The 55,526-nt window shown below is 38.1% G+C and carries 49 protein-coding genes (1 of these 49 cut by a window edge); 19 read left to right on the forward strand and 30 right to left on the reverse strand.

The window, feature by feature from the left end:
- Positions 1–121: the 3' end of an ammonium transporter gene (locus tag G9H65_RS05095; RefSeq protein ID WP_166374249.1), read on the forward strand. 1,121 nt of this gene lie to the left of the window's left edge; the window shows 121 of its 1,242 coding nt (coding positions 1,122–1,242); its start codon lies off the left edge, out of view; its stop codon occupies positions 119–121.
- Between the two features lie 18 nt (positions 122–139).
- The gene (locus G9H65_RS05100) at positions 140–481 is read left to right on the forward strand and encodes a P-II family nitrogen regulator (RefSeq protein ID WP_130925100.1); all 342 of its coding nucleotides are present in this window, start codon (positions 140–142) and stop codon (positions 479–481) included.
- 59 nt (positions 482–540) lie between these two features.
- Here G9H65_RS05100 and G9H65_RS05105 read toward each other — a convergent pair whose 3' ends face one another.
- From G9H65_RS05105 to lpxK, 10 genes are all read right to left on the reverse strand, one after another.
- Positions 541–1,215 (reverse strand): hypothetical protein, encoded by a 675-nt coding sequence (locus G9H65_RS05105; protein WP_166374250.1) that lies wholly within the window; start codon positions 1,213–1,215, stop codon positions 541–543.
- A gap of 38 nt (positions 1,216–1,253) precedes the next feature.
- Entirely contained in the window at positions 1,254–1,688 is a 435-nt protein-coding gene (locus tag G9H65_RS05110) for a VOC family protein (protein ID WP_166374251.1), read from the reverse strand.
- 51 nt (positions 1,689–1,739) lie between these two features.
- On the reverse strand, positions 1,740–2,777 hold the full coding sequence (locus G9H65_RS05115) for a virulence RhuM family protein (RefSeq protein WP_166374252.1): 1,038 nt from the start codon (positions 2,775–2,777) through the stop codon (positions 1,740–1,742).
- An 81-nt stretch (positions 2,778–2,858) separates the two neighbouring features.
- The gene (mnmE, locus tag G9H65_RS05120) at positions 2,859–4,223 is read right to left on the reverse strand and encodes a tRNA uridine-5-carboxymethylaminomethyl(34) synthesis GTPase MnmE (protein WP_166374253.1); all 1,365 of its coding nucleotides are present in this window, start codon (positions 4,221–4,223) and stop codon (positions 2,859–2,861) included.
- Positions 4,223–4,507, reverse strand: a complete 285-nt coding sequence (locus G9H65_RS05125; protein WP_109322748.1) for an SCP2 sterol-binding domain-containing protein — start codon at positions 4,505–4,507, stop codon at positions 4,223–4,225. Before G9H65_RS05125 ends, mnmE begins: the two co-directional genes overlap by 1 nt.
- 69 nt (positions 4,508–4,576) lie before the next feature.
- Positions 4,577–7,495 carry a PD-(D/E)XK nuclease family protein gene (locus tag G9H65_RS05130; protein ID WP_166374254.1) on the reverse strand — a complete coding sequence of 973 codons (2,919 nt, stop codon included), beginning with the start codon at positions 7,493–7,495 and terminating at the stop codon, positions 4,577–4,579.
- A gap of 6 nt (positions 7,496–7,501) precedes the next feature.
- Positions 7,502–9,211, reverse strand: a complete 1,710-nt coding sequence (locus tag G9H65_RS05135; protein WP_166374255.1) for a GMC oxidoreductase — start codon at positions 9,209–9,211, stop codon at positions 7,502–7,504.
- An 11-nt stretch (positions 9,212–9,222) separates the two neighbouring features.
- Positions 9,223–9,762 (reverse strand): gluconate 2-dehydrogenase subunit 3 family protein, encoded by a 540-nt coding sequence (locus tag G9H65_RS05140; protein ID WP_166374256.1) that lies wholly within the window; start codon positions 9,760–9,762, stop codon positions 9,223–9,225.
- A 168-nt stretch (positions 9,763–9,930) separates the two neighbouring features.
- On the reverse strand, positions 9,931–11,922 hold the full coding sequence (locus G9H65_RS05145; protein WP_166374257.1) for a putative porin: 1,992 nt from the start codon (positions 11,920–11,922) through the stop codon (positions 9,931–9,933).
- Positions 11,923–11,951: 29 nt separating this feature from the next.
- Positions 11,952–12,959 carry a tetraacyldisaccharide 4'-kinase gene (gene lpxK, locus G9H65_RS05150; protein WP_166374258.1) on the reverse strand — a complete coding sequence of 336 codons (1,008 nt, stop codon included), beginning with the start codon at positions 12,957–12,959 and terminating at the stop codon, positions 11,952–11,954.
- 67 nt (positions 12,960–13,026) lie between these two features.
- Here lpxK and G9H65_RS05155 point away from each other — a divergent pair, with 67 nt between their 5' ends.
- Positions 13,027–14,121, forward strand: a complete 1,095-nt coding sequence (locus G9H65_RS05155; RefSeq protein WP_166374259.1) for an o-succinylbenzoate synthase — start codon at positions 13,027–13,029, stop codon at positions 14,119–14,121.
- A 48-nt stretch (positions 14,122–14,169) separates the two neighbouring features.
- A complete protein-coding gene (locus G9H65_RS05160; RefSeq protein WP_166374260.1) occupies positions 14,170–14,571 on the forward strand; it encodes a hypothetical protein in 402 nt (133 codons plus the stop codon).
- Positions 14,572–14,664: 93 nt separating this feature from the next.
- Here G9H65_RS05160 and hemF read toward each other — a convergent pair whose 3' ends face one another.
- From hemF to G9H65_RS05175, 3 genes are read right to left on the reverse strand one after another with little or no spacing between them, the layout of a single operon-like run.
- The gene (gene hemF / locus G9H65_RS05165; protein WP_166374261.1) at positions 14,665–15,558 is read right to left on the reverse strand and encodes an oxygen-dependent coproporphyrinogen oxidase; all 894 of its coding nucleotides are present in this window, start codon (positions 15,556–15,558) and stop codon (positions 14,665–14,667) included.
- Between the two features lie 2 nt (positions 15,559–15,560).
- Positions 15,561–18,173, reverse strand: coding sequence for a transglycosylase domain-containing protein (locus G9H65_RS05170; RefSeq protein ID WP_166374262.1), 2,613 nt, complete (start codon positions 18,171–18,173; stop codon positions 15,561–15,563).
- A 12-nt stretch (positions 18,174–18,185) separates the two neighbouring features.
- Positions 18,186–18,779, reverse strand: coding sequence for a beta/alpha barrel domain-containing protein (locus G9H65_RS05175; RefSeq protein WP_166374263.1), 594 nt, complete (start codon positions 18,777–18,779; stop codon positions 18,186–18,188).
- 125 nt (positions 18,780–18,904) lie between these two features.
- Between G9H65_RS05175 and mnmA the strand changes: the two genes are divergently transcribed.
- From mnmA to G9H65_RS05190, 3 genes are all read left to right on the forward strand, one after another.
- Entirely contained in the window at positions 18,905–20,044 is a 1,140-nt protein-coding gene (mnmA, locus tag G9H65_RS05180; RefSeq protein ID WP_166374264.1) for a tRNA 2-thiouridine(34) synthase MnmA, read from the forward strand.
- On the forward strand, positions 20,041–20,973 hold the full coding sequence (locus tag G9H65_RS05185) for a metallophosphoesterase (protein ID WP_166374265.1): 933 nt from the start codon (positions 20,041–20,043) through the stop codon (positions 20,971–20,973). The genes mnmA and G9H65_RS05185 overlap by 4 nt, the downstream gene beginning before the upstream one ends.
- 207 nt (positions 20,974–21,180) lie before the next feature.
- Entirely contained in the window at positions 21,181–22,008 is an 828-nt protein-coding gene (locus G9H65_RS05190) for a helix-turn-helix domain-containing protein (protein ID WP_166374266.1), read from the forward strand.
- Between the two features lie 218 nt (positions 22,009–22,226).
- Here the strand turns inward: G9H65_RS05190 and G9H65_RS05195 are convergent, their stop codons facing one another.
- From G9H65_RS05195 to G9H65_RS05205, 3 genes are read right to left on the reverse strand one after another with little or no spacing between them, the layout of a single operon-like run.
- Entirely contained in the window at positions 22,227–22,763 is a 537-nt protein-coding gene (locus tag G9H65_RS05195; RefSeq protein ID WP_166374267.1) for a metallophosphoesterase family protein, read from the reverse strand.
- A 1-nt stretch (position 22,764) separates the two neighbouring features.
- On the reverse strand, positions 22,765–23,772 hold the full coding sequence (locus G9H65_RS05200; RefSeq protein ID WP_166374268.1) for a zinc dependent phospholipase C family protein: 1,008 nt from the start codon (positions 23,770–23,772) through the stop codon (positions 22,765–22,767).
- Positions 23,759–27,835: a hybrid sensor histidine kinase/response regulator transcription factor gene (locus G9H65_RS05205; protein ID WP_166374269.1), complete on the reverse strand. Its 4,077-nt coding sequence runs from the start codon at positions 27,833–27,835 to the stop codon at positions 23,759–23,761. Before G9H65_RS05205 ends, G9H65_RS05200 begins: the two co-directional genes overlap by 14 nt.
- A 327-nt stretch (positions 27,836–28,162) precedes the next feature.
- On the opposite strand from G9H65_RS05205, the gene G9H65_RS05210 reads away from it, so the two are divergent.
- Entirely contained in the window at positions 28,163–29,191 is a 1,029-nt protein-coding gene (locus tag G9H65_RS05210) for a GntR family transcriptional regulator (protein ID WP_166374270.1), read from the forward strand.
- 31 nt (positions 29,192–29,222) lie between these two features.
- On the opposite strand, the gene queG is transcribed toward G9H65_RS05210, so the two are convergent.
- On the reverse strand, positions 29,223–30,164 hold the full coding sequence (gene queG / locus G9H65_RS05215) for a tRNA epoxyqueuosine(34) reductase QueG (protein ID WP_166374271.1): 942 nt from the start codon (positions 30,162–30,164) through the stop codon (positions 29,223–29,225).
- A gap of 100 nt (positions 30,165–30,264) precedes the next feature.
- Between queG and G9H65_RS05220 the strand changes: the two genes are divergently transcribed.
- On the forward strand, positions 30,265–30,789 hold the full coding sequence (locus G9H65_RS05220; RefSeq protein ID WP_166374272.1) for a nucleotide exchange factor GrpE: 525 nt from the start codon (positions 30,265–30,267) through the stop codon (positions 30,787–30,789).
- A gap of 8 nt (positions 30,790–30,797) precedes the next feature.
- Entirely contained in the window at positions 30,798–31,955 is a 1,158-nt protein-coding gene (dnaJ, locus tag G9H65_RS05225) for a molecular chaperone DnaJ (RefSeq protein ID WP_166374273.1), read from the forward strand.
- Positions 31,956–32,035: 80 nt separating this feature from the next.
- Here dnaJ and G9H65_RS05230 read toward each other — a convergent pair whose 3' ends face one another.
- The 3 genes from G9H65_RS05230 to G9H65_RS05240 all read right to left on the reverse strand — a co-directional run bounded on the left by G9H65_RS05230 (position 32,036) and on the right by G9H65_RS05240 (position 36,804).
- Complete coding sequence (locus G9H65_RS05230; RefSeq protein WP_166374274.1) at positions 32,036–35,014, reverse strand: glycosyltransferase family 117 protein; 2,979 nt, start codon at positions 35,012–35,014, stop codon at positions 32,036–32,038.
- 68 nt (positions 35,015–35,082) lie between these two features.
- Positions 35,083–36,108: a phenylalanine--tRNA ligase subunit alpha gene (gene pheS, locus G9H65_RS05235; protein ID WP_166374275.1), complete on the reverse strand. Its 1,026-nt coding sequence runs from the start codon at positions 36,106–36,108 to the stop codon at positions 35,083–35,085.
- A gap of 15 nt (positions 36,109–36,123) precedes the next feature.
- A complete protein-coding gene (locus tag G9H65_RS05240; protein WP_166374276.1) occupies positions 36,124–36,804 on the reverse strand; it encodes an outer membrane beta-barrel protein in 681 nt (226 codons plus the stop codon).
- A gap of 104 nt (positions 36,805–36,908) precedes the next feature.
- On the opposite strand from G9H65_RS05240, the gene radA reads away from it, so the two are divergent.
- The gene (radA, locus tag G9H65_RS05245; RefSeq protein ID WP_166374277.1) at positions 36,909–38,288 is read left to right on the forward strand and encodes a DNA repair protein RadA; all 1,380 of its coding nucleotides are present in this window, start codon (positions 36,909–36,911) and stop codon (positions 38,286–38,288) included.
- Here the strand turns inward: radA and truA are convergent.
- The 5 genes from truA to G9H65_RS05270 all read right to left on the reverse strand — a co-directional run bounded on the left by truA (position 38,260) and on the right by G9H65_RS05270 (position 44,631).
- Positions 38,260–39,027: a tRNA pseudouridine(38-40) synthase TruA gene (truA, locus tag G9H65_RS05250; protein WP_166374278.1), complete on the reverse strand. Its 768-nt coding sequence runs from the start codon at positions 39,025–39,027 to the stop codon at positions 38,260–38,262. The two genes, radA and truA, sit on opposite strands and share 29 nt — an antisense overlap.
- Before the next feature lie 17 nt (positions 39,028–39,044).
- On the reverse strand, positions 39,045–41,273 hold the full coding sequence (gene purL / locus G9H65_RS05255; protein ID WP_166374279.1) for a phosphoribosylformylglycinamidine synthase subunit PurL: 2,229 nt from the start codon (positions 41,271–41,273) through the stop codon (positions 39,045–39,047).
- A 111-nt stretch (positions 41,274–41,384) separates the two neighbouring features.
- Positions 41,385–41,966, reverse strand: coding sequence for a nucleotidyltransferase family protein (locus tag G9H65_RS05260; protein WP_166374280.1), 582 nt, complete (start codon positions 41,964–41,966; stop codon positions 41,385–41,387).
- Positions 41,966–44,146: a xanthine dehydrogenase family protein molybdopterin-binding subunit gene (locus tag G9H65_RS05265; protein ID WP_166374281.1), complete on the reverse strand. Its 2,181-nt coding sequence runs from the start codon at positions 44,144–44,146 to the stop codon at positions 41,966–41,968. Before G9H65_RS05265 ends, G9H65_RS05260 begins: the two co-directional genes overlap by 1 nt.
- Positions 44,143–44,631, reverse strand: coding sequence for a (2Fe-2S)-binding protein (locus G9H65_RS05270; protein ID WP_166374282.1), 489 nt, complete (start codon positions 44,629–44,631; stop codon positions 44,143–44,145). The genes G9H65_RS05265 and G9H65_RS05270 overlap by 4 nt, the downstream gene beginning before the upstream one ends.
- 93 nt (positions 44,632–44,724) lie before the next feature.
- Between G9H65_RS05270 and G9H65_RS05275 the strand changes: the two genes are divergently transcribed.
- The 5 genes from G9H65_RS05275 to G9H65_RS05295 are packed head-to-tail and all read left to right on the forward strand — an operon-like array spanning position 44,725 to position 48,642.
- Positions 44,725–45,897 carry a class I SAM-dependent methyltransferase gene (locus tag G9H65_RS05275; RefSeq protein ID WP_166374283.1) on the forward strand — a complete coding sequence of 391 codons (1,173 nt, stop codon included), beginning with the start codon at positions 44,725–44,727 and terminating at the stop codon, positions 45,895–45,897.
- A 57-nt stretch (positions 45,898–45,954) separates the two neighbouring features.
- Positions 45,955–46,629, forward strand: a complete 675-nt coding sequence (locus tag G9H65_RS05280) for a hypothetical protein (RefSeq protein WP_166374284.1) — start codon at positions 45,955–45,957, stop codon at positions 46,627–46,629.
- Positions 46,630–46,633: 4 nt separating this feature from the next.
- A complete protein-coding gene (locus G9H65_RS05285) occupies positions 46,634–46,942 on the forward strand; it encodes a hypothetical protein (protein WP_166374285.1) in 309 nt (102 codons plus the stop codon).
- 10 nt (positions 46,943–46,952) lie between these two features.
- Positions 46,953–47,399 carry an SRPBCC family protein gene (locus tag G9H65_RS05290; protein ID WP_166374286.1) on the forward strand — a complete coding sequence of 149 codons (447 nt, stop codon included), beginning with the start codon at positions 46,953–46,955 and terminating at the stop codon, positions 47,397–47,399.
- Positions 47,400–47,403: 4 nt separating this feature from the next.
- On the forward strand, positions 47,404–48,642 hold the full coding sequence (locus tag G9H65_RS05295) for a dicarboxylate/amino acid:cation symporter (RefSeq protein ID WP_166374287.1): 1,239 nt from the start codon (positions 47,404–47,406) through the stop codon (positions 48,640–48,642).
- On the opposite strand, the gene G9H65_RS05300 is transcribed toward G9H65_RS05295, so the two are convergent.
- Entirely contained in the window at positions 48,629–49,768 is a 1,140-nt protein-coding gene (locus tag G9H65_RS05300; RefSeq protein WP_166374288.1) for an ABC transporter permease, read from the reverse strand. The two genes, G9H65_RS05295 and G9H65_RS05300, sit on opposite strands and share 14 nt — an antisense overlap.
- Positions 49,769–49,863: 95 nt before the next feature.
- A complete protein-coding gene (rbfA, locus tag G9H65_RS05305; protein ID WP_166374289.1) occupies positions 49,864–50,238 on the reverse strand; it encodes a 30S ribosome-binding factor RbfA in 375 nt (124 codons plus the stop codon).
- An 85-nt stretch (positions 50,239–50,323) separates the two neighbouring features.
- On the opposite strand from rbfA, the gene G9H65_RS05310 reads away from it, so the two are divergent.
- The gene (locus tag G9H65_RS05310) at positions 50,324–51,694 is read left to right on the forward strand and encodes a hypothetical protein (RefSeq protein ID WP_166374290.1); all 1,371 of its coding nucleotides are present in this window, start codon (positions 50,324–50,326) and stop codon (positions 51,692–51,694) included.
- On the opposite strand, the gene rpiB is transcribed toward G9H65_RS05310, so the two are convergent.
- Positions 51,691–52,128, reverse strand: coding sequence for a ribose 5-phosphate isomerase B (rpiB, locus tag G9H65_RS05315; RefSeq protein ID WP_166374291.1), 438 nt, complete (start codon positions 52,126–52,128; stop codon positions 51,691–51,693). The genes G9H65_RS05310 and rpiB overlap by 4 nt on opposite strands.
- An 81-nt stretch (positions 52,129–52,209) precedes the next feature.
- Between rpiB and G9H65_RS05320 the strand changes: the two genes are divergently transcribed.
- The gene (locus tag G9H65_RS05320; RefSeq protein ID WP_166374292.1) at positions 52,210–52,932 is read left to right on the forward strand and encodes an LOG family protein; all 723 of its coding nucleotides are present in this window, start codon (positions 52,210–52,212) and stop codon (positions 52,930–52,932) included.
- Here the strand turns inward: G9H65_RS05320 and G9H65_RS05325 are convergent.
- The gene (locus G9H65_RS05325) at positions 52,929–54,596 is read right to left on the reverse strand and encodes a helix-hairpin-helix domain-containing protein (protein ID WP_166374293.1); all 1,668 of its coding nucleotides are present in this window, start codon (positions 54,594–54,596) and stop codon (positions 52,929–52,931) included. The two genes, G9H65_RS05320 and G9H65_RS05325, sit on opposite strands and share 4 nt — an antisense overlap.
- Before the next feature lie 14 nt (positions 54,597–54,610).
- Complete coding sequence (locus G9H65_RS05330) at positions 54,611–55,096, reverse strand: methylated-DNA--[protein]-cysteine S-methyltransferase (protein ID WP_166374294.1); 486 nt, start codon at positions 55,094–55,096, stop codon at positions 54,611–54,613.
- Positions 55,097–55,324: 228 nt separating this feature from the next.
- Here G9H65_RS05330 and G9H65_RS05335 point away from each other — a divergent pair.
- On the forward strand, positions 55,325–55,526 hold a 202-nt coding region (locus tag G9H65_RS05335; protein WP_166374295.1), incomplete at its 3' end, for a transposase.

Raw genomic sequence — 55,526 nt, forward strand, 5'->3', positions numbered from 1 at the left:
AACATTTGCGATATTTAAGGTTTTAAAGAGCACCATCGGTATCCGTTTAAGTTACAAAGAGGAATCGGCAGGTATTGATGCTGTCGAGTTTGGAGTTGAATCATATACCACATTTGAATAAGCTGAAAGGGAAAAACACATGAAAAAAGTAGAAGCTATCGTTAAGCCATCCAAATTAAAAGCCATTCAAAAAGGGCTTATAGATGCCAACATCCCATGTATGACAGTGGTTCCCGTGCGTGGAGCAGGTTTACAACAAGGCTATTCTGAAATTTATCGTGGTACAGAGAAATCATTGATATTACTTCCCAAAGTGATGATTATTTGCGTGGTGAGTGATGAAAATCTTGAAAAATGCATTGACGTCATTTTAGATAATGCCTCGGAAGGCAATACTGGAGATGGCAAAATATTCATTTATGATGTACAAGATGCGATTCGCATCAGAACTAGAACTCGAGGGGTGGAAGCAATAAGGTAATGTAAATGGTAAATTGTAAATGGTGAATTGTGAATGGTGTATGGTTTACCATTCATAATTTACCATTTACCATTAATTTTCTTGGTTTTCATCCGTACAAACATCTCCTCGGTATACCATTGATATTGCCTCGTTTTTTTAATCATGGGGGCATGAGATCTGGAACGGTAAGCAAAGGCATCCAAGGCCTGAACATTTTCCCACAGACTGAAAGTTGCTTGTTCCAATAAGGGAATCTCTCCTACTCCTTTGGCAAAAATGAGTCCTGCTTGATTTTCAATACCCCGACTGGAGGAAGGAACATTCATCCAAAATCGGATGGCTTGAGAACGACGGATACTGGCACGAGTGATTACGGCCACAGGGCCATCCCAAGGCTCATTGGTATCGTCAAATTCAAAAGGTTGTAAGTTATTCCATGTACCATGTCCTTTCCATGGTGTGGCATCCCATCCTGAAATGGATTGACTTAAGCTAGAAAATTCAAGCCATCGTTTATCATGTTCGAAAAAATATCGGGCATCTTCTTCTCTCTCCCAAAGTCCTAAAAACGCATAAGTTCCCCAATCTGGCCAAATAGAAAAACCCTTTCCACCTCCAGTGCCTAATTGTTTGGCAAATAGCAAACCATCAGCTTTCCAAGCTTGATTCCTCAATTTCCCCATCATGGCAAATGCTTTGAGCTTTTGTCCAAATCCCTTGATATGAAAAAAACGAATGGTGATGAATTGCATGAGTCTATTTTCTAGGAATCAAAATGTACATTCGAATGCTATTTAGCCGTAAATGTAATCATCCAATTGATACCAAACTGATCCGTTAAAGTACCATAATAGGCGCCCCAAAACATATCTTGAATGGGCATGGAGATGGCTGCTCCTTCCGACAAGCCATCAAATATCCGTTGCGCTTCTTCTTTACTACCTGTTTCCACGCAAATATGCATGTTATTTCCAGCAGTTACTGTAAACCCCAACTCTGAAGGAGCATCACTAGCCATTAAAATATGATTATTTAGTAATGGCAACTCAATATGAGCAATCATATTTTTAACAGCAGCAGACATAGGAGGCAATTTACTTTCTGTCGCAATATCAGCAAATCGCTGAATGCCATTCACAAACTCCGTTTTAAAAATCGATTGATAAAACAGAAATGCTTCTTCTGCATTTCCGGGGAAGTTGAGGTAGGTGCTGATTTTTGACATAGTTGGCCTTGGAACTTAATAGTGTCTTATTTATTTGCTAAAATTATACTATTACTTTTTCTTATTGCTTGATTTAGAAATACTAGATATTTTTTTTGTTTCTACTTCAAAATCACTAACAAAGTGATGGTCTTGGTTTACTCGGAATTTGGAGTATACCTGTTCTGCCAGTTTCATGGCGACTTCATGACTTACCGTACCAGCATCTTTTAGTATTTGATAATCATTGAACTGTAAGAAAGCATCTAACTTATTTACCCAATCTGCCATCTTCATTGGAATTTGCCTTTCGGCTTGCAGTTCTGCAAAATCTAAATACATGGTAACGATACGCACCAACTCTTTGATTTCTTTTTCTTGCATATAGTTTTTTGCTGTTCCTCTATCACCTTTTAATACTTTGCCAGTGGGTGCATTTTTCCAAGTGGTAAGACCCATGTTGGGTTTACTCACATCAGCTCTTTGTACAATTATTTCAGCTGCTGTTTTTCCTGTAATTGCCCAGTGCAACTTATTTTGAACAGTTTTAAAAAATTGCTGTGTTATTTCAGCTTCCTTATTGTAATCAATGCTGCACTGCTCGTATATATCCGTAATTTTGAGATAAAAGCGTCTTTCACTCGCCCGTATTTCTCGGATGCGATCCAAGAGTTCATCAAAATAATCTTTTCCAAAGCGTTTACCTTGTTTCAGACGTTCATCGTCTAATACAAAACCTTTGATAATAAACTCTTTAAGGGTTTTGGTAGCCCAAATACGGAATTGGGTTGCCTGATAACTATTTACTCTGTAGCCTACGGCTATAATGGCGTCTAAATTGTAAAAATCAAGTTTTTCAGAAACTTCGCCCCTAAAACCTCTATTTACGACTGTTTCCATTTTGGAAATAGTCGTAGTTGAAGTTAATTCTCCGTCAGAATATATATTAGTTAAATGTTTACTAATGGCTGGTACTTTGACACCAAATGACTCCGCCATAGCTTTTTGTGTAAGCCAAAAGGTTTCGTTATTAAAAACCACTTCAATATTCACATGACCTGTTGGGGTAGTGTAAAAAATGATATCGCTACTTTGCATATTCTCTGGCATAATAATTTGAATCCTAAGACTAATCTGCAAGTATTAAAATTTGTATAGATATACCAAACAGCGTGAAAATTTATTATGAAATCACTTCCCGATACAAAACTTCCCAAAGATGTTTTTCAAAAGGTCGTCGTTGGATATGGCACCTGTGATCTCTCCCAAATGATGTAGGGCGTAACGTAGGTCTTGAGCAATTAAATCTCCCGTTAAATTGATTTTTAAGGCGTTCAAAACCTCTTCCAAGGTTTCCTGCGTCTGTTTTAATTTCTCGTAATGTCGTAAATTGGTTACCATCGTTCCTGAGTTGGAAACCTGATTTAATCCGACCACCTCCAATAACAATTGCTCAAAATCGGCTAAACCTTGACCGAATTTGGCTGAGATAGCCACCGTAGGAAAACCTAATCCTTCCCAATCTTGAATGGCTGGCTGGTTCTCATCGACTTTGTTCAACACCAAAATCAGCGGAATATCTAATTCGGCCATTTCCGACAATGTAGCTTGAATATCCATAGGATTATCCTCACTCACATCGACCACATATAAAATCACTTGAGCCTTCTTAACCCAAGCTTGCGTTCGTTGAACTCCTTGGGCTTCTATGACATCTGTTGTATCTCGCAGTCCTGCCGTATCCACCAAGCGGAATCGAATTCCCCCCAATACCCACTCATCTTCTAAACTATCTCGGGTAGTGCCCGCAATATCAGACACAATGGCTCTCTCCTCTTTCAATAAGGCATTTAACAGCGTGGATTTTCCTGCATTGGGTTTACCTACAATCACGGTAGCTACACCATTTTTAATGGCATTTCCTGCCTTAAAACTAGCCACCAAGGGTCTCACTTTATCCAAGAGCTTATTGACTAAATCTTCTAAATCTTGTCGATCCGCAAATTCTACATCTTCTTCTCCAAAATCCAATTCCAATTCAATTAAAGATGCAAAATGAATTAATTCCTCTCGTAAGGCGGCCAATTCCTGAGAAAAACCTCCACGTAATTGATGCAAAGCAGCAGAAGTAGCCGCTGCTGAATCGGCGGCAATAACGTCCGCCACCGCTTCGGCTTGAGCTAAATCAAAGGCTCCGTTCAAAAAGGCCCTTTGGGTAAACTCCCCTGCACGAGCCAATCTAGCCCCTTTCTCTACAAATAATTGAATGATACTTTCTTGAATATAAGGCGACCCATGACAAGAAATCTCTATCACATCTTCTTTGGTATAGGACTTAGGGCCTTTGTATAAACTAATGACTACTTCATCAAATACTCTTCCATTGGACTCAATACGTCCGTAGTGTAAAGTATGTGGGGCTTGTTTGGATAAATCTTTGTTCGGGAATACTTCATTAACCCAAGCTATGGCCTGGTCGCCCGACAAGCGGATGACACCAATAGCTCCTACACCCAAAGGTGTCGCTAGGGCAATAATTGTATCCTTAAAATCCATTATAACAAGTTTTGCAATTTCATGGCTACTGACATATCACCAGAAATTTTGATTTTTCCAGTCATTACGGCCATCATCGGGTTTAAGTCGCCCGACATTACTTTACTAAAATTCTCTACCGTAGCGGAGATCGTACAATCTGCCTCTTCATTTTCATTCGTTACCGTTCCATCGTTTTTTACCACAATGATTCCTTCTGGAAATGCAAATTTAAATGATACTCCTAAGCCGCCTTTTTGTGCAGCCATGGTAGCAATACGATCGTTGATGTCTTGAAATGTCATATTTTTTTTTCTAAATGTGTCAATGAAATAGCAAATTTAAGGCATTTATTTCCTTAAAGAAATTTTACATTAGACCTCTCGGTGACAAATCCCCTTGAAATCGCAATATTGGCATTCTTCCAAATTTGCCGTTTTCTCAAAAGGCTCTGCTGGTTCTACTAGTCGGTGAACCCAATGGGCAATCAATTGTTCAGATTCATTTAAAAAATCTGCCAAAGGTTGATTCTCACTAAATTCAATTTTCTCCGTTAATACCGTGGCGGATAAATTCCGAAAAGATATAATGCCTGGTTGAATCCTAGCTGAAGGAGTATGGATATTTTTCAAATAATCCACTCGCTCTTCTTGAGGTTTCGATAACTCTTTCCCTAGTAAAAACTTATATAGCCACAATTGAAAAAGCTTTTCCTTGATATCCTCGGAGGTTAATTCTGACATTAAGTCTTCTCCAATTTTCAAATCCTTTTGCTCTACTTTCCCCGTTTTATAATCAATAATCCGAAGGGTATTTGCCCCTAAACGATCTAATCGGTCAACGCGACCTTTGATTTTCACTGGCCAAATTTCCCCATCAATTGGTATACCAACTTGAGTTTCTAAACTTCCTTCGACTTCTAAAAGTTCAATGGGCTCATTTACCCATTGAGGAGATGCCATTAAATAATTTTCTAAGATCGTTTTGGCTACTTCTTTTAACACATAATTGAATCCTTTTTCCAGCTCAAATACCCCTTTCTCTTTTTCAATTTCACGAATAGCTCGATTCAAATAATCATCCAAATGAAGAATTTTATCATTCCAATCGACAAGCTCCATTCTCCCAGCATGTTGCTCTTGAATTTCTGTATCGAGTAATTCCAACACTTTATGAATCCAAGTACCAAAAACATCGGCCCCCATGTCGTCATCACTTTGTTTATCATCCCGCAATCCTACAATTTGGGAAAAATAATACTTCATGGAACAGGTCACCAACATGGATACCGAAGAAGCAGATAAACCTCTTTTCAAAAGAACCTCCTTGATCTTTTGTCGCATCTCCCCTGTTTTTTCTATGCTCGTTACAGGTTCTTCTTGCTTTTTGTCTGATTTAACAAATTCCAAAATTGGTTCTTCTAAAATCAGCTTAGGATTCTTCTTTTTCCAATCAAATCGTATTTGCTTAATAAAACGACTCATTTCCTTAATACTCGATTTTTCGGAGGGCTGTACATAACAGAGGATCACTTCTTGGGCCCTCTGCAACAAACGATAAAAGTGGTAGGAAGTAACCGCATCTGCTTGTGTAAAAGTGGGTAATGAGAAATACGACATATTGGCGATGTCGGTAGGAATCAAACTTTCTCGCTTTCTGGTACCTGGCAATGAACCTTCGTTTAAAGACAACACAATTACTCGATCAAAATCCAAGGTTCGCGTTTCCAATAGACCCATCACATGTAAGGTTCGCGAACTATGATCGGGGCCTTCAAAGGTCAATTTTTGTTGCTGCAATAATTGCATCAACAAGATTTTCCCACTGGCATAAGATATTGGAAATCGATCAAATATGGCCTTTTCTAACGTTTCACAAACATCAAAAGCTTGCTGAACGGCTTGCGCTTGTTCATCCCATACATTGCGAGGATAAGCCAGCATAATCTGATGAATAAAACGTTTGATATGACCCAAAATTTCCGAAAAATCACCGTCAACCTGTACCAAAACGTGATTCAGTATTGGAATATTCATTTCCTTAATCGAATCGAATGACACATAGAGACTATCGCTAGCAAGCTTTGAAACTAAAAATTGGTGAACATCTTTGTGTTGATGTTTTGACCAATATTGGGCATACACTTGTACTAAGGGGTGTTGCCATAACTTCATCAAATGAGAAGTGGGATATCGTCCATCAGCTCCTCTTTTGGTCAAGTCCCACCAAAGGTTAATCAATGAAAATATTTGTGTCTTTTTGATGGAAAAACCCATCGTGATGTTCAAACGATCTTTAAATTCACCAATATACTGAGTCACTTGATCCAAAAGCGATTCATCCCCCAGCACCAAGGCTACTTGTTCTTGATCCCCATAAGTATATGCCCAATTTCTGATAGCTTCAATAGCCACGTAAACTTGAGCAGATGGATTGGCCAAACCTATGATTTGAACTTTTTTAGGATCTTCGAGTAAATGCTTTTCCATCCAAAGAAAAGGACCTCTCGATAAATAATCTTGCGAGGCAGGGTGAGAATAATTTCTTAACCAATGACCAGCTCGATGAAATTTATTTTTTACATAGTATTCATCTGCATCCCAAAGGGTTTCGGCTACACCTTGTTTGAGTAGGGTCCTAATTATATCTTCTTCGGCTTTCGAAAGTGCATTAAAACCAACGAAATATATTTTTTTGAAGCTTTTGGCTAAGGGTATCCCTTTTTCTAGGTTTTCTACCAAGTTACGGTAAGCCTTTCCTCGGTAAACCAAACCTAAGGACTCTAATCTACTTTTGAGTCGAATGTATACCTCTAATAAATGATCATAGAGCTTAAAATAAGCCTTGGTATTTTCGGTAATGAATTTTTCAGGATGTTCTTCTCCATATTCTTGTCCCCATCTTTCAAGGGATTTGGCTTCCGACAAAAAAGAAAATAGTTGAACAGGGTCTACTAGATATAGATCTAGCAAATCAAAATCTTTCAACATCAATTGTCCCCAAGAAACAAATCGGTCAAAATCTACCTTGGCATCCACTTCCTTGAAGCAAGCAAAAGCTTCCATCAATAAAGTAATAGGATCTATAAGCTCAGAATTTGTCATTTGTAGGGCAAATTCCTCGATAGTCATCACTTTAGGAGAAATAAAAGGTCTTTCTCCCAATTGTGCTAATTGAGTTTTAAGGTAAAGCGTACCTCTTTGGGAAGGCATCACAATAGCGACTTCCCGCAGTTCATCAAAGCCATGTTGGGCTATGAGATGTTCGGCTGTTTTCCTTAAAAATGATTTCATACTGTCTTACAGATTCCCCTTTTTCATTTCTTTGACAGCATAATCCACGGCTCTGGCCGTAAAAGCCATGTAGGTTAAGGATGGGTTTTGGGTAGAAGTAGAAGTCATACAAGCTCCGTCGGTTACGAATACATTTTTTACCTGGTGCATTTGATTCCATTTATTCAAAAGAGATGTTTTAGCATCCGCACCCATGCGCACACCACCCATTTCATGAATATCTAAACCAGGAGCTTGTTTAGTATCTCGGTGATGAATATTGGTAAAGCCCGCTTTGGTATACATCTCCGTAAATTGATCAATGAAATCTTGTACCATTTTATCATCATTGTCGTCATAAGCCACATTCACATGCAAAATGGGCATACCATTTTCATCCTTTTTTAGCTTATCCAATGTGACTTTATTGGACTCTTTTGGTATCGTCTCTCCCATCATGTGCGATCCAGCATACCACATTTGATTCATTTTAGGATTCAATAATGAATTTTTCAAGCTTTCACCTAAACCTTCACGATCGGTACTTGAACTTCTGCCAGCATTCATACCAGCCGCATAGCCACGGAGAAAATTGGTTTCTTGTTTGTATAAATTACGGAAACGAGGGATATATCCTGAATTAGGTCGACCACCTTCTGTTTTAAAGTCCAAATAACCTTCATATTCAGCTGAAATAGAGGCACGGTAATTATGAAAGGCAATGTGTGTACCCAATAAACCAGAATCATTACCAAGTCCATTCGGGAAACGATGTGAGGTAGAATTCAATAAAATTAAATTGGTATTTAGAGCCGCAGCGGTAACAAAGATCACTTTAGCATAATATTCCACCATTTCTTTGGTATGTGCATCCACCACACGAACACCTACGGCCTTTTGTTTCTTTTCATCGTAAATGATGGAATGAACCACCGAATCAGGACGTAAAGTCATGTTACCCGTTTTAGCTGCCCAAGGTAAGGTAGAAGCGTTGGCGGAAAAATAGCCCCCATAAGGACAGCCTCTTTGACATAAATTCCTACCTAAACATTGGGCTCTTCCTTGCTGATAATGGATTTCCTGAGGCTGAGTTAAATGCGCACACCGACCAATAATCACATGGCGGTCATTGTATAGTCGTTTTATTTCCTTTTGAAAGTGTTTTTCTACACAAGTCAATTCATGTGGAGGTAAAAATTCTCCATCGGGAAGTGCATCTAAGCCATCTTTATTCCCTGATATACCTGCAAATTTCTCTACGTGGGAGTACCAAGGATCTAATTCTTTATATGTAATTGGCCAAGGTGTAGCAAAACCATCACGTGCAGGTCCATCAAAATCCAATTGAGACCATCGCTGTGTTTGTCTAGCCCACAAGAGAGATTTCCCACCTACCTGATACCCACGAATCCAGTCGAATGGCTTGTCTTGTTCATATGGATGCTCCTTATCTTTCACAAAGAAATGTTTGGCATCTTCACGGAAAGCATAACATTTGGAAATGATAGGGTTTTCCTTAATTTCTTCATCTGTCAATCGACCACGATGGGGAAATTCCCAAGGAGACATTAAAGTAGTAGGATAGTCTTCATTATGAGTCACCTTTCTTCCTCTTTCCAAAACAAGGGTTTTAATCCCTTTCTCACAAAATTCTTTGGCAGCCCATCCGCCTGCCATTCCTGATCCAATTACAATAGCACCATAGGTGCGCTTTTCGGCATTCGTTAAATAGTTCATTGAAATAAAACTTATGATTTTTTGACAGGAGCACAGCCGTTAAAAAAGCCTGGTGCCATAACATAATGATAGTATTTGACCATAATTTCTTCCGAAGAAGTATAGCCTTGAATAGTTAATCCCTTCAGGGTAGACATAGCTTTTTGAGCATCTGGACCCAAATTACCTTTGGACATGGAAAACAGAAATTGTTCTTTTTCTGCTTGATTAGCCTGTACCCATGGCTTTTTCACATAGGATTCCAAAGAGGTTCGAAAACCATCCAATACCTTACGAAACGCCTCCTGAGCTGCTGGCTGATAGCAATCATCCAACATCGTTTTAACAAACGAAGGAACTCCTAAACTAACAGCTCCAGGGATAGTCGATTCAGGGATAATGATTCCAACCCAGTCATTTAGAAGTTGGTCTTGTTCTTTAGTCCACACCAAGGGTTTCCATGTTGCAGGTAAAACTGGTTTTGTTTGAGCGGTAAGGTCATAAAAAGCCACGGATCCAAGTGTAGCTAAGGCCATTCCTTTTACCCATTCGCGACGAGAAATTGTAGTCATTTGAAATAGAATTTAAACAGAGTAAATCTAATGAAAATTCGGGAGCTTGTTGTGCTGAAAAGCTAGGTAAAAGGAAAATGAAATACACTATGTTATACGCGGCTTAGTGCGAGTTCGCTTCTTTCCCCAGTTTTTGGGATTGTTGAGTTTATTCCTTAGTGTGGTTATTTAGTCAAACAACAGCCATTTTACCCCATAACCAAAAACCCTTGACATAGCAGGATGAAGGTAAGCGGTATAATAATTGTTGTTCAGGAGGCCATAATTGGCATGTGACATTTTGAAAAATAGACGAACACGATTAATACGCAAGGAAACATAAGGGTCTATTTGGACAAAAGCCGGTATTTGATAATTATTCTGTAAATGGTACTGTTGTAGGGCAGGTTGGTAAGCATCCGCATAATAGGCCGATTGATGATGAATATCGATTCCAAATTGAACATACAATAACTTCTTGTATTGCACATCCAATGCCAAATTTGCATCAATCAATAAGTTGGGCATGCGGAGAACATCGGGCCCTGTTTGAGTATTAGCATACACTTTTGTAAACCAAGAAAATTTCCGCCATTGTCCACCCAAATCCACCGAAGTTCTAAAAACCCCTATATCCGATTTTGTTTGGGTTGGCGTTGCCAAGGAATCAAAATATACCCAATCTGAAATTCGCTGAATCGTGATGCCAGGTTTGAAATAAATAAACCTAGACTTCAAATTAATTCCACCTGAAATTTCATCCATGGAAATATTTGAAAAATCATTTTTCCACCGATACGAGGTATTATATACCCAGTTTTGAGCTACACTTAGACTATACGAAATCCGTTGGGCACTAACTTGGAAAATAGGAGATTGAAAACTGGCTTTTAAACGATAATCTGATCCTAACAAATATTCTCCTTCTGCAGTAAAATCGATATTCTGATTAAAGGATTGATTAATCCACAAACCAACATAATTCTCAAATCGATCTAACTTACTCTCATTCATTGGATTATAAACAGACCAATAACGTTGCTTTAAATAAGTTCGGTAAACAAATTGTTTATAAATTCCTTTTAAACCTGTTTGGTGACTGTAGGACGACCATTGGTTTTCATTGTATAATGAATCCTCCGTTGGGGCTTGAATGTACTGAATATAGGTTCTTGGATAAAATCCATCCGTTAATGATTGTTGGAATGCCTTATCTCTAAACTTCACAGTACGATTTTCCACATCCAAGGATTGGAATAATTGTAAACCTTTCCAGCCTACATATTCATGGTAAGCGTGAATCTTAATGAATTTGTCATTGGATTGAGATAATGAATTAGACAAAATAGCGGTATTATCAATGTATTTAAGCGCTTCATCAGCTGTCAAAGTCTTTGATAATTTCACTCCACCTTGGTCATTTGTACCTTGATCAAAATAATTAATATGCCCCAATAAGCGGTATTTCTTATTTTTTGATTGAAAATTAGTATGCAACAATAAACCCCATTGACCCAATAAACTCTGTTCACCCGATTTAAATGCGGCATCCGTCAAAACTTTGTCGGCCACCATACGCTGTAGAGCAATGCCTATATTCCAAAGGGAATCAACGTTTCTAGCAAAATTAAAATTCAAGCGAGTTTGACCTCCCCCACCCAGGTTATATTCCACTTCGGAATAAGGTGATTTGGAATTATAATACCGTACCTGATCCGACTGAAATGCATATGGAGAATATACAGAATAGCCTAATTGGGTTCCTAAGCTACCCGGAGATTGGAAAAACACATTCCGAACAGCTGTACCATCATTCCCTAAATTAGCTGTCAAAAAACCGCTTTTCTCTTGAAATAAATACCGATGAAATAAACTTAGTGTGGTATCTACTCGTCGTTTCGTATCTCTAGAATTAACCACATCTGATTCATGAACATAATACATGGTATTAGGTCCATACACTTGCTTTGTAGAATCATCTAAAGCAGCTCGACCGCTTTTTTGAGGTCCTTTACTTTTACCTTGGTTATTTTGAGTCGCTGGATTAGGAAAGCCATTTCGATCATTTGGGTTCTGTGTACCGGGAAAACCTGAGGTCGTTCCAGGTGTCAAAACTTGAGCCCAAATCGAAAATGGAAGCAAAAAAGAAATAACAAAAAGTAAGGTTAACCGATATATCATCGCCGCAAAGGTAGCTTAAAATAAGGAAATTATCTTGACAAGCTTTGGTTCAATAAGCTCCAAAAATCAGCTTCCCTCTTCAAAAAATACATCTCCATAGGCAGATAGGCTATTTTTTTTGCTAAGGCAGGATATTCATGATAGACAGCTTGAAAGCGAACAAAATCCTTATATGTCGTAATAAATGCCTCATCTTCCGCCATTTTGGCTGCCTTTGTATTTAAATCATTGAGTTCACCTGGTGTAAAACGATGGTGGTCTGGATAAGATTGTGTGCTTTTCAAATCTCCTAAATTTTTCACTTGTTCGAAAAACAACGAAGGATCAGCAATTCCTGCCAATGCATGCCATGAATGAATACTAAACACATTCATTCCTTGTGGTTTACCATATTGAATGGAAGCAAAAAAAACTGGTTTAGGAATTTCTGATTCAAAATAGACTATTTGTTGCTGGTCCAAATTGCTAGGACAACGAGTCACAATGACCGCATCAGCCCTTTCAATACCTTCTCTCCATTCCCTTAAGCGCCCCATGGGCATCAAATGGTCTTTGAAATAAGGTTTATCAAAAGTGGTACAAATGATATTAAAATCCGCTTTCAAAGCTCGATGCTGAAATGCATCATCTAAAATGACGGTATCGATGTCAGGGAATTGTGCCTTCATCTGTTGAATACCTTCAACCCTTCTTTCACAAACTGCCACGTGTAAATGAGGAAATGTAGACTTGTAAGTTAGTGGTTCATCCCCAACTTCGCTAGCGATTGAACTAGGATCTACCCATCTAAAACCTTGGGTAATTCGGCCATAACCTCTACTTAAAATACCCAAGGATTTACTCCAACCGGCGTGCTGAATCAGATAAGCCACCATGGGACTTTTACCTGTTCCTCCCACTGCTAAGTTTCCAACAACGATGGTTTTGGGTTTTCCAAAATGATGAGATATAAACCATCCCCAATCATAAAATGCATTACGTAGAGAAATTACAATTCCATAAAGTAAGGCAGGAAACCAGGTGATTATTTTTTTCATATCAAGTTTAAAGCTAAAAAGAATCGCCGAGGCGGCAAAACAGCCAAGAAAATAATAACTTGCGACTATGTTTGATATCTCCGTTTCATACCAAAAACATTCCCTACAATTTCACTTTGAAGCAGGTACTTCACGTGGAATATTGACCGAGAAAAACTCATATTTCATCCAGATCAAAAACAAGAAGAATCCAACACAAATAGGAATTGGTGAAGCTGGTCCCTTGAGAGGCCTGAGTCCAGAATTTGAAGATGAAGGGTTAGCTGGATTTGAAAAATACATCAAGAGTGCGAAATGGGAGTTATTTCCTGAAAATCTGGAAGAGATCCCTTTATTTATTTCTCATCTACCCTTAGGCTATCCCTCCTATAAATTTGCCATTGAAATGGCGGTATATGACTATATCCAAGCTAAAAATGGGATATATTTCAATAATCCATTTAGTCTTGGAACAAGGTCTATTCCCATCAATGGATTGATTTGGATGGGAAAACCAGATTTCATGGAAGATCAAATCGAACAAAAGTTAGCACAAGGGTACACTTGCCTCAAATTAAAAATTGGTGCCATTAATTTTGATCAAGAACTCGCCATTTTAAAAAATCTCAGAAGTCAATTTCCCCAAGAGAAATTAATTATTCGAGTGGATGCCAATGGAGCCTTTAGTACTCAAGAAGCGGCACATAAATTAGAGCAATTGGCAAAATTGGATATTCACAGCATTGAACAACCCATTCGGGCGGGACTTTGGAATGCTATGGCTGAATTATGCCAAGAGAATATTCTACCTATAGCTTTGGACGAGGAATTGATCGGTTTAGAAAGCGAAGAGCAACAAAATCAATTATTAGATAAAATCCCGGCTGATTACCTCATCATTAAACCTAGTTTAGTGGGTGGCTTTTCTGCTAGCCACGATTGGATTCAAGCGGCAGAAAAACATGACATGGGTTGGTGGATAACATCAGCTTTGGAATCCAACATCGGTTTACAAGCCATAGCACAATTTACTTCAGAATATACACCACAAATTCCTCAAGGCTTAGGAACAGGTTCTTTATATACCAATAATTTTGCTTCTGGGCTGTCCATTCAAAGAGGAAATTTACATTTTAACCCAAATTTTATCCGTGTCAATCCATTTCATGAAAATCATGTTTAGGAAATACATTTTAAGGCCTATCTTTACAAAAAATTAGAAAAAGACTTCATGAATACCATTGACGCGGCAATGATTGCCATCTTAGAAAAACGCTTAGAACTCTCTAAATTGAACTATTCTGACGAAAGTTATGATGATGTAGAAGAAATTTTGCACGATTTAGAAGATGATTTTAATGAAAAATACGGTGATCAATTAGAAGAAATTCTGGAGAAAGTACACCTTAAGCATTGCCCAGAGTCCGACGTTCTTTTACCAACAGCTTACTTAGCCAAGAAATTTGTAGAAACCGAAGATGGTGGAATTGAAATAGGCAAAAAAGAAGGTGTGGAGGTGGAATGGATTGAAAATCCAGCCGTAGGTGCTAGATTGGTATTGTTGCCTTCTCCAACCCGAATTCTTTTGATGACTCCTAAAGGTATCAGTGTGGTATGGGAAAAGGAAAGCTAGAAAATTAGATTTATCTTAGACTATATCAATAATAAAAAGCCACTAGAATTAATTTCTAGTGGCTTTTTATATAGATACAAAAGGAAGAAAATACTACACCCAATCCACTCCCTTGACCAATAATTTCTGCGTTTCTAGTCCTAAAGGGTAATCTGAATAATCGTGCATATAATCCCAACTAGCCAATGGGGGTAAACTCATTAAAATAGATTCAGTTCTTCCATTCGTCTCTAATCCAAATTTAGTACCTCGGTCATGGACTAAATTAAATTCCACATATCTTCCACGACGGAGTAATTGAAATGCCTTTTCTGTTTCTCCGAATGGGCGAATGGCATTTTCCTGCATCAAATGACTATAAATTGGAACAAATGCCTCACCTATTGCCTTCACAAACTCAAAATTGGCTAATTTTTCTTCCAAATTTTTAGCCTTGATATAATCAAAAAATATCCCCCCTATTCCCCGAGTTTCTTCTCGATGTGAATTAAAAAAATAATCATCTGCCCAAGTTTTATATTTGGGGTAATACATCTTATCAAATCGATCACATACTGCCTTAATTTGTTCGTGAAACCATTTTGCTTGCTCGGGTATGATGATGTGCGGAGTTAAATCTATTCCACCACCAAACCAATGATCCCCATTGCTTAATTCAAAATACCGAACGTTCATGTGAATAATCGGAACCCAAGGATTAATAGGATGCATAACAATGGACACGCCAGAAGCAAAAAAATCGACTTCTTCTTTCATGTCTAAACTCTTCACCATTTTGGGATGCAAAGGTCCAAATACCGCTGAAAAATTAACCCCCGCTTTTTCTAAGATATTTCCATTAATTATGACACGAGATCTCCCTCCTCCACCTTCTTTACGTTTCCAATTGTCTTCTTTAAATCGACTTCCGCCATCCACTGCCTCAATACCTCGGCAGATTGAATCTTGCAAACCTTTGAAATAATCAGCTATGACTTCCTTGCGCATACTTATTGAGGAGATTGTTGATTGGTATCGGGGACTTCTGTTGGACTGCCTAACAATGAATTAAGTGAATCCAATTCCGAATCACTTACTTGAAGTGAATCAGGCAGGGTACTGTAAGAACTCTGGCAATTAAAATCTTTTTTAACTACTCGTTTATCCAGCTTATCAAATGGTACAGGTTTATACGTAGCCAATAATGGGTCATTGACCACTTTAATCATGAAACGTTTATAAATCGGCAAGGCTGTTTTAGACCCCTCTCCAAGTGCCCCCGTTCGAAAGTGAATAGAACGGTCGTCACCACCAACCCAAACACCTGAAATCAAATTATGGGTCATACCTATAAACCAGCCATCTGAGTGATTGGAAGTAGTACCCGTTTTTGCTGCAAATGCCGGGGCATAGCGATTATTCGTTGGTAGTAAAACTTCTCCTTCATTCCAAAGCAAGGAACTTCCTGTTCCTCCTTCATATACTACCCCTTCTAACATGGAACGAACCAATTGAGCCGACTCCTTTTTAATCACGCGAAAAGAAACTGGATCAAATCGTTGTAAAACCTTACCATTTTGATCTTTTATCTCTTGAACGATCATCGGTTCCACATGAATACCTTCATTGACAAAAGCCGAATAGGCTCCAATCATTTCATATAAAGACACATCAAATGAACCTAAACCTATGGATGGAACAGCTTTTAAGGGGCTCTTAATTCCCATTTTCTGAGCATAATACATGACGGTATCAGCGCCCACTTCATTGGTCAAACGCGCCGTAATGGAGTTGATGGATTTTGCTAAAGCTCTTCGAATCGGCATGGCTGAATAGGAAAATGTACCATCGGCATTCGATGGACGCCAAATTTTCTTTTCTCCTTTTTCTTCCACTTCTAACTCAAAAGGCTCATCAGTCATCATATAACATGGCGATAAATCCTTAGGACCATCAATGGCGGCCGTGTAAACAAATGGTTTGAACGTTGAACCAGGTTGTCGTTTAGATTGCTTAACGTGATCATATTTGAAATACTTAAAGTCTAAACCTCCCACCCAAGCTTTAATATGTCCTGTATAAGGATCTAAGGTCATCATGCCCGACTGTAAGAATCGCTTATAATACTGAATGGAATCATAAGCACTCATGGTCATTTGTTCTTCTCCTAAAGTAGTCCTAGAATAAACCCACATTTTGCGTTTCACATTTTTCATATAATGCATGACCGAATCAGGATTCTTGGGATATTTATTCACCAAGGCCTTATAATATTCCGTACGTTTGGCGACTGTATCAATGAAACCTGGAATTTCTTTACCATGCTCATCTACCCAAGGATTTTGTCCCGTCCAGTGATTATCAAAGGTCTTTTGAATGGAACGCATACCTGACTCAACGGCTTGTTCTGCATGTATCTGCATTCTTGAATCTATGGTGGTATAAATTTTTAAACCATCACGATACAAGTCTATTTCCATATCATTCGCTTTGGCCCACTCATTCAGATATTTGGCAATAGCTACTTTGAAATAATTACCTGTACCATCGTAAGGTGACTCTTCATTGGTATGCAACTCAATCGGCATTTTTGCCAGGGAATCATAGCTGTTTTTCTTTAAATATCCAGCTTTCACCATTTGGGCCAAAACCACATTACGGCGCTTCCAAGCCTTATTTTGCTCAATGGGTTTACCTTCATACCTCTTAGGATTGTAGGTAGTTGTAGCTTTCTGAAGGCCTACTAAAATGGCGGCTTCTTGAACATTCAATGAGTCTGGAGACGTGTTAAAATAAGTTTTGGAAGCCACTTTGATTCCGTAGGCATTGTTTCCATAATCTACCGTATTTAAGTACCAAAGGATAATTTCATCTTTGGTATAAAACCGTTCAAGCTTGATAGCAGTAACCCATTCTTTGGATTTATAGATCAATTTACTTAGTCCTGGCACATAACCGAATAAACCCGTTTTAGTAAAACTCTTTTTAGTCCGAGTTTTGAATAAATTTTTAGCTAATTGTTGAGAAATAGTACTTCCTCCTCCACGATCACCTCCTTTTACTAATCCAACTGCTACCCCAGCCCAAGCTTGAAAATCAATACCTGTATGCTCATAAAAGCGGGAATCCTCCGTGGCTACTAATGCTTGTACCAAATAAGGGGAAAGCAATTTATAATCACGTATGGGAGTTCTATTTTCAGCAAAATATTTACCTAGTAAAACTCCATCGGCAGAATAAATTTCAGAAGCTTGCGACAATTTAGGATTTTGTAATTCATCGACACCTGGCATCTCACCAGTCAACCAAAAGATATTGGTTTCGATCACAAAAAGGTAAATGAGCACATACATGACCATTTTACCTGCCACCTTCCACATAGTCACGACGGGCTTATAATAAGGTGAATTGCGATCTACATGCGCTTCATAATAAGCCTCAATCAAGCGCCATTTTGTCCGAAGAAAAAAACGGGTCATGGCCACTTGGCCGACTAACCAAGAATATTTTTTTTCACCCAGAACACGGGCTAATAAGGGCAATAAGAAAGCCGTTAAATGCTCCAATCCTTTCCAGAAAAGGCTTTTAAGCTGTTGAACGATTGCGCGAATTCGTTGTAGCATAAATGGATTGAATTATTCCGTTTCTAATTTTTCTAAGATACTCATTAAATCCGTAAAATCCCTAAAACCTGGTCTATCCTCTTGGCCTGCCGTAAGCCCAATACCTTGGATTGAACTTTGCTCCACCCATTCTTCCAAATCTTCCTCAGGCAGCTCCAATCCTAATATAACAGGATATTGAGCAGCCCAAGTTTCTATTTGAGCTTCCATTCCTTGTAAAGAATCTGGAGAATCTGCTACTAATAAAAAGTAATTTACATAGGGTGCTGCTGTAGCAAATAGAGCTGGTAAATTATCCGAATCTATGTTGACACGCATCATTTTAGGAATATCCATTTCCAATAATCGTGGCAATTGAGCCCTAGAATCGACTTCGATCCAATCTGGAGCGTAATTTTGAACAATCTCGTTCATTTGATCAGCAGAAAGACCTGAAAGTTCTGCTACGATTTCCACCCCACTTAACCAATTCCTAATTTCTTTGTATTTATTTAAAGGCATTTCATGTAAGGCAAATCCTAACCAATCAACCCCCATGCCGGCACAATAGCGAGCGTCTGAAAGGTTATCAATGGATGAAACCTTAACGCGTGTTTTTAACATCATATTCTCTTCTAAAACAATTGGCAAAACTACGGTTTAGGACGTGAATTACAAATAAAATTGACTTATTGGAGAAATAAATCACTAAATTGCGGAAAATTTCTGCAGGCTTTGAACCTGAATTGAATATGAAAACAAAAGGACGCGTTCTCGTCGCTATGAGCGGCGGCATTGACAGCTCGGTCGCAGCTGTTTTATTACACGAACAAGGATACGAGGTAATTGGCATGACCATGAAAACATGGGACTACGCTAGTTCGGGTGGAACCAAAAAAGAAACAGGTTGCTGTTCTTTAGATTCCATCAACGATGCCCGTCACATCGCTGTATCCTTGGGATTCCCACATTATATATTGGACATTCGTGAAGAATTTGGGGATTCTGTCATCGATTATTTTACCAATGAATACGTTGAAGGCCGTACTCCCAATCCCTGTGTGATGTGCAATACCCACATTAAATGGGATGCACTTTTAAGAAGAGCAGATCAATTGGGTTGTGATTTTATAGCTACGGGTCATTATGCCCAAATACGCCAAGAAAACGGCAGATATATCATTTCTAAAGGAGTGGATGCCCTAAAAGATCAAAGTTATGTGCTTTGGGGTGTTTCGCAAGATAGCCTTGCCAGAACCATTTTGCCTTTAGGACATTTAACCAAGCAACGCATCCGAGAAATGGCAACAGAGCGTGGATTTGTCGACTTAGTCAACAAGTCAGAAAGCTATGAAATCTGTTTTGTTCCTGATAATGATTACCGTGGTTTTCTAAAACGACGTTTACCTGAATTGGAAGAGGCAGTACATGGTGGAAATTTCGTGGATCAAGCAGGAAAAATCATCGGTAAACATGAAGGCTATCCATTTTACACCATTGGACAAAGAAAAGGCCTAGGTAAAGCCTTTGGATTCCCTGCCTTTGTCACAGAAATACGGAAAGAGACGAATGAGGTGGTGATTGGGCATTTAGAGGATTTAAATAGAACAGGTATGTACGTTGGTCAATTGAACCTACAGAAATACGCAGAAATACCTGAAGGAGGCTTAGAAACCATCACCAAAGTTCGCTACAAAGATCCTGGGACTGAGGCTAAAATTGAGCAATTTCAAGGGAAAATCAAGGTCGAATTTCACGATGAAGTTTCAGGAATTGCTCCTGGGCAAGCAGCGGTGTTTTATGAAGGCGATGATGTCATTGGTGGCGGTTGGATTTTAAAATCCTTCCAAAAAGGTAGCGTATTTGAAAATATTCAATCTTTTGACCTATGAAAAATGCATGTATCCTTGGGTTTTTGATCCTACTTTTTACAGAAATCAATCTAGCCCAATCTACGAAAAACTATCCCAAAGCAGATATTAGCTTTTTGGTCATAGGAGATTTCGGTCGACATGGTGAATACAACCAAAAAGAAGTGGCTAAACAAATGGCAATTACTGGAACTGAAGCCGACATTGATTTCATCATTACCACAGGTGACAATATTTATCCCAAAGGCGTAGCAAGTCCCTTAGATCCAGCTTGGAAAAGCAGTTTTGAAGATATCTATGTGGGTCATAGCCTACATGTCAATTGGTATCCTGTATTAGGAAACCATGATTATGCGGGCAACCCACAAGCAGAAATCGATTATTCTCAAATCAGCAGAAGATGGAATATGCCAGCGCGTTATTATTCCAAAACCTATAAATTATCGGATGGTAGTCAATTGCTCATCGCATTTTTAGATACCTCTCCCTTTGAACTGGGCTATTACCAAGATGAAGATGAACCATTCAGAACCCAAGTGGCTTCCCAAGATACCAGTGCACAAAAAAAGTGGTTTTCTGATTTAATGACTAGTTCCAAAGCCCAATGGAAAATTGCGGTGGGTCATCACCCATTAGTAACTTCGGGCCCACGGATGGACAGGAAAAACCATGTAGCAAACTCATGGCAATCCTTATTGGAAAAGGTTGGAGTTGATTTTTATTTGGCTGGACACGAACATCATTTGGAATACAATCAACTTAGTCCAAAACTGAATCACTTGATTTCAGGAGCAGGAAGTAAAATAACAGCATTGAAATCGACAGATAAAGCCAAATTTGCAAAATCCAGTAATGGATTTGCTGCATTTTTCATTCAACCAAAAGTTTTGGAATTCCAATTTATAGATGATAAAGGGAATACGATTTTCAGTCAGCAAATCAAAAAATAGACATGTCAAGCATGCTAGCCCTTACAGTAACATTGACATATATCAATTTGAAAAAAAATTAAAAATTAACGTTAAAAAATTAATTTTAGCTGCTAGGTTCGTAAATTACCATGGATAATGGGTACATCTAACCATATCATTTTAACCATTTAACTTGTTATAAAATTGAAATTTATACCCAAAATAAGATTTAAAGAGGATCTCAAAATGGAAGGTTTTGAGAGTATTGATTTACAAGAATTTTCCAAGCGAGATTGGAATAACTTGGAACAAAACTCTCCCTTTTACCCACATCGATTAGATTTTTTTATCCTTTTAATCATTACAAAAGGTTCTGTACGACATAAAGTTGATTTAAAAGAATTCTTAGTGCAAGAAAATGAATGTTTGATTATTTCTCCCAATCAAATTCATGCCCTAAATACTGAATCTGAATACCATGGTCATATGTTTCTTTTCACCAAAGAATACTTAATGAACTATTTTACGCCAAATACGTATTTTTATATTTCTCAATTATTCAATTACCATCTATTTAATCCTGTTTATCAGTTAGATCAATGCATGATGGATTATGCGGGAAGAGTAGCTTCAGAATACGTTTACAGCCCTTATGTACTTAAAAACCAAATTATTTCATCCCTATTTTCCATCATTCTTTACAAATTAAATAATAGAAACTTACTTCTTCAATCCATCCAAAACTCCAAGCAAGGTTTTGATTTATTTGAAAAATTCAAAAACTTAATTGAAGAAGAATACCACAACAGTAGGAATGTGAATGATTATGCAGACAAAATGAATATCTCCTATAAACACCTCAATGAGATTTCTAAGAGATTTACGAATAGAACTGCCAAGGAGTTTTTAGATGATTACATTATCCTTGAAATCAAGAGAAAACTTAGCTCTACTAGCCTTTCGGTCAAGGAAATTTGCTTCAATATTGGCTTTGACGAACCAACTAATTTAATTAAATATTTTAAGAAAGCTACTGGAATCACTCCGCTTGAATTTAGATCACAGAACAAATAAGGTTTCATATTTACCATGAACAGTCATAAATTAACCTTTGGGTAACAATAAATTTTGATGAATTTTGTTGAGTTATAATTTAGGAATAAGTCTATTTATGATATTGAGTAAGTCATTGATAGTTAAAATATTATTTAATTCCGCCTTTTAATTACCAAATCCTGTGTTCATATAATAAGGTGTAAACATGAACTTGTTTACACCTTTCTTTTTATACCCTATTTACCTTCTTCCAGCATTTCTTTGGGTACTTTTCTATTTCGTTCCATTTGAATAATTTCTACATCAAATATTCTGGATCCATCTATTTTGAGCTGTATAGCTGTCTGTATAGGATGAAAACCATGCTGACCTGCTGCACCTGGATTTATAAAGAGCATGTTATTTCTTTTGATATCTCGCTTGACTTGTAAAATATGAGAATGTCCACAAACAAAGATTTGGGGAATACCTTGAGAAAATGCCTCATAAGCATCAGGTTTGTAGGAAGATGGTGCTCCAGCAATATGCGTCATGGCAATATTGACTTCTTCGCAACGAAAACGCATAATTTTAGGGTACATATTACGGATGGTTCGATCATCTATATTCCCATACACGCCCGCTATTGGTTTTTTGTAAGCAATTAATTGATCAGCTAGTTGTACAGAGCCCCAATCACCAGCATGCCATATCTGATCACAGGATTCTACATGAGGGAGCAACCTAGGATCTAAATAGGAATGCGTATCCGAAATGATCAATATTTTCTTCACCCTACTCAGCCCTTATATTTTTTTTGACAGAAATCAATAATTTATCTGAAATTAAGCTATTGGCTAGCCAAGCTTTTTTCTCAGCTTGAAAGGCAAGCAACAGCTCCTTGTTTATCTGAGTATTTGAATTCACCCAACTAGGAGAACCAGAATCTTTATATGCTGAATACCAAAATGAGGCTACTCGGTGAGCTGAAACCAACATACGGTCCTGTACCTTATCGCCCAATCGATGGCCATAAGCTTGAATAAATTCTTTGGTGTAATAATTTAAGGTTCTGCCATTTCTCACTACCTGCATATGTTTCTTTTCTACACCTACGGCTGCCGTTACTTCCTTTTCTACTTGAAAAAGTTCAGGCAACATGGCATGAGATTCCATTAAAATCTCAAAAATAAAGTCCTGAGGTTTGGCGATATACACCAATGGCTTTGATTGGTATTTGGCTAATTGATATTGCGACAATTGCTCCTCAGGAACCAAACTTTCCCAAAGTGCATGTAAGCCTTTTTGACCCGTCAATTGTCCATCATGATTTTTAGTGGTATGCAGTGGAACATGAGCATCTGCCACATAGTGACCAAGATCTGCGGCATAAAACAATACCGAATCTTTCATTTCCTTTTTAAAGGCATTAACTAATTTTCCATAAACACGAACTACCTCCCAAGGTACTAAACCTTCCTTACGAAGCGAATCCAAACCATATTTAGCCACGGCGGCAGAATATTCATGAGGAATATCGGTTTTGTAATTTGATCCAAAAATGGCTGCATCCATATCCAAATAATGCTTTACATCTTCGGTTTTATCTTCATTTCTTCGCACATCTGGTCGAACAGATTGATTCACTAAATAGTCTTGATTTGCAAAAAAATAAGTTCCAAGCGGATCCGGTAAAGCATAAATAGACACTTGCTGTAAGGTTTTATGCGCTAAAAAACCCCATGAAGAGATGAATAGGGTAAAAGGAATAAACAATAAAAATAAATACTTAGGATTTTTCATCTTGAATTTGTTGAATGAATGATTTGGGGGATTTCCCATATTGTTTTTTAAAGGCACGCGTAAAATAAGCAGGATCATTAAATCCCACTTGGTATGCTACTTCGGATATATTAAACTCAGAATTTTCTAACAATAATTTAGCCTGCTGCAAACGAATAGATCGAATAAACTCGTTTCCAGCCAAAGATGTTAGATTTTTAAGTTTACGATACAACTGCATTTTGCTCATATCTAAGCCCTTTTCTAAATCATCCACGTCAAACTCTGCGACAGAAAGATGATCGATGACCAACTGGGTGGCTTTTTGCAAAAAAGGATCTTCATAAACAGGCGGTTTCCCTTCACTAAGCCCTTGTTGAATGATCTGCTTTTGCCAGTTTTTGCGCATTCTTTCCTTAGTCTCCAGCAATTTATTCACACGAATTTCTAAAATATCCGCGTTAAATGGCTTTGATACAAAATCATCAGCCCCGGCTTGCATGCCTTCAATCTGGCTTTCATGAGAACTCTTGGAAGTTAAAATCAACAAAGGAATGTGATTGGTCTTCGGATTTTGTCGTAAGGCCCTACACAAATTTACCCCACTCATCCCAGGCATCATCCAGTCGGTAATTACTACATCAGGAATAAACTTCAGAGCCATTTCTAATGCTTCCTCGCCCCTTTCGGCTTGAATAATCTGGAATCTATTCTTGAAAATATCAGAGATAAACAGACGCATCTCTGCATGATCATCTACAACCATCAGTATTTGTCTTTCTTGTTCAATCTCTAACTCATTAAGATTTTTGATGGCCGATATTGGCTCATTTGAAGGAAATATACTGTATGAATGTATCCAAGATGGGTCAAAGTCGTTTTTAGTCACAGGGAATTCAATACAAAAATCACTTCCTTTCCCTAATTCACTAGTCACTTGAATATGCCCCAAATGTAGTTCCATTAATTCTTTGCATAAGGAAAGCCCCACACCTGTTCCTACTCGACCTATGGAATCTGGCACTTGATAAAAACGATCAAAGATATGAGGTAAATGAGTTGAATCTATTCCTTTACCAGTATCCAATACATGGATTTTCACTTCTTGTACTTCTTCTGAATCCGCCTTGAATTGCTTCACCAAATCCATCCTTAGTGCGATTGTACCATCCTCTGGCGTATGTTTAAAGGCGTTAGAAAGCAAATTGCTGATACATTTTTCAATAATATCTGCATCATAAAAGACAAACAATGAATCCATGGGAGCTGTCCATTTCAACTTGATTTGTTTTTGTATAGCATAAGTCTCGAATCCTTGCAAAATACCATTCACTTGTAAAATCAAATCATGCTGAGCAATAACAGGCTGCTGTTTTCCCGCTTCAATTTTAGACAAATCCAATAATTGATTGATCAGATGTAAGAGTTTTTGGGCATTTTGATAAATGGCCAAAACCCGTGATTTCTGCTCTTTGTTAGCCTGGGTATTATTTAAAAAATATTTCTCTAACGGACTGATAATCAACGTTAATGGTGTTCTTAATTCATGAGAAATATTGGTAAAGAAATGCGTTTTAACTTGTTCCAATTCGCGAATACGTTCTTTTTCTATTTCTTTCATCCGCAGATCCGTTTTAAATGCCTCGCGGATACGAACTTCACGCATAAAACCAAAAACCATTCCTAACAAGATCAAAGTATACAATCCATAAGCCCACCAAGTTCTATACCAAGGCGGTAAAACGGTAATTTTTAACTCGAAGGGTTTCTCTCCCCATACCCCATCTGAATTGGTTGCCTTTACTTTAAAAATATAATCTCCTGGATTTAAATTGGTGTAAGTGGCAGTACGCTGTGTTCCAACCTCATTCCATTCTTTATCAAAACCATCTAAATAATAGGCATATCGGTTATTTTTGGGCCTTTGGTATTCCAATGCCACGAAATCAAGACTAAAAACCGTTTGATCTGGTTGAAGAATTAAGTGCTTGGTTAGCAGGATATCTTTCTCTAATGGGGAATTCTCCTCTCCCACTTTAACCGGTTTATTAAATATTTTTAAACCTGTCAAATAAATAGGAGGAATATCCATTTTCATCCTCAAACTATCTGCCTTGATGTAGTTTAGGCCATTAGCTCCTCCAAAAAATAACCAGTCTTTGGAATTTTGTCCATAAGCTTGGGCTAAGAACTCTTTACCTTGAAGACCGTCTAATTCATTAAAATTGACAAATTTAAGCGTCTTAGCATTCATTTTAGAAATTCCACCATTGGTACTTATCCAAAGATTTCCTTGTTTATCTTCCATCATACTTCTCAAAGTATTGGAAGCTAAACCATCAGCCACGGTAAAATTTCGAAAGCCTTTTCCTGGTCCTAAAAACAAATGCAATCCACCTCCATTGGTCAACACCCAAATCCGTTTATTCCGATCTTGGAATATTTTGGTAATGTTGTTGTAGCGAATCCCATTGACTAATCCATTTTTTTCAATGTGGGTCAACTGTTTAGAACTTATGTTGTAGATATAAATTCCAAAACCCGTGGTACCTATCCAAATTTGCTTGTTTTCATCTACTAAAAGACTCGATATATTTTTAGCAACAAAATTTTTAACTCCTAAAGCGGGATATGGGATTCTGTATTTTTTGCTGGAAATATCAAATTCAATGACTCCTAATCCAGCTGTTCCTAGCAATAATTTATCCCCCATTAAATTCATGGCAGTTAAATTGGCAGCACGATTACCCAATTGATAAGGATAGGCTATTTGCTTTCTTTGAGGAGTTAAATTGATCAGACCATGCCCCCAAACACCTATCCATAAATTACCTTCTGTATCAGACTGCAAAATATTGACATCAAAATCCGCCACGGGATTTAATTTATTGACCCCAGCATTATTAACAATGTGATCAATTTTCCCTGTTTTGTAATTGAAATACGATAAACCCACATTCAAACCAATCCAAACTCCATTAGGGTCCGTTTTACTGGCACTAATCGCGGTCACCTTATTACTTAACAGGCCTTGTAAAGTATTAGGTTTATACCGTAAAATGGAAAATCGTGGTTTTTGAAAAAAAGCAATATTTAAACCTGCTTCCCAAGTTCCCACCCAGGTATTTAGGTTCGCGTCGGTAAATAGACTGGTCACTGAAAATGAACTAATCCCTAAATCGGGATCTGGGTTAGACGATATTTGATAATAGGAAGAAAAGACTTCCTTATTTAATACATAAACACCATTATCCGTACCTATCCACAAATTCTGATAGGCGTCTTTGGTTAAACTAGTAACAATATTCTGCCTACTTAATGGGTTTGATGCATTATAAAAAACTCGTGCAAAACGCTGATTTTGAGGATTAAAACGGAATAGTCCGCGCCCTTCTGTACCTACAAGGATATCTCCATTCGATGATTCGTTAATAACACGAACCCGATAATCAGGCGTATTATTGTTTTCTGCCAATTTAAAAGGTAAATAAGACCTTGGTCCCAAACGAGAGATCAATAAACCTGTTCTGGTTCCAAGCCAGATAGACCCTTTGGAATGTCGATAAATCCTCACGACATCGGCCATCATAGGGTTTTTTACATCTGATTCACTGGCAATCAATTTGTTTTCCCGTGTATCATAAATTAATATGCCTAATCCAGTGGCAGAAACCATGACACGGTGATTCCCTAAATTCAAAATAGATGAAACCGTCATGGATGAAAAATCTTCACCATTGGGTCCCTTACTAAATCGATATACTTTACCTGTTGCTAAGTCGATTTTATTTAATCCAGCATTACGAGTACCTGCCCACATATTGCCTTCATCATCTTCACACATAGTGAAAATATCGCTACCACTGAGCGTGGTAGAATCTGAAGGGTCGCTTCGGAATACAACAAAATTATTCCCATCATAGCGATTTAGGCCGTCGGAAGTAGCAAACCAAAGGAAACCTTTTTTATCCTGAATAATTTTGGAGATGGTACTTTGCGACAATCCAGAGGCCGTAGTCAAACGTTCATATCGCTGACTTTTCTGAGCCAACAAAAGATGATTGACACTTAATAATAAAATCAAGAAAAGGCGAAAATGTCGTTTCAAGAGAATAATTGTGCAGGATAGTAAAAACTAAAATTAGAAAATTATTCCCGAATCCTGAGCTGATTTATCCCTTATTGGAATAAAAGCTTGTATCAAAATAGCTCTCCAAAGACTGATTAAAAGGTAAATTTTACCGTTAAAATCTTTCAAAATGCCCATTCTGCAAGATATATCCTGATATATGAAAGATTTGTCCTAAAGTATCCAAGCAATGAAACTTAATTTTGAACACGATTTAAGACAAAATAATTTAGTTTTTGTCCTAAAGCTTCTCCATCTATTAAAATTTACCTGAATCAAATTATGAATAAATCATTTGTTTCGTTTTCTGGCAGAAATTTTGACAATAAATTGCCGAAATACCAGCAATTAATTAATTCACTTCTTCAAGATATTGAGATGGGAGAATTGAAGCCAGGAGAGCGGCTTCCATCCATCAATGAAGCTTCAGAAGAATGTTACTTGTCCAGAGATACAGTAGAAAGAGCCTACACCGAATTACACAAAATGGGAGCCATTACTTCCATTTTCAGAAAAGGATATTTCATTTCTAATTCTTCCTTGAAACTAAAAACAAAAGTGATGTTTTTAGTTGGTAAAATTACCGATACAAATAAAGCCATCTTCAATTCATTCAATGAGGCGGTAGGTAAAAATGTACTTGTAGATATTTTTACGTATCAATACAAGACGCGCCAATTTCAAGAAATTTTAGGTCAGCAGTTGGGTAATTACCACTATTATGTCATTATGCCACATTTGATTGAAGAGGAAGAGGAGAACATCAAGTGTTTAAAGAAAATTGCGGGAGATCGATTGATCTTATTGGACCAACAATTTGAAAGCATACAAAATACGCATGCGAGTATTGTTTGTCATCCCAAATCACAAATCATTCAAGAGTTTACCAACCATACAAACCTGTTTCAAAAATACCGTTGCTTAAATCTCGTGCTTACCGAAGAAGAATACTTCGATGCGGAATTTATCAATGGCTGTGGAGATTTCTGTGAATCCATCAACATGGATTTTAAAGTATTGGATGGTCTGGACGGAGAAGAATTAAACCAAGGTGAATTGTACTTCACGTTAGATGATTCCGACTTAATTCAGGCCATCAAATACGCAGATAAGCAAAACTGGAAATTAGGACAAGATATGGGAATCATTTCCTACAATGATCAAGGATATAAAGAAATATTATCAGGAGGAATCACCGTACTTTCCAATCAACCTGAGAAAATCGGTCGAAGAGCAGCAGCCCTTATTGGAGAAAGCTATAAGACTACAGAAGAAATTGATCTACAATTGATCGTAAGACTATCACTTTAGGGTTTAATTTTGTGGAAACGGGTCATGAAATTCATGACTCGTTTTTTTTATTTACATAATTTATGTTTCGTTGTAGGCCTGTAATTTTAGTCCTTTTAATGGCTGAATAATGAAATAGTTCTTTAAATACCTCTTCCGACAAAGATTCCCAATCTCCCCTTTCCATCGCTAAGAATGCAGGTTTCGCTTCCAACCTGGGTTCTTGATGTGCTTTGGAAAAGCGATTCCAAGGACAAACATCTTGGCAAATATCACATCCAAAAACCCAATCTTGGAAATCCGATTTCATCGATGCAGGAATACCTTCTTTCAATTCAATGGTAAAATAGGAGATACATTTTGAACCATCTACCCAATATGGGCTTAAAGCATCAGTAGGACAAGCGTCAATACATCGGGTACAGGTCCCACAGAAATCCTTAATGGGTCCGTCAGGTTCAGCAGGTAGGTCAATTAGTAATTCTGCAATAAAATAAAAACTACCTTGTTTCGGTATAATCAAGTTACCATTTTTACCCATCCAGCCTAAACCCGATTTTTTTGCCCAAGCTTTTTCTAAAACAGGAGCTGAATCTACAAACATTCGACCCGAAATTTCACCTAAATCCTCCTGGAGCTTATCCCACAAAATTTGCATTTTATCCTTTACCACCCGGTGGTAATCTTCACCATAGGCATATTTGGAAATCTTAAAATGATGATTTAATGGTATAAGTTCTGGACTAGGAAAATAATTGAATACTAAAGAAACCACTGTCTGACAGCCCTCTACTAATTTTCTAGGATCTAAACGCTTATCAAAATGATTAGCCATATAAGCCATTTCTCCCTGCAATCCTTGATTTAACCAAGCCTCCAAACGAGGAGCTTCTTCTTCTAAAAAGTCAGCCTTGGATATTCCACAAAAAGAAAAACCCACTTCAAAGGCGCGATTTTTAATTAATGAAGAAACTTGTTTGGGATCTCGTGTCATATTCCTAAAATTACGAAGATGCCTTATCTCTGCCAAACTGTCATAAAATACTTTTTGGCTTATGATTTGCGAGGCTATGAAAGCGTATTAATTTTGCCTTATGAAAAAGAAAGAAAACGAGAATAATTTAGAGGAAGAGAAAATTCCAGCCGAAAATCAGGAAAATTTGACAGATAACGAAGAGACAGAAACACAAGAGACTCCTACAGATGAGTTGGCAGAAATGAAGGAAAAATACCTTCGCTTGTATTCTGACTTTGAAAATTTCAGAAAGCGGACAGCCAAAGAGAAAGTAGAATTAATCCAAACAGCATCTGCAGGATTGATTGTAGAATTACTTCCTGTCATCGATGATTACGAACGCGCTCTAGCCAATGCTCCCGAAGGAGAAATTTCAGAAGGTATTCAATTAATTTTTGCCAAAATCAATTCGGTTTTACAATCGAAAGGATTAAAAGAATTACATGCCAAAGGTGAAGTATTTGATGCGGAAATTCATGATTGCATTACGCAATTTGCCGCACCAACAGAAGCCGATAAAGGCAAAGTGATAGAAGTGATTGAAAAAGGATATACGTTACACGAAAAAGTCATCCGCTTTGCGAAAGTGGTGGTTGGTAATTAATAAGTAAAATGGCTCAAAAAAGAGATTATTACGAGGTATTGGGAGTAGCTAAAACAGCTTCTGAGGAGGAGATTAAGAAGGCCTATCGTAAGATGGCCATTAAATACCATCCAGATAAAAACCCTGATAATAAAGAAGCAGAAGAAAAATTCAAAGAAGCAGCTGAAGCCTATGAAGTTTTAAGCAATGCCCAGAAAAAAGCTCAGTATGACCGATTTGGACATGCCGGTATGGGTGGAGCTGCTAGTGGAGGATTCAATGGTGGGAATATGAACATGGAAGATATCTTCTCTCAATTTGGAGATATCTTTGGCGATGAAAGCCCATTTGGAAACTTTTTCTCTGGAGGCCGAGGTGGTGGAGGAAGACGCCAGCGCAAAGGTTCAGACCTACGCATTAAGCTCAAGCTGAATTTAGAAGAGATTGCCAATGGTGTAGAGAAAAAAATCAAAGTTAAACGCCATGTAGCCTGTAAAACTTGCTCTGGAAACGGCTCTAAAAATGGTACCGATTTAAAGACTTGTCAAACTTGTCAAGGTTCTGGTCAAGTTCGTCGCGTACAACAAACCATGTTAGGTCAAATGGTGACTTCATCTACCTGCCCTACGTGTAGTGGTGAAGGTAAAAGTGTTGGAGCTAAATGCGATGTATGTTTTGGTGAAGGCCGTGTTTTGGAAGAAGAAATCATTCCAATCAAAATTCCTGCTGGTGTATCCAACGATATGCAGCTATCCATGAATGGAAAAGGAAATGTTCCTCCTCGGGGTGGAGTTGCGGGTGATTTATTAATTGTGATTGAAGAGGAAGCCCATGAAGTTTTACACCGAGATGGAAATAATATCATATTTGATTTATACGTCAGCTTTGCTGATGCCGCTTTAGGTACCTCAGTAGAGGTTCCGACGATCGGTGGTAAAGCCAAAATCAATTTAGAGGCAGGAACTCAAAGTGGTAAAATTCTTCGCTTAAAAGGCAAAGGAATTAAAGAGTTGAATGGATATCATGTAGGCGACCAATTAGTTCACGTGAATATTTGGACACCCAAACAATTGACCAAAGAAGAAACCGAAATTTTAGAGAAATTAAGAAGTTCGGAAAACTTTACTCCTCAACCAGGAAAATCGGACAAAGGTTTCTTCCACAAGGTTCGAGATATGTTCAGTTAGATATAACTTAATAGGTATTAAAACAAAGAAAGGCTTGATCACTCAAGCCTTTCTTTGTTTGATAGCCTTCAATCATCATTTTACCCATTGATACGGGTAATCTGCTTATTGAATATTTCTTCCAATTCCTTGTACTTCGCAGGATTAACTTTTGATTCCTTAAAAGCAGAAACAATCAAATTCATCTCATAGAATGCGATCTGTATATCCCGATCATGTGAACGAATATTGTCCTCAGAGAAGTAAAAATCAATCGCCTTAGAATTTCGCTTAATAATGGTATTCGCCATACTCAAGGCTTTAGCTTCATCACCAATCTCTAAATACAAACCAACTGAGCTAGCCGAAAACTGGTCGTATGGAATAACTTTGTTTGGCATAACTTTATCCAAATAATCCAAAACTTGTTTGGCCTTAGGTAAATTGCCTTCACGAATCAACTGATCGGCTAAACGATAAACACCTAAACGAGCCGTTACACTTGGGATTCCTAAATAGAAATCACCATGGTAGTAAATCTTCTCATTATTTAAACCTCTCCAATACATTTTATTCAAGAAGTTATCCGCCATGATTTTTGTGTTCACAAAACCATCTTTGGCTCCTGGGATTTTGAAAGGCATTAAACGGTAAGCATAACCCTCCAATTGCATACTTTCTTTCAATCCTAAATATTGATCATTCGGCAAAGTAGATGCAAAATAGATAGGACGTTTCCATCCTGCTTTCGCATTATTTGAAATAACTTCCAATTGAATCAATTCTCCTTTAAAGATATTTTTACCGGGAAGCTTCCAACCAATGCTGGTACTCAAGAAAGGCGTAAACTCTTTAGGGAACCAATTACTGGACGCAATTTCCGTCGGATTGACTGGTATCACCAATGAATCTGAAGGGAAAGTATTGATCGTATCGCCCGATTGAGTTTGTGCTTGAATTCTTGGATCATTTTTATGCAATAAATCCAAATAGTCAGGCAATGACATCCCCGTGATGTTCGGATTACCATTGTACATGATTTGATCATTAACCCCCTCTAAGAATTGGTCTTTGGTCAATTCAATCGGCAAAGGTGCTGATTGATACGTTTGACGCTTCATTTGGTCAATGTACCAATCTGTACCCAACAATGATAAATTACAAACACGCACGTCCGTACGGAAACCTTCCACTTCTTGTACGTACCAAAGAGGGAAAGTATCATTGTCACCGCCAGTAAATAGAATAGCATTTGGCGCACAACTATTCAACAAGTTCTTAGCAAAATCAATTTGATGGTATCTCCCACTTCTATCGTGATCATCCCAGTTTTGCTGAGCCATAATCAAGGGTGCTGAAAGTCCAAATACAGCTAATAATGACCATTTCAATTGCGGACTTCGAACAATTTTTGTTAACCATTCTCCGATTTGCATGACACCTAAACCTGCCCAAATCGCCATAAAATAGAAAGAACCAACATAAATATAATCACGTTCACGTGGCTCCACGGGTGGTGAATTCAAGTAAACCACCAAGGCTACCCCACTGAGAACAAACATTAATATAGTTATCAGAAAATCCTTTTCATTTTTACTATACAAAAGGTAAAAACCTAAGAAAACTAAGATAAGTGGTAAGAAGAAATAATTATTTCTAGCTTTATTATTGGCTAAATTTTCGGGTAATTTAGAGGAGTCTTGGAATGGATTTATAGCCCAAGCATCTTGATAATCACTTTCTCTACCTAAGAAATTCCATAGCAGATAACGCATGTACATATGTCCGACTTGATGAGTGAACATAAAACGTAAATTATCCCCAAAACTTGGTTTTTGACCCGCTGGAATTCCCAACATTTCTTGGTACAAGGCCACATGCTGCGGCGAATTACTGTATACACGAGGCAACAACATTTGCTGGTCTTTTTGGTACACATATTCTGGTTTGTAAGTGTAAACCTCGTATTTACCGTCTTTCAACTTATAAACAGGCTCCCCTTGCTTAAATTCTTCAATTTCAGCCGTATATACAGGACCGTATAGCAAAGAACGCTCACCATATTGCTCCCTTTTCAAATACTTTAAGAAATTCAAAATATTGCTTGGGTCATTCTCATTAATCGGAGGATTATATCCAGAACGTACTAAAGCCACCGTGTAGGTGGAATACCCGATCATCAAGAATACAAATGAAAACAAGGCAATATTCAACACCTCTTTACCTTTGGCATATGAATAACGTATCCCTAAAACAACGGCTAAGACGATTAAAAACAAGAAAAATAAGGCCCCACTTCCATTACTAAATCCAAGTGAATTCACAAAGAATAATTCAAACTTGAATGCAACAGAAGGTAAGCCAGGAATGATACCTGAATTAATGATTGCCAAAATTACTAAACCAATGAACATGGCTATAAAACCGCCTTTATAAGTTGGTTTAGCTTCACGCTTAAAATAATATAAGATGGCCAAGGCTGGTAAAGTCACCAAGTTCAATAAATGGACACCAATAGAAAGGCCCACTAAATAGGCAATAAATAAAATCCAACGATTCGCTTCAGCACGATCTTCAACTAATTCCCAGCGGAAAGCTGCCCAAACGACAATGGCTGTAAAGAATGACGACATGGCATATACTTCTGCTTCAACTGCTGAAAACCAGAAAGAATCAGAGAAGGTATAAATTAAGGAACCAACTACCCCCGAAAACAATAAGGTATAGGTTTCTGGCTTAGACAGTTCTTCAAATGATTTGTTAATGACCTTACGACCAATCATCACGATGGTCCAATGCATGAAAAGGATAGTCAAGGCACTGCTGATAACCGAAAGCATGTTGACCCAAAAGGCCACCCGACTCACATCTCCTAGCGCCAACAATGAAAACATTCTTCCAAGTAAAAGGAATAAGGGTGCTCCTGGAGGGTGAGGAACCTGTAGCTTATAGGAACAGGCGATGAATTCACCGCAATCCCAAAAGGAGGCTGTAGGTTCAACGGTTAGTGTATAAGTAACTAATGCGATGGCAAATACAAACCACCCTGTTACGTTATTTAAGCGTTTAAAATTCATCATATGTTAGAAATTAAAATCAAATGTACAGGGATTCGTCCTGTCAAAAAAAAGCTTTCTGTTAAGAGTTGTTAATTGAATTGCTTTAAAAAGCGAACGTCATTTTCGGTAAATAAGCGTAAATCTTTGATTTGATATTTCAACATTGTGATGCGTTCAATACCCATTCCAAAGGCAAATCCATTGTATTTCTTCGAATCAATTCCCACATTTTCTAAAACGTTAGGATCCACCATACCCGCTCCCGCTATTTCTACCCATCCTGCTTGCTTACATACGTTACAACCTTCTCCTTTACACAAAAGACAGGTAATATCCATTTCGGCACTTGGCTCTGTAAATGGAAAATACGATGGACGGAAACGAACTTTGGTATCTTTTCCAAACATCTCTTTGGCAAAGTGATATAGGGTATCTTTCAAATCCTTGAAACTCACTTTTTCATCCACATACAATCCTTCTACCTGATGAAAAAGGCAGTGCGCACGAGCAGAAATTGCTTCATTTCGGTAAACACGACCCGGCATAACCGAACGAATGGGAGGTTTCTGATGCTGCATCAAACGTATTTGCACATTGGACGTATGCGTTCTTAATAAAACATCATCTTGAATTTCTCCTGCTCCTTTTTCAATAAAAAACGTATCCTGCATCTCTCTAGCTGGGTGATTAGCCGGAAAATTTAAGGCAGTAAAGTTGTAAAAATCCGTTTCTATCTCTGGTCCATCAGAAACAGAAAATCCCATGCGATTGAAGATTTCTAATATACGGCTACGGACTAAAGTCAAGGGATGTATCGTTCCTTGCTGAACAGGACTAGATAAAGTCAAATCTGAAGGAATGACAAAGTTAGACTTCGCATCAGCAAATGATTCCTGAGCAAGTGTAAACTTATTTTCAGCTAGATTTTTTAATTGATTTAAGGCTTGACCAACCTCTCTCCTATTTTCAGCAGGCACATCTTTTAAGCCGTCAAACAAACTAGCTAAACGACTTTTACGACCTACAAACTGAATTCGGAATTGCTCTACATCAGATTCATTTGAAATGACAAAAGCCTCAATTTCATCCTGAATCACCTTTATTTGTTCATTCATTCAATAAAACGTTAATTATAATATTTTTATACCTAAGGTTAGATGCCAAACACTTGCCTTTTGCGAAATATTCACATCGGAAGGAATGGGCACTGTATTTGACAAATCTGTTAAATTCCCTTCATAGCGCAGATCTAAGGTTAATCCCAATAAATCCAAACCTCCTCCTACGGTATAGGAAAAATATGCCTTGGAGATCGCATCTCGAACAGAGGCTGATGATGCTACGGTAGTAATCGCTTGAGCAATGGTATTATCTGAATTCAAATTATACGATGCCACAGGGCCAGCCAAAACGTGTAATGGACCTAGTTTGTATCCCAACAAGATAGGTACATCTAAGCTCGTATAAGCTACATCAACCATTTTATTCAAACTAGTTACGTTGATTGTGGCATTTTTGGCAGTAACTAATACTTCGGGCTCAATGAACAATTTACGTCCTACTCGTGCATAAACACCACCAACATAACCCGTTTTTAAAGCCAGATTTTGACTAATTATTTCATTAATTGGAACAGAAGCTCCTTTATAAGTCATACTTTCTACATTAATGGAGGATAAAGTGATACCTCCTTTTATTCCAAATCGGAATAAACTACCTGTAACCTTGCGAGCCCCAAATTGGGCATTAGCTTGAAAAATCATTCCTGAAAGGAACAAAAACAGTAAGCTGAACTTCATTGACTTTTTCATGATTGGGCGGTTTAATTCAATTAGCTTGTAAAATTATCCTTTTTACTTCGAAAAAAAAGGAAAAACCAAATCAAAGCGTAATTTTGGGTTCTTAATCTATTTATGTGGCCAAAGCCAAAACCTCTTTTATTTGTCAATCTTGTGGACAGTCCTCACCTAAATGGTTAGGTAAATGTCCTGCTTGTGGAGAATGGAATACTTTTGTGGAAGAACTCCTTGAAACGACCATACATCCAGCTGAAGTTTGGAAAAATAAAAGCACTCATAGAACGGCTCCTGTACCTAAATTATTGCAGGAAATCAGCTTTGAGAGCAGTCCCAAACTTCAATGTTCGGATGAAGAATTCAATCGGGTCTTAGGTGGAGGTATCGTTCCTGGAAGTTTAGTTTTGATCGGCGGTGAGCCAGGCATTGGTAAATCTACCTTGCTGCTTCAAGTAGCGCTTTCTCTTCAAGGTCCAAGAATATTGTATGTCACAGGAGAAGAATCTGAACAACAGATAAAATTAAGAGCTGACCGTTTAGGACCAATTTCACAAGATTTATACATCTTGACTGAAACCAACACTCAACAAATCTTCAAGCATTTGGTCGATTTAGAGCCCGATCTAATCATCATTGATTCCATACAAACCTTATATTCAGATCAAATAGAATCGGGTCCTGGTTCCGTTTCTCAAATCAGAGAATGTGCCTTGGAACTCATGAGATTTGCCAAAGAAAGTGGTACACCCATCTTTCTAGTAGGTCATATTACCAAAGAAGGTTCCATTGCAGGTCCCAAAGTATTGGAACATTTAGTGGACACAGTTCTCCAATTTGAAGGAGATCGAAATATGATTTACCGTATTCTTCGAACTACGAAAAACCGATTTGGAAGTACTTCAGAGCTAGGGATATATGAAATGCTCGGCAATGGTTTAAGGCCCGTAAGCAATCCATCTGAAATTCTCCTTTCTTCCAGAGATGAGCCTGCATCAGGCATAGCTATTGGAACCATTTTGGAAGGAAATAGACCCCTATTGATTGAAATCCAGTCTTTAGTCACCCAAACTTCATATGCTACAGCGCAAAGAACTGCCACGGGATACGATGCCAAGCGATTGAATATGTTGTTGGCCGTATTAGAAAAAAGAGGAGGTTTTAGGCTAGGAACACAAGACGTGTTCTTGAATATAACGGGAGGTATCCGAGTGGATGATCCAGCCTTGGATTTAGCTGCTTGCATGTCTTTACTTTCTTCACATGAAGATAAAGTCATCGATTCCAGCATTTGTTTTGCTTCCGAAGTAGGTTTAGGGGGAGAATTACGTGCAGTCACACGTATAGATCAACGCATCGCTGAGGCAGAAAAACTTGGATTTAAAGAGATTTGGATTAGTAAATACAATCAGAAAAGCATCAATTACAAAGCCAAAACGATTAAGGTTCAAATGGCCAGTACTTGGATGGAAGTTATGATGAACATTTGGAAACGAACGTGATTTCTGGATAAGCAACTTCTATTAAATGTAATCCATGCGCAGGAACAGCCCTACCGGCTTGTTTTCTATCTTTCGCATCTAAAATCCTGATTAAATCAGCTTGATCCCATTTACCCAGCCCTATTTCAATCATGGTCCCAACCACCGCACGAACCATGCCGCGTAAAAAGCGATTTCCTTGAATCGTAAAAATCAATAGATTGCCTTCTTTTTTCCATTCTGCCCGACTTATTTGACAGTCGAAAGTTGTCACATCTGTTTTTACCTTAGAAAAACTCTGGAAATCTCGGTGATTCAAAAAAATTTGAGCTGCTTGATTCATTGCATCCAAGTTTAATGGTGCTTCAAACCAATATGCATATTCGCTAGAAAAAGGATCTTTTGACTGACTAATACGGTATTCATAGGTTCTGCCTGTCGCATCAAAACGAGCATGAAAATCGTCTGGCACTTGATATACAGCTTGAATGGCCAAACTTGCTGGGAGTATTCGATTCAGTCGATATACCCAATCCACCTTTGGCTGATTTGCCTCTTCAAAAATATCAAAATGAGCAAATTGTTCGCGGGCATGAACACCCGTATCGGTTCGACTACTCCCCACTAAATCCACGGAAATACCAGCAATAGTACTCAGGGCCTTTTCAAGTTCTGACTGAACAGAAATGGCATTTTGCTGAATTTGAAATCCATGAAAAAAGCCGCCATCGTACGAAAACTGTAGTAGATAACGGCTCATTTCTATGGGTATTTTGTTTAATTCAATGCCTTTTCCAAGGCTGTATGGAATGATTCAGATGCCTTGGCTTGAGAAGAAACAATTTGTCCATCTACGATGAAATCATGACCCGTAACCACACCTAAAGCACTAAACTGAATCGTTTCTGACTTCAATTGAGCTTCAAATGCTGCTTGTTTTTCAGGAGCAACCGAGACCAAAACACGGCTTTGAGCTTCACCAAATAAGAAAGCATCTTGACGAATGTTTTTGTCGGAATTGATAGCAAAACCCATTTGACGGGGGAATGATGACTCAGCTAAAGCAATTAATAAACCACCATCCGATAAATCATGCGCTGATTGAATCAAGGATTGTTGAATCAAACGAGCAATACCGCCTTGTATTTTTTGTTCCGTCTCCAAAACAAAATGTGGAGATGGACTAGCTTTAACACCTTTATAGGAATACAAATATTCAGAAGAAGCGATATCATTCACACTTTCTCCTACCAAATAAATCAAATCTCCTTCTTCTTTGAAATCTAAAGTCATTTTCTGACTCGCCTCCTCCAAGATTCCCAACATACCGATTGTTGGCGTTGGGAATACAGGACCTTCGTCAGACGATTGGTTATAAAAACTCACGTTTCCACCCGTAACTGGAGTTTCAAATGCCAAACAGGCTTTTCTCATACCTTTGATAGCACCTACAAACTGCCAATAGACCTCTGGTACATATGGATTACCGAAATTCAAGCAATTGGTGATTGCTACGGGCACCCCACCAGAACATACAATATTACGAGCTGCCTCCGCAACAGCAATGGCACAACCCTCTTCCGGATCTGCATTCACGTAACGCGAGTTACAGTCGACCGTAATCACAATGGACTTATTAGACCCATGTACTTTCACTACCGCAGCATCCGAAGGGGCATTGGTATTCCGATTGGCACGACCAATGGATGAATCATATTGTTCAGCTACCCATTTTTTAGAAGCAATGTTTGGGTGATTCATTAGAAAATCAAATGCTTTACTCACTTCACCCGCTTCTAAATCGGCAACAGAATCTATCTTAAATTTCTTAAACTCTTGGTAATAAGCTGGTTCACGGTATTCACGGTGATAGATTGGCGCGCCTCCGCCCAATACTAAATCGTCTGCCGGAACATCCGCTACCAATTGTCCATCTTGGAAGAATTGAAGACGTTTTGTGTCTGTCACTTCACCAATTTGTTCACAATTTAAATCCCACTTATCAAATATCTTTTTAGCCTCATGCTCTCTACCTTTCTCTACCACAATTAACATACGCTCCTGAGATTCTGATAACAGAATTTCAAAAGGTTTCATGTTCGGTTGACGCGTAGGAACTTTAGATAAATCAATAATCATTCCGTGTTCACCTTTGGCGGACATTTCAGACGTAGAGCAAATAATACCTGCTGCACCCATGTCTTGAATACCAATCACACAACCTGCTTCAATAATTTCTAAAGAAGCTTCTAATAATAATTTTTCTTGGAAAGGATCACCTACTTGTACCGCAGGTAATTTTTCTGATGACTTCGCTGTGATATCTTCAGAAGCAAAACTTGCTCCACCGATTCCATCTTTTCCGGTTGCTGAACCTACAATAAATACAGGATTACCAACACCATAAGATATAGCAGAAGCTTGTTTTCCAACTTTTAAAATACCTGCAGAAAAGGCATTCACTAGAGGATTTGTGGAATAACAATCATCAAAGAATACTTCTCCCCCCACGGTAGGAATACCAAAGGCATTACCATAATCACCGATTCCTTTCACAACACCTTTTACTAACCACTTAGTTTTGGCTAATTCTATATTACCAAATCGCAAGGAGTTCAATTGAGCGATCGGACGAGCACCCATGGTAAAAATATCACGATTGATACCACCTACACCTGTTGCTGCACCTTGATAAGGCTCTAAAGCAGAGGGGTGGTTATGCGATTCAATTTTAAAGGCACATCCTAAACCGTCGCCTAAATCCACCAAACCAGCATTTTCTTCACCGGCTTTAGCCAACATACGTGGAGAATCTTTTGGTAAGGTTTTCAACCAAACAATGGAGTTTTTATAACTACAGTGTTCAGACCACATGACAGAGAAAATAGATAATTCAGTAAAGTTAGGTTTGCGACCTAAAATCTCTTGAATGCGATCATATTCTTCTGGAAGTAAACCTAATTTTTTGGCAGTTTCGAGGGTGGGTAAGCTTTCGTTGGATTCCACAATATCAATTTTAATGTAAGAAATGGCTGGGAAGCACACAATTGAGCACAAAGGTAATAATTTTTGCTTGGAGGGAAACGATTACATCAGGATTATTCCGATTTATTTGGTCTATTTATCCCAATGTTCCTGCCAATACTTTTTATCCTCGACTGTATCTAAATCTCGGAATTCTTCCTGGAAAGAAATCCATTGACAAATGTCTGGATGAGATTTCCAAAAAGGCCCAAATCCTTTATCTCCCTTCCAATCATATAATTTCTGTTGGTGCTCAAAAGGAATCAAAACAGGCGGAGAAGATTGACCTTGAAATGAAGAGATCATGACATGGCTCGGATTTGATTCATGAGCTTCAACCAGGGCTTGAAGATGTTTTTCCTGGACAAATGGAGTATCTACGAGCATGACGAGAACAGGCTCTTTCCGAGGTGCCAATGCTCTCATACATTCAGATAAGGTATTCCCTTGACCTAAAGCCCATTCTTGACTTTCCTGTATTTCTACACTTTCCTGAGAAATAATTGAACGAATGGAATCTTTTTCTGCTCCCAGCACCACGACTATGGTATCAATAAAAGGAGCTTGCAAAACCTGCAAGCTCCTTTCTACTAATGTTTTATGACCTAATTGAATTAAAGCCTTAGGCTCACCTAGTCGGGAGGAAGACCCCGCTGCTAACAGAACTCCAATCATTAGACGTTTGAGATATCAAATGGTAAGGTCCTTACTCGCTTTCCAGTGGCTAAAAACACTGCGTTACATAAGGCAGGAGCTACTGGGGGTAGACCAGGTTCTCCTACACCTCCTGGTGCTTCGTTATTAGTCATTACGAATACTTCGATTTCAGGTATCTCACCTTGTCGAAGCACAGCGTAGTCATGAAAATTACTTTGCTGGGTTTGTCCTTGTACCACGGTAATTTCATTCTTGATGGCAGCTGTTAAACCCATGGTAATATTACTTTGCACTTGGGCTTTAATATTTCGAGGATTAATGGCCACACCGCAGTCAATCACCGAATATACTTTTTTAATAACCACTCCATTTCCTTGTTTTTCTACTACGATGGCGAGAGCACAGATGGAAGAAAAGGAACGAGCGATGGCAATACCTACGGCTTTTCCTTGAGCCTTTAGTTGTTGGTAATTCGACAATTCAGCTAACTTCTTTAAAACACTTATGAATCGAGGAGAACCAGCCAACATGTCTAATCGAAATGCCAAAGGGTCTTTTTTAGCTTGATGAGCTAATTCGTCGATGAAGGATTCTTGACCAAATAAATTAGTTGAAGCATACACCGAGCGCCACCAAAGAATGGGGATTTTGGTTTTAACTAGACTAAAGGAGTTTCTTCTATTGGGGAAAGTATATGGACTATCGGGTAAATTGATACCTTCTTCTGCCCATGGATCAGGAGCATTGTCAATAGGAACTTGAAATACTTGATTTAAAATAGAAGCTCCGTTTAAGCGATGTTCAAAAGCCAGCACCTTACCCTGTGCATCTAAAGCACCTTTCATCACAGATAACATTCCAGGACGGAAAGGTCCTTGTTGAGTATCATCTTCTCGAGTCCAAACGACTTTAACTGGAGCATTAATTTGCTTGGATAAATGCGCTGCTTCCAAGACATAATCGTAATAGGCTTTTCGACCAAAGGCTCCTCCTAAGAAAGTAACATTAATTTTAACGTTTTCTTTTTTAATACCTAGATAAGCTGCTAGTTCAGTGACCAAGGAATCGGGACCTTGTACAGGTGCCCACACTTCCACTTTACCATCTTGCACATAAACGGTAGCATTTTCGGGCTCCATGGGCGCATGTGCTAAAAAAGGTGTTTGGTAGGATGCCTCAATGACTTGATTAGCTCCAGCAAATGCTTTATTCACATCCCCTGTCAACGATTCTTTGTATTCAAAACCAGGAGATTTGCCTGCTTCTTTCAATTGATTAAAATACTTCTCCGTATTCATGTCATCAGCAGCGGTACTCTCCCATTCTATATCTAACAGTCGTTTCCCTTTTAGAGCAGACCAATAGGAATCAGCTAATACGGCTACTGCTTCTGTACTTGCATGAGGCATTTTACGCTCCGTTTTAAGTACAAATTTTACACCTTGACTAGCGATTGCTTTTTCTCCTTGATAAGATTTTACTTTGGCATGTATACTTGGAGCATGAGCTATACTCGCATATAGCATACCAGGTATAACGACATCCATACCAAATTTAGCGGTTCCATTCACTTTGGAAGGAATTTCAGGTCTTGGAATGGATTTACCAATTTGGGTGAAATCGGCAGGATTTTTAAGGATAGGATTAGTAGGCACAGGTAATTTAGCTGCCGAGGCTACTAATTCCCCGTAACCTAAACTGATGGATTTATTCTTTTGATATACACGTCCTTCTTTGGCATAGCAGGCACTTACTGGAACATGCCATTGATTTGCGGCAGCCTGTACAAGCATTTCTTTGACAGCAGCACCGACTGTTCGCATAGGTAAATATCGGGTACTTACGGATGAAGAGCCTCCTGACAATTGAGAGCCAAATTTGGCTGAACCGTCTGAAGTAACTATTTCAACTTGATCTAAACGAACTTCCAATTCCTCAGCTATCAGCATGGGGATCGATTGGGATGTACCTTGACCCATATCGGGTCTTGCATTAAATAAAGTTACTTTCCCTGATTCGTTGATCAGTACATAAGGATTTATTTCAACTCCAATATGTGGTTCATGAGCCATATTTTTGACTTTCACCCCTTTTCCATTGGCTAAATTTTCAAAACCAATAGCAAGAAAAGCTGCCGTTTGGGCGCTTATCTTGATAAAATCTCTTCTCGAGGTTTGCTTTGTTGTATTTGCGCTCATTTGGATTTTGTTTTAGATTGGCTTTGCATAGATTTGGCGGCAGCATGTATGGCTTTGCGCATGTCTTGGTAGGTACCACATCGACAAATATTTCCTGCCAAAGCAGTATCGATATCTTGATCCGTTGGATTTGGATTGGAGTCTAATAAAGATGCAACAGCTAAAATCTGACCCGATTGACAATAACCACATTGTGGAACTTGTTCTTTTATCCAAGCCAATTGAACTGGATGACTCGAAGTAGTAGATAAACCTTCTATACTAATTAATTTATCTTCCGGCTTAATACTTGATATCGGCGTTGAACAAGAGCGAATGGGTTTTCCGTTTAATAAAACAGTACAGGCGCCACAAAGCCCCATCCCACATCCAAATTTGGTCCCTGTCATCCCAATTTCATCTCGTATTACCCATAAAAGGGGCGTATCAGAAGCTACATCGACTAGATGTTTCTTCCCATTAAGTTTGATGCTGTACTTACTCATGGCTTTGATTATAGATTAGATGATAAATTTACAATAAAATCAAATTCATTTCGTCTTAGATGGGAAAATTAAATAAGGCTTTACATTTGCAAGATGCTATCCAAAGAAGAAATCAAATTTATTCAAGAACATGCCCACGATGACCCATATCAGTTAAGTCTGTCAAAGGGACAAAACAAGGGTATTTCCTTAGGTAAATTGGTTCCTCAGATTCAAGCTAGGCAGAAGTTAGCACAAAAATTACCTTCTTGGATAGCTCAAGAAGAAGTATTTTTCCCTCCCCAATTAAACTTAGAACAAGCATCTTCAGAGGTTACGGCACTTTTCAAGGCTAAATTGATTCAAGGAAAAATAATTGACTTAACGGGAGGTATGGGTGTCGACTCATGGGCATTTGCCCAGTTGGGGCATTCCGTGACGTATGTAGAAAGGGATGAAAAATTAGCCCAAATTACTCAATTCAATCATGGGGTATTATTGGGAGATTCCGTACAACATTTACATGGTGACGGGATAGACTATATGAAAAAGCATACTTCGACTTGGGATTATATTTACCTAGATCCTGCTAGAAGGGGTTCCAAAGGAGAAAAAGTCATTTTATTGGAAGATTGTGAACCCAATGTGCTTGAACTATTACCCTATATTGAAGGGAACACTCAATTATTAATTAAAACTAGTCCCCTTCTTGATATCAGTCGAGCTATACAAAGTTTACAAGGAGTAGATAAAGTTTGGATTATCGGAGTGAAAAATGAGGTAAAGGAATTACTATTTCTGAAATCGCAACACGCTACAATGGATCCAATTATTGAAATCCATGAATTAAGTCTAAGTAATAGTCTGATATATCAAGGAAAATTAAGCGAAGAGCGTAAAGCACCAAATAAAATGGGGCCATTGGATCAATATTTATACGAACCTCATGCAGGTATACTAAAAGCTGGTTTCTTTAAATTAATAGCGGGAGATCCACTAATAAAATTAGGGCTTAATACCCATTTGTATACTTCGCCTGAAAGAGAGGCTTCATTTCCTGGTCGACAGTTTAAAGTAATAGCTCAGGGAAATCCAGATAAAAAATGGATTGAGGCACATATTCCTTCGGGAAAAGCCAACATCAGTACAAGAAACTTTCCGATGAGTCCAGAAGAAATACGAAAGAAATGGAAGATAAAAGAAGGGGGACCTTGGACGCTATTTGCCTTTCAAGATGAGCATCAAAAAAATGTCCTGGCACTTACGGAAAAATGTCCATTAAATTGATTTCGTATTTTGACTAAAAAATTTACCTTTGTTCTTTATATTCAACAAATTAAGTCTATGTCTAAGTATTTTTTCCTAGCAGTATTTGTTTTCGGAGCCTTCATAGGTCAAGCTCAAATATTTTCGGGTATGACGGAGATTGAGCGTTCCAAAAAAGAAGGTTTTTTTACTTACTTAGCTACAGAGGAAAAATACGCCATAGAAAGCTGGAAAAACTATTTAAAGAAGTTTGGTCGAGTAGAAAATGGAAAAGGTGGAGCTATCAATAGTTATGATACGCGTATTACATCGATTTCTAAGAACTCATTCCCTTTATTGTCTAAAATTTCGGAAGAAAATAATAAAACAAAATTATTTGTTTCCATCGCTTTAGGCCCAGATGATTACATTCAAACGGGTCATGCCCAATTTAAAGAGGCCACCGCTTGGTTAGAGGATTTTATTGAGATTCTGAATTTAGAGGAAGCCGTAAGAAAGGAAGAGCAAAAGCTGGCAAATTTGACTAGTCAAAAGGTAAAAAACATGAAATCGGCAGAAAGACTTGTTAGAGAATTAGAGGCAAATAAAAAGCAAACCGAATTATTAACGAAGAAATTAGAAGAAGCGAAATTAGAAAAAGAGAAATTACTCGCTAACCAAGAGCAAAATAAATTAGATCAAAAAGCAACTGAAGATGCTTTAATTCTTCAAAACCAAGCAGTAGAATCAGCAAAAAAGAAAATTAAAGACTAAACCCGTGAAAAAATCCATTCATTTTTTGGGAGTTGTCATGATCTACATCATGACGAGTAGTTTTGGATTGGTGGAATATTCTGCCATGAGACCACAAACCTATTTTGTGGGAATTGATAGTACTAAGCAATTTAAGCACCCATTGAGTAGTTCAGCAAAAAAAGAATTTATTCAAGTCCAAAAAAAGGAAGAGGATAATCAACAAGACGCGCAATTGAATGAAGAGAGAAGTCATTGGACTAAATATATTGTTATAGGCGTGAAAACGATTTTCTCAACATTGCTAAGTCTTGTAAGTTATATGATTAAGTAAACTCAGCCTTATGCCATCATTCAGAGTCCAAACTCCTATTAATTCACCAATTGAATATGTTTGGGCTCTTTTTGATAAAGATTTACTAAGCAAATTATCCCCCCCATTTCCTCCTGTTTCCATCAATCGATTTGATGGCTGTCGCAAAGGAGATTTAGTCCAATTAGAAATCAAATTAGGCTTTTTTAGCTTGTATTGGGACTCAGAAATTACGGAAGATTTCCAAAGTGATGATAAAATCTATTTTATTGACGAAGGAAGGCGCATTCCTTTGGGAATTAACTATTGGAAACACGAACATCTCTTAGAGAAACTACCGAATAATCAAACGCTCGTCATTGATCAAATTTCGTATACCACTTCTTCTAAATTTTTAGATATTCTACTTTATCCCTTACTTTGGGGGATGATTGCCTACCGCAAACCTTTTTATAAATCCTTACTTACACTTCGATAAACATATGAAATTAAGCCTTACTCAAAAAATCATTTTAGGATTTATTCTTGGCCTAGCATTAGGTGAATACTTCTACTTGTCATTCTCACCGGAAGAAAGTCATGAGTGGGCACAACGTTTTCAAGTAATATCCAAGATTTTCCTTCGCTTAATCAAAATGATTGTTGGGCCACTCGTATTCTGTACGTTGGTAGTTGGTATTGCCAAACTAGGTGATTTCAAAGCCGTTGGTCGAATCGGACTAAAAACCATAGGATATTTTTATTTCGCCACCTTACTGTCTTTAGTTACTGGACTCGTTGTGGTGAATATCACTCAACCAGGAAGTTTACAATCTTGGCCAAAGCCTGCAGCAGGAACTTCCACGGGAATTGATGCTTCAAAGGTAAAAACCATGGAAGATTTCATTTTACATATATTCCCAGATAGCTTTTTCAAGGCATTGGCAGAAAATGAAATCCTTCAAATTGTCATCTTTTCTTTATTCTTTGGGGTAGCTCTTGGTTCCATAGGTGAAACCGGTAAAAAGCTGATTCATGTATTTGAAAACTTAGCTGAAGTGGTTTTTAAAATGGTCAATTATGTGATGGAAGTGGCTCCTTATGCTGTTTTTGCCGCTATGACAACCGTGGTAGCAAACAAGGGATTAAGTATTTTGATCAGTTATGGTTATCTAATGATTTGTTTCTTAGGCGGCCTCTTATTCTTTACTGTAGTCATCTTATGGCTAATCTGTATTTTCAATAAAATTCCCTATTGGGCATTATTAAAAGAACTCAAAGAGGCATTGTTAATCTCCTTCTCAACGGCCAGTTCAGAAGCCTCCTTTCCTCAAACCATAGCAGCATTGGAACGCTTTGGTTGCAGTCGCAGAATTGTAGGATTTGTTTTACCCTTAGGATATAGTTTTAATTTAGATGGATCTATGTTGTACATGACCTTTGCCACAGGATTTATAGCACAAGCTTATGGGGTACATTTAAGCTTAGAGCAACAAATCACCATGTTATTAACCTTGATGATTACATCCAAAGGAATTGCTGGAGTGCCTAGAGCCTCGCTGGTTATTATTGCGGGGACCTTGACGATGTTTAATTTACCTGCTGAAGGAATAGCCTTGTTATTAGGAGTAGATCCATTCTTGGATATGGGTAGAACGGTCACATCTGTGGCAGGTAACGGAGTAGCTACCTGTGTGGTATCTAAATGGGAAGGAGAATTCAATCCCCCTACGAGCGCTTAAAAGTCATTTCAACGGCTTTCCTCGCCGGAAATATGGAAGCCAAAAAAGTAACGAGAATGACCACCAGGGCAGTTTGGATGAAATCTCCTAAGCGCATTTGGATGGGATAGGCGTCAATCAGAGAATTGGGGATTCCCAAAGATATAATACCAAATTCTTCTTGGATATAGCCTAAGCCATAGCCTAAGATCATTCCAATGATGGCGCCTGAGAAACTAATTAATACGCCTACCAATAAAAAGGTTTGGAACATCTGTTTTTTGGTAAAACCCATGGCCAATAAGGTGGCTAAATCTTTCTTTTTCTCAATGACCAATAAAGAAAGGGCATAAAATAAGGTAAAGGAAGCTATTCCCATGACAAATGCCATGATCAAGAAAGCAAAGAATTTTTCAATCTTGATGGCTTTCAAAATGGCGGCATGTTGCTCGTCTCGAGTCTGTACTTGAAAAGTATTCCCCAATAAACCGACAAGTTTTGTTTTAATTTGTTGCGCATCGGCACCATCTTCGACCATAATCTCTAAAGCAGAAATTTGATTTTCAACACCCATAAGTTCTTCCATCCAATTCAAAGGAACTAATACCATTTGATTATCAAACGACTGCTCCACTTCCATTACACCAGAAGGGAAAAAGTGATTGCTTCGAATAGACTGCTCATTGACAGTAAATCGTTTTAAAGCTTGGTGATTGGGATACCATGCTTCGATGGGTGTAAAAACATCTTCAAAACTCATTCCCATATTTAAAAACACACCAATACCAACGACAGCAAAGGCATGTTCTCCATTTTGAACAAAATAATCGCCTTCTACCACTTGTTTCTTTAAACGTTCGGCTTTCAAAAACTCATCATCAACCCCTTTAAAACGAACCACCAATTGCTTGTTCTTATACCGAATAAGGGCCTGGTCTTCAAGAATGGGATTGACAAAACGAACGCCTTTGAGTGATTTTGCTGCTACTAGTTGTTGGGGAGATAGCGTAAATCGGGCATCTTTGGAAGATATAATCTTCAAATCTGGGTCATAGGTTTTAAATAATCCTTTTTGGAATTCTTCTAAACCATTGAAAACCGACAAAATTAGAATGAGCGCCATAACCTCCAAGCCGACTCCTAACATAGAAATACGGGAAATGAAGGTGATAAAACTCGCCTTAGACTTGGTGAAAAAATACCTTTTTGCAACAAATAAGGGTAGATTCAAGGGAATTCAATTTATTTATCTTCCTCTTCAGTAGCAGGAGGAATGACCAATCCTTCAAATAAAGCTTCAATTTTAGCTGCATAGGCAGCAGTATCGTCCAAATAAAACGACAAGTGTGGGATGATTCGTACTTGGTGACGAATGCGATTAGCCAAAGCATTTCGAATGGCTTTGGTTTTTTCTTCTAAAATATCCACAATACCCTGTGGATCATCGACCAAAAGAAAGCTCAAATAACAGCGAGCGGCCGATAAATCTGGGCTCATTTTTACATCCGTTATAGTGACCATCCCCTTGCCAAAAATTTCTCTAAATTCCTTTTGAAAGATATCACTTAAATCCTTTTGTATTTGTCGACCAAACTTTTGTTGACGCTTGCTTTCCATATTTCTCCTTTCTTTACCTAAAAATCTCACAAATTTCAGAATAATAATTGGATTAACCGTAATTTAGGGACGGTGTTCCAAAAATATGTTCCAAATTTTCAAATCTGATTCCATCTTGCCTACCCTTTTGTTGGTGGCCATTTGGCTTATAAGTTTATTTTATATCCAGCAATGGGGCTTGGCTCCATTTCCATGGGAGATTAAGAATTATTTATTAGGTCAAAAATTGAATCAAGGATTTTTGATTTATGAGGACATCAGTGATAATACAGCCCCTTTAGCTGCCTTATTTTACCAAATCATACAATGGTTTTCGATTCCGGTTCATTGGAACATTTATATATCTTCTGTCATTGTTATTTATCAAAGTTTTCTATTTCAACAAACCATTCAACGCTTTGAATTGATGCCTCAAATCGGGTATTTACCTTTTTTGATGTACGCCATTATTTTCCACTTATCCTTAGAGTTTTTAGCCCCAGGTCCAGCATTGGTTGGCTTGACTTTCTTATTACTGGCTTGGAGAGAGATTATTTATCAACAAAGAACGTTACTTGTCAATGACCGTGTCATACTCATAGGTATTTACATCGCTATAGCCAGTTTATTCTATTTGAGTTATTCCCTATTCTTTGTGTGGGCCTTGTTGAGTTTACTCTTTTATTCGGGTATCACTTTAAGGCAAATAGTACTGATGTTTGTTGGGTTCTTCATGGTCTTCTCCTTGAATATCTTATTCTTTTCCATCAATGGAAACTTACCCTTCATGATTCAAGTTTTCAATCGTTCAGCCTTTCAATTTCAGGTCCCTGAGCAATTGGAAGTTACACAAATTGCTGGCGTTTTTGCACCCGCCTTATTCATTGGAATTTGGGGTTTTTGGTTGGTTTTACGCAGTAGAAGAATTCGTTCCAATGCGCAAAAAGGACAGCAAACTAATTTAATATGGCTCATAACAGCAATTTTAGCCACCTTGACCGTTCCATCCTTGATTCGTATCAATTTACTTTTTTTCCTTCCGGCTCTGGCTTATTTTGGACTGAATATCTTTCATTTAGGCACTAATTCCATTTTGAAAGAAATAGCTATTTGGTTGTTAATTGCTGGAACCTGGTACAACGTACAAATTGAACTTAAAAACAAGGATCGTGAGCGCATTCCTGCTCCAACCTTGACTTTAAAAAATCAACGATTAATGGTATTGGGACCTCAAATAGAAGAATATTTAGGAAACCAAATGGTAGGTCCATTTGTCAATTGGGATTTAGCCAAACCCCTGTTTTCTAATTTAGATCAGTATAAAAATGTGGTTTTACTGCATGAATATTTCGAAAAAGACGCTCCAGATTACATTTACGATGCAGAAAATAACATCAAAAAGCTGAGCGTCTATTTACCGAGTTTGAGGAAGTCGTATCGACAAATCTCCCCCAATTTGTACCAAAAAAATCCTTAGCTACACGAGATTTTACCAACTCGTCCTTGGTGGCGACCGCCTTCAAAGGGAGTTTCTATGAATGCTGCTAAACAAGCTTTTGCTTCTTCTAAAGAGATAAAACGTACAGGTAAACAAATAATGTTCGCATCATTATGCTGACGAACTAATTTAGCTACTTCCACATTCCAAGCTAGGCCAGCCCGAATACCTTGGTGCTTATTGGCAGTAATGGCTACGCCATTGGCGCTACCACATAACAATAAACCGAAACGCTGCTCGCCATTTTCCACGGCCGAAGCCACCGGATGCGCGAAATCTGGATAATCCACTGAATCCGCTGAAAAAGTACCATAATCCTTCACTGTGATTCCTCTTTCAGATAAGAAATCAATCAAATCATTTTTATAGTCAAATCCGGCGTGATCACCACCAACAGCAAAAGTTAAGCTCATTGTCTTGTATTTTAGTTCTAAATTCTTGACAAAGGTAAGCGGATATATCCTACATTTGCGAAGTATCAAAAGAATAAATTTATGTTGGAGAACGATCGGCAGCACGAAGAAGAAAAAATCAAAAAAGCATTTGGAGACAAAACCTGGGCACAAATAAAATCCGAAGAATCTTGGAGGATTTTCAAGATTATGAGTGAATTTGTAGAAGGCATTGATAAACTTTCGAAAATTGGACCTTGTGTGTCCATATTTGGATCAGCCAGAACAAAACCAGACAATCCGTATTATCAAGTGGCAGAAGAAATTGCCGCCAAACTAGTAAGACATGGATATGGAGTTATCACCGGTGGTGGTCCAGGTATCATGGAAGCAGGTAATAAAGGAGCAAAGACCGAAGGTGGTAGATCGGTAGGATTAAATATTGAATTGCCATTTGAACAATTTGCTAATCCTTACATCGATCACGACAAGAACATCAATTTTGATTTCTTCTTTGTTAGAAAAGTGATGTTTGTAAAATACTCACAAGGATTTATCATCATGCCGGGTGGCTTTGGCACCTTGGATGAAATGTTTGAATCCTTGACACTGATTCAAACCCATAAAATTGGACGTTTCCCTGTCGTATTGGTAGGAACAGACTACTGGAAAGGACTCATGGATTGGATAAAAAATACCATGATTCTGCATGGAAATATCAACGAGGAAGATTTGGATCTATTCTCTATCGTAGACACTCCTACCGAAGCTGTTCGCGTGATTGATGAATTCTATGCCAAGTATCTATTGAAACCAAACTTCTAAGCCTTTTTAAAAAAGGTCTTCAAGTCATGCAGGTTCAAGGCATTCAAGGTTAAGGAGCGCAATAACCCTCCTTTTCGACCTACTTTGACACCATATTCCATATCTCTGATGCCTTCTATTTGGTGGGCATCAGGATTGATGGAAACATAAATTCCCTTGTCCATGGCATCATAGATGTATCGCCAATCTAAATCTAAGCGATACGGACTTGCATTTAATTCAATGCTAACGCCATTGGCCTTGCAGGCATCTAAAATCTTATCCATGTGCAAAGGAAACCCCGCTCGAGTTAAGAGCAGTCGGCCCGTAGGATGACCCAATATAGAAGTATATGGATTTTCGATAGCTTTTATCACCCGTGGCATAGAACGATCTATATCCATGGCCAACTGGGCATGAACGGAAGCTACCACATAATCAAATCGCGCTAAAACAGAGGCATCATAATCCAAAGAACCATCAGGTAAAATATCTGCCTCAATACCTTTCAAGATGGCAAAATCGTTCCATCGGGCATTCAATTGATCTATTTCCTCTTGCTGGGCTACAACTCGGTCTTCTTTTAAACCATTGGCATAGGCGGCATATTGAGAGTGGTCAGCGATACCAAAATACCGCAATCCCAGTGCCCGACAAGCCTCAGCCATTTCCAACAAGGTATTTTTACCATCTGAATAGGTGGAATGATTATGTAAACATCCTTTCAAGTCGGAATATTGAATCAACTCATCGGATTGATGCTTTTGCGACCATTCAAACTCTTTGAATCCTTCCCGCATTTCTGGTATGATGTAGGGCAAAGCCAAGCTTTCATACACCTCTTTGTCGGAGGCAATCGATTTACCTTGAAAATGCTTATAAAATTGAATGGCTACCAAATGCTCTGGATGCGCCACCTGCTGAAAAAGGGCATTTCCCCATTGATCTGGCGAAATAATATGAATTTGAATAGATAAAAGATGTCCATGAAATACTCCTCTCCAGGTGAATGGGGAGGATTCTTTGATATCTTCTTCCATCCCATCGATGGAATTAATAAGAGCACCAGAGCCAAAAATATCCGTTGATTCAACTAAGAAAACGAGTTCAGAAATAACTTCACAATTCCGAGATAACTCCCCGGCTTCGGCAACTTGACTGAATTTTGATTTCAACTGCTCCAGAATGATCTGAGATAAATGAGTGGCTTTATCTAAGCGAAGCTTTTTGGAATTTTGCTTGAGGAATTGGATGTATAACTGTACATTTTCTTGAACTGCTTTTCCAAAACCTTTCAATTGCTCCAAGCGATTTTCTTCACAAGCAGTAAGCAAATCATCCAAATCGGTAATGCCTAGTTCTTTCCAGATTAAACCCACTTTCTTGGGACCTAGACCTTTTATTTTCAATAAGTTCAAAATCCCTGGAGGAGTTTGTTCTAGTATTCCATCTAAGTCGGTGCTGCTACCAACTTGAATTAAATCTAAAATAATCTTGACAATGGACTTACCTACGCCAGGTATTTGTAATAATTCCGTTTCTGAAAGTGAAGATATTTTACCAGGATATTTATCTAGTCCGCGGGCTGCAAAAGCCAGATTCTTGCTTTTAAACTCGTTTACCCCATGGACATCCCATAGTTTCACCAATAATTCCAGTGCGTCGACAATTTCATCATTTCCCATGCCCAAAGATAAGCCTAAAAAAGATTCAATTGTTGACTTAGTCCCCGATATCCTTCATGTTTTAACAACCATTCTTTTCTCCACAATTCCCCTCGATAACCCACCAAAGAACCATCAGAGCCAATAACTCGATGACAAGGCACCAGAAGCAAAACAGGATTTTGAGCATTGGCATTCCCTACCGCTTGCGCTGCTTTGGGTTGTTCAATTAACTCAGCGATTTGTTGGTAGGACATCACCTCTCCTACTGGAATTTCCAACAAAGTAGACCAAACTTTCTTTTGAAAAGTAGTAGCTGATGAAAAATCGATAGGACAAGTCCACTTCCAATTAGCTTGCTCAAAATAAGCATCTAAGTTCCTGATAACTTCTTCTTGCATAGCCTTCAAATCATCCGACAAAGCATCATTTCCACCCTGTTCTACAAATTGCAAGGAAGTCAATCCTTTGTCAGAAAGACCAATTTGGATAAAACCGATGGGAGAATGGTAGAAAAACATAATTTAATTGTAAATGGTAAATGGTGAATGGTGAATGATTTTATTACAAATTTGATCAGGTAATTTGATTATTAAATGTACCCAAGAGAAATTATTATTATAATAAATACGAACAAAAGTTTACCAAAGTAATAAGTAATCATCAACTATATAGATGATATACAATGTCAATGCCTGAAATAGGTTGACCGTTTAAAAGTAAAATTTTAAACATAAAATCTATTATCCATGGCAAACAAAAAATCGTATCTTCAAAGTGTGTCGCAAAGACGCCTTCGTCATTTTAGTGACAGTTTTAAAATCGAGAAAGTTCGAGAAATAGAACAAGGTCGAACTCGTGTTTCAGAAATTTGTAAACAATACGAAGTATCAGGCACCAATGTGTACAAATGGATTTCTAAATTCGGCACTATGAAAACCAATAAAACGC

Origin of the sequence: Aquirufa ecclesiirivi (genome assembly GCF_011250515.1) — a bacterium.
Lineage (GTDB): Bacteria > Bacteroidota > Bacteroidia > Cytophagales > Spirosomataceae > Aquirufa > Aquirufa ecclesiirivi.

Coding starts and splice junctions, on each gene's coding strand:
- G9H65_RS05100 (WP_130925100.1), top strand. CDS start 140: ATGAAAAAAGTAGAAGCTATCGTTAAGCCATCCAAATTAAAAGCCATT.
- G9H65_RS05105 (WP_166374250.1), bottom strand. CDS start 1,215: ATGCAATTCATCACCATTCGTTTTTTTCATATCAAGGGATTTGGACAA.
- G9H65_RS05110 (WP_166374251.1), bottom strand. CDS start 1,688: ATGTCAAAAATCAGCACCTACCTCAACTTCCCCGGAAATGCAGAAGAA.
- G9H65_RS05115 (WP_166374252.1), bottom strand. CDS start 2,777: ATGCCAGAGAATATGCAAAGTAGCGATATCATTTTTTACACTACCCCA.
- mnmE (WP_166374253.1), bottom strand. CDS start 4,223: ATGGATTTTAAGGATACAATTATTGCCCTAGCGACACCTTTGGGTGTA.
- G9H65_RS05125 (WP_109322748.1), bottom strand. CDS start 4,507: ATGACATTTCAAGACATCAACGATCGTATTGCTACCATGGCTGCACAA.
- G9H65_RS05130 (WP_166374254.1), bottom strand. CDS start 7,495: ATGAAATCATTTTTAAGGAAAACAGCCGAACATCTCATAGCCCAACAT.
- G9H65_RS05135 (WP_166374255.1), bottom strand. CDS start 9,211: ATGAACTATTTAACGAATGCCGAAAAGCGCACCTATGGTGCTATTGTA.
- G9H65_RS05140 (WP_166374256.1), bottom strand. CDS start 9,762: ATGACTACAATTTCTCGTCGCGAATGGGTAAAAGGAATGGCCTTAGCT.
- G9H65_RS05145 (WP_166374257.1), bottom strand. CDS start 11,922: ATGATATATCGGTTAACCTTACTTTTTGTTATTTCTTTTTTGCTTCCA.
- lpxK (WP_166374258.1), bottom strand. CDS start 12,959: ATGAAAAAAATAATCACCTGGTTTCCTGCCTTACTTTATGGAATTGTA.
- G9H65_RS05155 (WP_166374259.1), top strand. CDS start 13,027: ATGTTTGATATCTCCGTTTCATACCAAAAACATTCCCTACAATTTCAC.
- G9H65_RS05160 (WP_166374260.1), top strand. CDS start 14,170: ATGAATACCATTGACGCGGCAATGATTGCCATCTTAGAAAAACGCTTA.
- hemF (WP_166374261.1), bottom strand. CDS start 15,558: ATGCGCAAGGAAGTCATAGCTGATTATTTCAAAGGTTTGCAAGATTCA.
- G9H65_RS05170 (WP_166374262.1), bottom strand. CDS start 18,173: ATGCTACAACGAATTCGCGCAATCGTTCAACAGCTTAAAAGCCTTTTC.
- G9H65_RS05175 (WP_166374263.1), bottom strand. CDS start 18,779: ATGATGTTAAAAACACGCGTTAAGGTTTCATCCATTGATAACCTTTCA.
- mnmA (WP_166374264.1), top strand. CDS start 18,905: ATGAAAACAAAAGGACGCGTTCTCGTCGCTATGAGCGGCGGCATTGAC.
- G9H65_RS05185 (WP_166374265.1), top strand. CDS start 20,041: ATGAAAAATGCATGTATCCTTGGGTTTTTGATCCTACTTTTTACAGAA.
- G9H65_RS05190 (WP_166374266.1), top strand. CDS start 21,181: ATGGAAGGTTTTGAGAGTATTGATTTACAAGAATTTTCCAAGCGAGAT.
- G9H65_RS05200 (WP_166374268.1), bottom strand. CDS start 23,772: ATGAAAAATCCTAAGTATTTATTTTTATTGTTTATTCCTTTTACCCTA.
- G9H65_RS05210 (WP_166374270.1), top strand. CDS start 28,163: ATGAATAAATCATTTGTTTCGTTTTCTGGCAGAAATTTTGACAATAAA.
- queG (WP_166374271.1), bottom strand. CDS start 30,164: ATGACACGAGATCCCAAACAAGTTTCTTCATTAATTAAAAATCGCGCC.
- G9H65_RS05220 (WP_166374272.1), top strand. CDS start 30,265: ATGAAAAAGAAAGAAAACGAGAATAATTTAGAGGAAGAGAAAATTCCA.
- dnaJ (WP_166374273.1), top strand. CDS start 30,798: ATGGCTCAAAAAAGAGATTATTACGAGGTATTGGGAGTAGCTAAAACA.
- G9H65_RS05230 (WP_166374274.1), bottom strand. CDS start 35,014: ATGATGAATTTTAAACGCTTAAATAACGTAACAGGGTGGTTTGTATTT.
- pheS (WP_166374275.1), bottom strand. CDS start 36,108: ATGAATGAACAAATAAAGGTGATTCAGGATGAAATTGAGGCTTTTGTC.
- G9H65_RS05240 (WP_166374276.1), bottom strand. CDS start 36,804: ATGAAAAAGTCAATGAAGTTCAGCTTACTGTTTTTGTTCCTTTCAGGA.
- truA (WP_166374278.1), bottom strand. CDS start 39,027: ATGAGCCGTTATCTACTACAGTTTTCGTACGATGGCGGCTTTTTTCAT.
- G9H65_RS05260 (WP_166374280.1), bottom strand. CDS start 41,966: ATGATTGGAGTTCTGTTAGCAGCGGGGTCTTCCTCCCGACTAGGTGAG.
- G9H65_RS05265 (WP_166374281.1), bottom strand. CDS start 44,146: ATGAGCGCAAATACAACAAAGCAAACCTCGAGAAGAGATTTTATCAAG.
- G9H65_RS05270 (WP_166374282.1), bottom strand. CDS start 44,631: ATGAGTAAGTACAGCATCAAACTTAATGGGAAGAAACATCTAGTCGAT.
- G9H65_RS05275 (WP_166374283.1), top strand. CDS start 44,725: ATGCTATCCAAAGAAGAAATCAAATTTATTCAAGAACATGCCCACGAT.
- G9H65_RS05280 (WP_166374284.1), top strand. CDS start 45,955: ATGTCTAAGTATTTTTTCCTAGCAGTATTTGTTTTCGGAGCCTTCATA.
- G9H65_RS05290 (WP_166374286.1), top strand. CDS start 46,953: ATGCCATCATTCAGAGTCCAAACTCCTATTAATTCACCAATTGAATAT.
- G9H65_RS05295 (WP_166374287.1), top strand. CDS start 47,404: ATGAAATTAAGCCTTACTCAAAAAATCATTTTAGGATTTATTCTTGGC.
- G9H65_RS05300 (WP_166374288.1), bottom strand. CDS start 49,768: ATGTTAGGAGTCGGCTTGGAGGTTATGGCGCTCATTCTAATTTTGTCG.
- rbfA (WP_166374289.1), bottom strand. CDS start 50,238: ATGGAAAGCAAGCGTCAACAAAAGTTTGGTCGACAAATACAAAAGGAT.
- G9H65_RS05310 (WP_166374290.1), top strand. CDS start 50,324: ATGTTCCAAATTTTCAAATCTGATTCCATCTTGCCTACCCTTTTGTTG.
- rpiB (WP_166374291.1), bottom strand. CDS start 52,128: ATGAGCTTAACTTTTGCTGTTGGTGGTGATCACGCCGGATTTGACTAT.
- G9H65_RS05320 (WP_166374292.1), top strand. CDS start 52,210: ATGTTGGAGAACGATCGGCAGCACGAAGAAGAAAAAATCAAAAAAGCA.
- G9H65_RS05325 (WP_166374293.1), bottom strand. CDS start 54,596: ATGGGAAATGATGAAATTGTCGACGCACTGGAATTATTGGTGAAACTA.
- G9H65_RS05330 (WP_166374294.1), bottom strand. CDS start 55,096: ATGTTTTTCTACCATTCTCCCATCGGTTTTATCCAAATTGGTCTTTCT.